58 protein-coding genes, 15 tRNA genes, 1 other RNA gene and 1 pseudogene are annotated in these 55,531 nt (G+C 61.2%); 11 read left to right on the forward strand and 64 right to left on the reverse strand.

Annotated elements, in window-relative coordinates; translation table 11 throughout:
* Positions 1–267 (forward strand): hypothetical protein (locus tag VII69_05350; protein HEY5094530.1); only part of this gene is annotated, 267 nt, incomplete at its 5' end.
* A gap of 227 nt (positions 268–494) precedes the next feature.
* Positions 495–1,715, forward strand: a complete 1,221-nt coding sequence (locus VII69_05355; GenBank protein ID HEY5094531.1) for a S53 family peptidase — start codon at positions 495–497, stop codon at positions 1,713–1,715.
* A 108-nt stretch (positions 1,716–1,823) separates the two neighbouring features.
* On the opposite strand, the gene clpX is transcribed toward VII69_05355, so the two are convergent.
* The 4 genes from clpX to VII69_05375 all read right to left on the reverse strand — a co-directional run bounded on the left by clpX (position 1,824) and on the right by VII69_05375 (position 5,208).
* The gene (clpX, locus tag VII69_05360; protein HEY5094532.1) at positions 1,824–3,086 is read right to left on the reverse strand and encodes an ATP-dependent Clp protease ATP-binding subunit ClpX; all 1,263 of its coding nucleotides are present in this window, start codon (positions 3,084–3,086) and stop codon (positions 1,824–1,826) included.
* 10 nt (positions 3,087–3,096) lie between these two features.
* Positions 3,097–3,723 (reverse strand): ATP-dependent Clp protease proteolytic subunit, encoded by a 627-nt coding sequence (locus VII69_05365; GenBank protein ID HEY5094533.1) that lies wholly within the window; start codon positions 3,721–3,723, stop codon positions 3,097–3,099.
* Between the two features lie 12 nt (positions 3,724–3,735).
* Positions 3,736–5,052 carry a trigger factor gene (gene tig / locus VII69_05370; GenBank protein HEY5094534.1) on the reverse strand — a complete coding sequence of 439 codons (1,317 nt, stop codon included), beginning with the start codon at positions 5,050–5,052 and terminating at the stop codon, positions 3,736–3,738.
* Between the two features lie 81 nt (positions 5,053–5,133).
* Positions 5,134–5,208: transfer RNA gene (locus tag VII69_05375), tRNA-Gly, on the reverse strand.
* 89 nt (positions 5,209–5,297) lie between these two features.
* Between VII69_05375 and VII69_05380 the strand changes: the two genes are divergently transcribed.
* Positions 5,298–5,450, forward strand: coding sequence for a hypothetical protein (locus tag VII69_05380; GenBank protein HEY5094535.1), 153 nt, complete (start codon positions 5,298–5,300; stop codon positions 5,448–5,450).
* An 18-nt stretch (positions 5,451–5,468) separates the two neighbouring features.
* Here the strand turns inward: VII69_05380 and VII69_05385 are convergent.
* From VII69_05385 to VII69_05445, 13 genes are all read right to left on the reverse strand, one after another.
* Positions 5,469–5,550: transfer RNA gene (locus tag VII69_05385), tRNA-Leu, on the reverse strand.
* Between the two features lie 65 nt (positions 5,551–5,615).
* A complete protein-coding gene (locus VII69_05390; protein HEY5094536.1) occupies positions 5,616–6,077 on the reverse strand; it encodes a BON domain-containing protein in 462 nt (153 codons plus the stop codon).
* Positions 6,078–6,125: 48 nt separating this feature from the next.
* Positions 6,126–6,201: transfer RNA gene (locus VII69_05395), tRNA-Lys, on the reverse strand.
* Positions 6,202–6,314: 113 nt separating this feature from the next.
* A complete protein-coding gene (locus VII69_05400; protein HEY5094537.1) occupies positions 6,315–6,665 on the reverse strand; it encodes a hypothetical protein in 351 nt (116 codons plus the stop codon).
* Positions 6,666–6,804: 139 nt separating this feature from the next.
* Positions 6,805–6,876, reverse strand: a tRNA-Lys gene (locus VII69_05405).
* A 33-nt stretch (positions 6,877–6,909) separates the two neighbouring features.
* A tRNA-His gene (locus VII69_05410) sits at positions 6,910–6,986 on the reverse strand.
* Positions 6,987–7,026: 40 nt separating this feature from the next.
* Positions 7,027–7,878 carry an aldehyde dehydrogenase family protein gene (locus VII69_05415; GenBank protein ID HEY5094538.1) on the reverse strand — a complete coding sequence of 284 codons (852 nt, stop codon included), beginning with the start codon at positions 7,876–7,878 and terminating at the stop codon, positions 7,027–7,029.
* A complete protein-coding gene (locus VII69_05420; protein HEY5094539.1) occupies positions 7,875–9,395 on the reverse strand; it encodes an aldehyde dehydrogenase family protein in 1,521 nt (506 codons plus the stop codon). The genes VII69_05415 and VII69_05420 overlap by 4 nt, the downstream gene beginning before the upstream one ends.
* Positions 9,396–9,409: 14 nt before the next feature.
* A complete protein-coding gene (gene deoC, locus VII69_05425; GenBank protein ID HEY5094540.1) occupies positions 9,410–10,285 on the reverse strand; it encodes a deoxyribose-phosphate aldolase in 876 nt (291 codons plus the stop codon).
* A complete protein-coding gene (locus VII69_05430) occupies positions 10,282–11,631 on the reverse strand; it encodes an aspartate aminotransferase family protein (protein HEY5094541.1) in 1,350 nt (449 codons plus the stop codon). The genes deoC and VII69_05430 overlap by 4 nt, the downstream gene beginning before the upstream one ends.
* 91 nt (positions 11,632–11,722) lie before the next feature.
* Positions 11,723–11,796, reverse strand: a tRNA-Arg gene (locus VII69_05435).
* A gap of 77 nt (positions 11,797–11,873) precedes the next feature.
* Positions 11,874–12,044 carry a hypothetical protein gene (locus tag VII69_05440; GenBank protein ID HEY5094542.1) on the reverse strand — a complete coding sequence of 57 codons (171 nt, stop codon included), beginning with the start codon at positions 12,042–12,044 and terminating at the stop codon, positions 11,874–11,876.
* A gap of 95 nt (positions 12,045–12,139) precedes the next feature.
* Positions 12,140–12,215 (reverse strand) — tRNA-Pro (locus tag VII69_05445).
* Between the two features lie 47 nt (positions 12,216–12,262).
* Between VII69_05445 and VII69_05450 the strand changes: the two genes are divergently transcribed.
* On the forward strand, positions 12,263–12,673 hold the full coding sequence (locus VII69_05450; GenBank protein ID HEY5094543.1) for a hypothetical protein: 411 nt from the start codon (positions 12,263–12,265) through the stop codon (positions 12,671–12,673).
* Positions 12,674–12,764: 91 nt separating this feature from the next.
* Here VII69_05450 and VII69_05455 read toward each other — a convergent pair whose 3' ends face one another.
* The 35 genes from VII69_05455 to VII69_05625 form a co-directional block, all read right to left on the reverse strand.
* Entirely contained in the window at positions 12,765–13,382 is a 618-nt protein-coding gene (locus VII69_05455) for a non-canonical purine NTP pyrophosphatase (protein ID HEY5094544.1), read from the reverse strand.
* Positions 13,383–15,209, reverse strand: coding sequence for a translation elongation factor 4 (lepA, locus tag VII69_05460; GenBank protein ID HEY5094545.1), 1,827 nt, complete (start codon positions 15,207–15,209; stop codon positions 13,383–13,385).
* A complete protein-coding gene (locus tag VII69_05465; protein HEY5094546.1) occupies positions 15,194–15,463 on the reverse strand; it encodes a YggT family protein in 270 nt (89 codons plus the stop codon). Before VII69_05465 ends, lepA begins: the two co-directional genes overlap by 16 nt.
* Positions 15,464–15,554: 91 nt before the next feature.
* Entirely contained in the window at positions 15,555–16,595 is a 1,041-nt protein-coding gene (locus tag VII69_05470) for a M23 family metallopeptidase (protein ID HEY5094547.1), read from the reverse strand.
* 64 nt (positions 16,596–16,659) lie between these two features.
* Positions 16,660–17,142, reverse strand: coding sequence for a DUF4446 family protein (locus tag VII69_05475; GenBank protein ID HEY5094548.1), 483 nt, complete (start codon positions 17,140–17,142; stop codon positions 16,660–16,662).
* 126 nt (positions 17,143–17,268) lie between these two features.
* An RNA gene (gene ffs, locus VII69_05480) (signal recognition particle sRNA small type) lies at positions 17,269–17,368 on the reverse strand.
* A gap of 21 nt (positions 17,369–17,389) precedes the next feature.
* Positions 17,390–17,477, reverse strand: a tRNA-Ser gene (locus tag VII69_05485).
* Positions 17,478–17,672: 195 nt separating this feature from the next.
* Positions 17,673–17,764, reverse strand: a tRNA-Ser gene (locus VII69_05490).
* Between the two features lie 15 nt (positions 17,765–17,779).
* Positions 17,780–18,250: a tRNA adenosine(34) deaminase TadA gene (tadA, locus tag VII69_05495; protein ID HEY5094549.1), complete on the reverse strand. Its 471-nt coding sequence runs from the start codon at positions 18,248–18,250 to the stop codon at positions 17,780–17,782.
* Positions 18,251–18,269: 19 nt separating this feature from the next.
* Positions 18,270–18,343, reverse strand: a tRNA-Arg gene (locus VII69_05500).
* Positions 18,344–18,348: 5 nt separating this feature from the next.
* A tRNA-Met gene (locus tag VII69_05505) sits at positions 18,349–18,423 on the reverse strand.
* Between the two features lie 57 nt (positions 18,424–18,480).
* A tRNA-Arg gene (locus VII69_05510) sits at positions 18,481–18,555 on the reverse strand.
* Between the two features lie 9 nt (positions 18,556–18,564).
* Positions 18,565–18,660 (reverse strand) — tRNA-Ser (locus VII69_05515).
* Between the two features lie 40 nt (positions 18,661–18,700).
* On the reverse strand, positions 18,701–19,942 hold the full coding sequence (locus VII69_05520) for a glycosyltransferase (protein HEY5094550.1): 1,242 nt from the start codon (positions 19,940–19,942) through the stop codon (positions 18,701–18,703).
* Positions 19,873–20,172, reverse strand: coding sequence for a hypothetical protein (locus tag VII69_05525; protein ID HEY5094551.1), 300 nt, complete (start codon positions 20,170–20,172; stop codon positions 19,873–19,875). The genes VII69_05520 and VII69_05525 overlap by 70 nt, the downstream gene beginning before the upstream one ends.
* 48 nt (positions 20,173–20,220) lie before the next feature.
* The gene (gene mltG / locus VII69_05530; protein ID HEY5094552.1) at positions 20,221–21,210 is read right to left on the reverse strand and encodes an endolytic transglycosylase MltG; all 990 of its coding nucleotides are present in this window, start codon (positions 21,208–21,210) and stop codon (positions 20,221–20,223) included.
* Positions 21,210–21,638: a Holliday junction resolvase RuvX gene (ruvX, locus tag VII69_05535; GenBank protein HEY5094553.1), complete on the reverse strand. Its 429-nt coding sequence runs from the start codon at positions 21,636–21,638 to the stop codon at positions 21,210–21,212. Before ruvX ends, mltG begins: the two co-directional genes overlap by 1 nt.
* On the reverse strand, positions 21,635–22,408 hold the full coding sequence (gene recO, locus VII69_05540) for a DNA repair protein RecO (GenBank protein ID HEY5094554.1): 774 nt from the start codon (positions 22,406–22,408) through the stop codon (positions 21,635–21,637). Before recO ends, ruvX begins: the two co-directional genes overlap by 4 nt.
* A gap of 40 nt (positions 22,409–22,448) precedes the next feature.
* A complete protein-coding gene (gene cdd / locus VII69_05545; GenBank protein ID HEY5094555.1) occupies positions 22,449–22,892 on the reverse strand; it encodes a cytidine deaminase in 444 nt (147 codons plus the stop codon).
* 25 nt (positions 22,893–22,917) lie between these two features.
* A complete protein-coding gene (locus VII69_05550) occupies positions 22,918–24,222 on the reverse strand; it encodes a hemolysin family protein (GenBank protein HEY5094556.1) in 1,305 nt (434 codons plus the stop codon).
* Between the two features lie 96 nt (positions 24,223–24,318).
* Complete coding sequence (locus tag VII69_05555) at positions 24,319–24,681, reverse strand: diacylglycerol kinase family protein (protein HEY5094557.1); 363 nt, start codon at positions 24,679–24,681, stop codon at positions 24,319–24,321.
* Positions 24,678–25,148 (reverse strand): rRNA maturation RNase YbeY, encoded by a 471-nt coding sequence (gene ybeY / locus VII69_05560; protein ID HEY5094558.1) that lies wholly within the window; start codon positions 25,146–25,148, stop codon positions 24,678–24,680. The genes VII69_05555 and ybeY overlap by 4 nt, the downstream gene beginning before the upstream one ends.
* Positions 25,129–26,082 (reverse strand): PhoH family protein, encoded by a 954-nt coding sequence (locus VII69_05565; protein HEY5094559.1) that lies wholly within the window; start codon positions 26,080–26,082, stop codon positions 25,129–25,131. Before VII69_05565 ends, ybeY begins: the two co-directional genes overlap by 20 nt.
* Before the next feature lie 17 nt (positions 26,083–26,099).
* The gene (locus VII69_05570) at positions 26,100–26,645 is read right to left on the reverse strand and encodes a hypothetical protein (GenBank protein ID HEY5094560.1); all 546 of its coding nucleotides are present in this window, start codon (positions 26,643–26,645) and stop codon (positions 26,100–26,102) included.
* A 7-nt stretch (positions 26,646–26,652) separates the two neighbouring features.
* Positions 26,653–27,663, reverse strand: coding sequence for a flotillin-like protein FloA (gene floA, locus VII69_05575; GenBank protein HEY5094561.1), 1,011 nt, complete (start codon positions 27,661–27,663; stop codon positions 26,653–26,655).
* 124 nt (positions 27,664–27,787) lie between these two features.
* On the reverse strand, positions 27,788–29,143 hold the full coding sequence (locus tag VII69_05580) for an NfeD family protein (protein HEY5094562.1): 1,356 nt from the start codon (positions 29,141–29,143) through the stop codon (positions 27,788–27,790).
* A complete protein-coding gene (locus VII69_05585) occupies positions 29,140–29,595 on the reverse strand; it encodes a GatB/YqeY domain-containing protein (GenBank protein HEY5094563.1) in 456 nt (151 codons plus the stop codon). The genes VII69_05580 and VII69_05585 overlap by 4 nt, the downstream gene beginning before the upstream one ends.
* A gap of 81 nt (positions 29,596–29,676) precedes the next feature.
* The gene (gene rpsU, locus VII69_05590; GenBank protein HEY5094564.1) at positions 29,677–29,847 is read right to left on the reverse strand and encodes a 30S ribosomal protein S21; all 171 of its coding nucleotides are present in this window, start codon (positions 29,845–29,847) and stop codon (positions 29,677–29,679) included.
* 230 nt (positions 29,848–30,077) lie between these two features.
* Positions 30,078–30,995 carry a metallophosphoesterase gene (locus VII69_05595; GenBank protein ID HEY5094565.1) on the reverse strand — a complete coding sequence of 306 codons (918 nt, stop codon included), beginning with the start codon at positions 30,993–30,995 and terminating at the stop codon, positions 30,078–30,080.
* A gap of 176 nt (positions 30,996–31,171) precedes the next feature.
* A complete protein-coding gene (locus VII69_05600) occupies positions 31,172–31,942 on the reverse strand; it encodes an NAD-dependent deacylase (GenBank protein HEY5094566.1) in 771 nt (256 codons plus the stop codon).
* A complete protein-coding gene (locus VII69_05605) occupies positions 31,927–32,277 on the reverse strand; it encodes an HIT domain-containing protein (protein ID HEY5094567.1) in 351 nt (116 codons plus the stop codon). Before VII69_05605 ends, VII69_05600 begins: the two co-directional genes overlap by 16 nt.
* Positions 32,270–33,835, reverse strand: coding sequence for an ABC transporter substrate-binding protein (locus VII69_05610; protein ID HEY5094568.1), 1,566 nt, complete (start codon positions 33,833–33,835; stop codon positions 32,270–32,272). The genes VII69_05605 and VII69_05610 overlap by 8 nt, the downstream gene beginning before the upstream one ends.
* A 3-nt stretch (positions 33,836–33,838) precedes the next feature.
* Positions 33,839–35,443 (reverse strand): ABC transporter substrate-binding protein, encoded by a 1,605-nt coding sequence (locus VII69_05615; protein HEY5094569.1) that lies wholly within the window; start codon positions 35,441–35,443, stop codon positions 33,839–33,841.
* Positions 35,416–36,915: a copper amine oxidase N-terminal domain-containing protein gene (locus VII69_05620; protein ID HEY5094570.1), complete on the reverse strand. Its 1,500-nt coding sequence runs from the start codon at positions 36,913–36,915 to the stop codon at positions 35,416–35,418. Before VII69_05620 ends, VII69_05615 begins: the two co-directional genes overlap by 28 nt.
* On the reverse strand, positions 36,912–38,006 hold the full coding sequence (locus tag VII69_05625) for a glycosyltransferase family 1 protein (protein ID HEY5094571.1): 1,095 nt from the start codon (positions 38,004–38,006) through the stop codon (positions 36,912–36,914). The genes VII69_05620 and VII69_05625 overlap by 4 nt, the downstream gene beginning before the upstream one ends.
* Positions 38,007–38,197: 191 nt before the next feature.
* Here VII69_05625 and VII69_05630 point away from each other — a divergent pair, with 191 nt between their 5' ends.
* The gene (locus VII69_05630; GenBank protein ID HEY5094572.1) at positions 38,198–38,596 is read left to right on the forward strand and encodes a PilZ domain-containing protein; all 399 of its coding nucleotides are present in this window, start codon (positions 38,198–38,200) and stop codon (positions 38,594–38,596) included.
* On the opposite strand, the gene VII69_05635 is transcribed toward VII69_05630, so the two are convergent.
* Together VII69_05635 and VII69_05640 are read right to left on the reverse strand one after the other, a co-directional pair.
* Positions 38,593–39,405 carry a glycosyltransferase family 2 protein gene (locus VII69_05635; GenBank protein ID HEY5094573.1) on the reverse strand — a complete coding sequence of 271 codons (813 nt, stop codon included), beginning with the start codon at positions 39,403–39,405 and terminating at the stop codon, positions 38,593–38,595. The two genes, VII69_05630 and VII69_05635, sit on opposite strands and share 4 nt — an antisense overlap.
* Positions 39,348–40,982 carry a CTP synthase gene (locus VII69_05640; GenBank protein ID HEY5094574.1) on the reverse strand — a complete coding sequence of 545 codons (1,635 nt, stop codon included), beginning with the start codon at positions 40,980–40,982 and terminating at the stop codon, positions 39,348–39,350. The genes VII69_05635 and VII69_05640 overlap by 58 nt, the downstream gene beginning before the upstream one ends.
* Positions 40,983–41,212: 230 nt before the next feature.
* On the opposite strand from VII69_05640, the gene VII69_05645 reads away from it, so the two are divergent.
* Complete coding sequence (locus tag VII69_05645) at positions 41,213–43,138, forward strand: alpha/beta fold hydrolase (GenBank protein HEY5094575.1); 1,926 nt, start codon at positions 41,213–41,215, stop codon at positions 43,136–43,138.
* Between the two features lie 16 nt (positions 43,139–43,154).
* Here the strand turns inward: VII69_05645 and hemF are convergent, their stop codons facing one another.
* The 4 genes and pseudogenes from hemF to rpmE all read right to left on the reverse strand — a co-directional run bounded on the left by hemF (position 43,155) and on the right by rpmE (position 46,887).
* Positions 43,155–44,054, reverse strand: a complete 900-nt coding sequence (gene hemF, locus VII69_05650; protein HEY5094576.1) for an oxygen-dependent coproporphyrinogen oxidase — start codon at positions 44,052–44,054, stop codon at positions 43,155–43,157.
* Positions 44,051–44,992, reverse strand: coding sequence for a peptide chain release factor N(5)-glutamine methyltransferase (gene prmC / locus VII69_05655; protein HEY5094577.1), 942 nt, complete (start codon positions 44,990–44,992; stop codon positions 44,051–44,053). Before prmC ends, hemF begins: the two co-directional genes overlap by 4 nt.
* The gene (gene prfA, locus VII69_05660; GenBank protein HEY5094578.1) at positions 44,949–46,040 is read right to left on the reverse strand and encodes a peptide chain release factor 1; all 1,092 of its coding nucleotides are present in this window, start codon (positions 46,038–46,040) and stop codon (positions 44,949–44,951) included. Before prfA ends, prmC begins: the two co-directional genes overlap by 44 nt.
* Before the next feature lie 646 nt (positions 46,041–46,686).
* Positions 46,687–46,887: pseudogene (gene rpmE, locus VII69_05665) on the reverse strand (50S ribosomal protein L31).
* 211 nt (positions 46,888–47,098) lie between these two features.
* On the opposite strand from rpmE, the gene VII69_05670 reads away from it, so the two are divergent.
* The gene (locus VII69_05670; GenBank protein ID HEY5094579.1) at positions 47,099–47,392 is read left to right on the forward strand and encodes a hypothetical protein; all 294 of its coding nucleotides are present in this window, start codon (positions 47,099–47,101) and stop codon (positions 47,390–47,392) included.
* 50 nt (positions 47,393–47,442) lie between these two features.
* Here VII69_05670 and VII69_05675 read toward each other — a convergent pair whose 3' ends face one another.
* Positions 47,443–47,787 carry a hypothetical protein gene (locus VII69_05675; GenBank protein ID HEY5094580.1) on the reverse strand — a complete coding sequence of 115 codons (345 nt, stop codon included), beginning with the start codon at positions 47,785–47,787 and terminating at the stop codon, positions 47,443–47,445.
* A 173-nt stretch (positions 47,788–47,960) separates the two neighbouring features.
* Positions 47,961–48,037, reverse strand: a tRNA-Ile gene (locus tag VII69_05680).
* A 199-nt stretch (positions 48,038–48,236) separates the two neighbouring features.
* Here VII69_05680 and VII69_05685 point away from each other — a divergent pair.
* A tRNA-Ala gene (locus VII69_05685) sits at positions 48,237–48,312 on the forward strand.
* A 377-nt stretch (positions 48,313–48,689) separates the two neighbouring features.
* On the opposite strand, the gene VII69_05690 is transcribed toward VII69_05685, so the two are convergent.
* Both VII69_05690 and VII69_05695 read right to left on the reverse strand, forming a co-directional pair.
* Positions 48,690–49,424 carry a hypothetical protein gene (locus VII69_05690; GenBank protein ID HEY5094581.1) on the reverse strand — a complete coding sequence of 245 codons (735 nt, stop codon included), beginning with the start codon at positions 49,422–49,424 and terminating at the stop codon, positions 48,690–48,692.
* Positions 49,396–49,860, reverse strand: coding sequence for a hypothetical protein (locus tag VII69_05695; protein HEY5094582.1), 465 nt, complete (start codon positions 49,858–49,860; stop codon positions 49,396–49,398). Before VII69_05695 ends, VII69_05690 begins: the two co-directional genes overlap by 29 nt.
* 160 nt (positions 49,861–50,020) lie before the next feature.
* On the opposite strand from VII69_05695, the gene VII69_05700 reads away from it, so the two are divergent.
* The gene (locus VII69_05700) at positions 50,021–50,533 is read left to right on the forward strand and encodes a hypothetical protein (GenBank protein HEY5094583.1); all 513 of its coding nucleotides are present in this window, start codon (positions 50,021–50,023) and stop codon (positions 50,531–50,533) included.
* Between the two features lie 698 nt (positions 50,534–51,231).
* Here the strand turns inward: VII69_05700 and VII69_05705 are convergent.
* Positions 51,232–51,387, reverse strand: a complete 156-nt coding sequence (locus VII69_05705) for a lmo0937 family membrane protein (protein HEY5094584.1) — start codon at positions 51,385–51,387, stop codon at positions 51,232–51,234.
* 376 nt (positions 51,388–51,763) lie between these two features.
* Here VII69_05705 and VII69_05710 point away from each other — a divergent pair, with 376 nt between their 5' ends.
* Positions 51,764–52,450 (forward strand): ferritin-like domain-containing protein, encoded by a 687-nt coding sequence (locus VII69_05710; GenBank protein HEY5094585.1) that lies wholly within the window; start codon positions 51,764–51,766, stop codon positions 52,448–52,450.
* 210 nt (positions 52,451–52,660) lie between these two features.
* The gene (locus tag VII69_05715; protein HEY5094586.1) at positions 52,661–54,082 is read left to right on the forward strand and encodes an NAD(P)/FAD-dependent oxidoreductase; all 1,422 of its coding nucleotides are present in this window, start codon (positions 52,661–52,663) and stop codon (positions 54,080–54,082) included.
* A gap of 1,003 nt (positions 54,083–55,085) precedes the next feature.
* Here the strand turns inward: VII69_05715 and VII69_05720 are convergent.
* On the reverse strand, positions 55,086–55,531 hold a 446-nt coding region (locus tag VII69_05720; protein ID HEY5094587.1), incomplete at its 5' end, for a hypothetical protein.

Below are 55,531 nucleotides of genomic sequence, written 5' to 3' on the forward strand. Positions count from 1 at the left end.
ACCGGCGTCGCAGTCGTATACAACGGCCGCTTCCTGGTCTTCGGCGGCACGAGCGTTTCGAGCCCGATCATCGCGTCGGTCTACGCCCTCGGAGCTCACACGCAAGCGCTTCAGTATGCGCGCCACGGCTACATGAACACCGGCGATCTCAACGACGTGACGTCCGGCCAAAACGGTACGTGCTCACCCGCGTATCTTTGCACCGGCGAAGTCGGCTACGACGGACCAACTGGAAACGGCACGCCCAACGGGGTTGGAGCGTTCTAGAACCCGATCCCGAAAATGAACGGGGGCAAGCATCGCTTGCCCCCGTTTTTTGTTAACACGCAACGCTTTGCACACACTTTTCCTATGACGCGGCGCACCCTCGCGGCCGATACCGCCCCTACCAGGACAACCCTGACACAACGATGCCGGCTCTATTGTCATAATAGAGCGCCAAGCCGCGATATGCGGGCTGGGCGCCCACATCAAGCGTGCTTGGAGATTTCACCGTGCTTCGAACGATCAAACCCGCCGCATTGCTGTCGCTGATACTCTTTATCTCAGCTTGCAGTGGACACAATGTCAGCAACGCGCTTCCGCAGTCGGCGATCTTTCTAAGTTCGCAAGGCGACGTCGTCTCGTTCGTTTCGTCGACCTATCAGCAACCCGCAAACGTGCGGGCTGCGTGCGGCGGCCCAGCACCTTCAGGGTTCGCGCGTTGCATCGCGCTTGTTCGAACCGATGCGGCCGGTGCCTCGCTGTCCTCACTCTCCTCATCGTATGGACCAGCCGACCTACAAGCGGCATACGCGTTGCCGTCGAGCAGCGGCGGTCATGGACAGACGGTGGCGATCGTCGACGCGATGCACGATCCGACCGCGCTAGCTGACCTCGCGAAATACCGAAGCACATTTCATTTGCCTGCGTGCACGATCGCCAACCATTGCTTCACCGAGGTCAATCAGCTCGGCAGTCCCAACGGACCTTTTCCGGCGAACGACGCCGGCTGGTCACAGGAAATTTCGCTCGACCTGGACATGGTCTCCGCGATCTGCCCGAATTGCCATATCCTGCTAGTCGAAGCCAAGACCGCGTCGTTCAACGACCTCGCAGCATCGGTGGACACAGCGGCGCGGCTCGGCGCGCAAGCGATCAGCAACAGTTATGGCGGGAGCGAATTCAGCGGCGAAGTGGCTGCGCAATCGCACTACAATCACCCCGGCGTCATGATCACTGCCAGCTCCGGCGACAGCGGCTTTGGGCCCCAATTTCCAGCGGCCTCTCAGTACGTGACGGCAGTCGGCGGAACGAGCCTCGCTCGCGTCGGGTCTACGTTCTCTGAATCGGTATGGAGCGGAGCCGGCAGCGGCTGCAGCGCGTTCGTGCAAAAACCCGTTTGGCAGACGGATACGGGTTGCCTGAAGCGGACGATCGCCGACGTCTCTGCGGTGGCGGATCCGAACACAGGCGTGACCGTCGTGTACAAAGGCGGCTTTTACATCTTCGGCGGCACGAGCGTCTCGAGCCCGATCATCGCGTCGGTCTACGCGCTTGCCGGCAACTCGCGGCTGGCGCTTTACGGTAGATTCCCGTACCGGCATCTCCAGGGTTTGCGCGATGTCAAAACCGGCAGCAACGGTCAATGCTCACCGCTGTATCTCTGTCGCGGCATGAGCGGATACGACGGCCCGAGCGGACTGGGCACACCGGTCGGCGTCAGCGCGTTCTAGGTTAAATCAAATCTGTAGTAGGGTGAGCATCCCGTACTAGGGTGAGCAACGCTCACCCAATTGGGCAAGCGAATGCGACCATAAAAGTCGCCCTCTACAAACTAGAAACTACGCGGGAACGTCTTTGGTCTGCGGACCGGGGATAAGCAGCGGCTCCTGTTGACCGTCGATCACTTCTTTGTTGATGACGCACTTCTTGATGTTCGTGAGCGACGGCAGATCGTACATCACGTCGAGCATGACTTCTTCGAGGATGGACCGCAAGCCGCGCGCGCCGGTCTTGCGCGTTTGAGCGCGCTGCGCGATGGCCGCGAGCGCTTCTTTGGTGAAGCTCAATTCGATGCCGTCCATGGCGAAGATCTTCTGATATTGCCGGACTAACGCATTGCGCGGCTCGGTGAGGATGCGGCGAAGCGCGAGATCGTCGAGAGGGTCCAGCGTGACCATGATGGGCAGGCGGCCGATGAATTCCGGAATGAGGCCGAATTTCAGGAGATCTTCGGGCATCATCTGCTGCAGCAGGCGTCCGGTGCGTTTTTCCGACTTGCTTTCGGGAACGGCGCGGAAGCCAAGGCTTTGATCGGAAACCCGGCCGTCGACGATGCGCTCGAGGCCGTCGAACGCGCCGCCACAGATGAACAAAACGTTCGTCGTGTCGATCTGGATGAATTCTTGATGCGGATGTTTGCGCCCGCCCTGAGGCGGCACGTTAGCGGTGGTGCCTTCGAGTATCTTGAGCAGCGCCTGCTGCACGCCTTCGCCCGACACATCGCGCGTGATTGACGGATTCTCGCTCTTGCGGGCGATCTTATCGATCTCGTCGATATAGACGATGCCTTTTTCGGCGCGCTTGACGTCGTAGTCGGCTGCCTGGATCAGCTTCAGCAGAATGTTTTCGACGTCTTCGCCTACGTAGCCGGCTTCGGTCAGCGAGGTGGCATCGGCCATGGCAAGAGGCACGTCGAGAATCTTGGCGAGCGTTTGCGCCAGATACGTCTTGCCCGAGCCCGTGGGACCGACGAGCAGAATGTTGCTCTTGTGCAGTTCGACATCGTCGGCGCCGTTTTGGGTGGAGTTGACTCGCTTGTAGTGGTTGTACACCGCTACCGCGAGGCTCTTCTTCGCACGGTCCTGACCGATGACGTACTGGTTGAGGATATGGTTGATCTCTTTGGGCTTCGGAATATTGCGAAGCCGGAGATTCTCGTCGACGTTCTTGTAGAGCTCTTCCTCGATGATCTCATTGCAGAGCTCTATGCACTCGTCGCAGATATAGACGCCGGGGCCCGCGATGAGTTTACGCACCTGCTCCTGCGACTTGCCGCAGAAGCTGCACTTCAACTGACCCTTCTCGTCCCCGAATCTGAACACGCTACCTCGCCTATTGGGTACCGGTGGGTTTCGGCATCATGGCCTCCCGTGACTGCTTACTGATGACCATATCCACGAGGCCATATTCGACCGCTTCTTCTGCCGTCAGGTGGTAGTCCCGTTCCATATCGCGCTCGATCCGCTCCATCGATTGCTTCGTGGTGGCGACATAGATCTCCGCGAGCCGGCGCCGGGTGGCGGTGAGGTCCCGGGCATAGATCTCGATATCGGTTGCTTGCCCGCCGATTTGCGAGATCCAGGGCTGGTGAATGAGGATCTTGGAGTTGGGAAGGGAGTACCTTTTCCCTTTAGCGCCGCCGGTGAGGAGGATCGATGCCGCACTGGCTGCCATGCCGGCTACCAACGTGGCCACGTCCGGCTTGATAAGCTGCATGGCGTCGTAGATAGCAAGACCGGCGGTCACGCTGCCGCCGGGACTATTGATGTACATCTCTATATCTTTATCGGCATCTTCTTTTTCGAGGAATAGAAGTTGGGCGATGACGAGGTTTGCGAGATTGTCGTCTATGCCGGCACCGACGAAGATGATCCGCTCCTTCAGCAGTCGCGAATAGATGTCAAAAGCCCGTTCGCCTCGCGCGGTTTGTTCGACCACCATTGGCACCAAGTGTCCCATTATATACCTTTCTTATTGTCCCGCCAGCGGCGCCGAGACTTCAGTGATGGTCGCATGTTCGACCAAGAAATCGATCGCTTTCTGCTTGCGGACCGAATCGATCAGTGGACCGAACCCGGTGTTCTTTCGGATCATCTCGACCATGGAATCACGAGACAGACCATATGACCGCGCGATCTGCGCGAGTTCGCGTTCGAGATCGCCGGTCGTCACTTCAATCGATTCGACTTTTGCGATCTCCTCGAGCAAGAGCGATGTCCGCACGCGGCGTTCCGCCTCGATGCGATACTCGGCGCGCAGACCTGCCTCGTCTACGTTCTTCGCGCTGAGATATTCTTCCCACGGCCGTCCGATGCGCTGCATATATGATTTCGCATCTCCGAGCAGACTCTCGATCTCATTTTGGACGAGGATGTCCGGCAATGGGAAATCATGCGCGCCCGCGAGTTGCTCCAGCAGCTTCTTCTGCATGGCTTCGCGCGCTTGCGCGGCGCCCACCGCTTCGAGACGCTTGCGGATGTCGGCGCGCAACGCGTCGAGATTTGCGGCCTCTGAGACTTGCGCGACAAATGCATCATCGAGCGCCGGCAGCATCGGCACTTTGATTTCGTGGATCGCCACGTCGAACTTCGCCGCTTTGTCGCGCAGCTGCTCGACATGATAGGTCGCCGGAAAGGTCACGTTGATCGTCCGCTTCTCGCCCGCTTCGGCTCCTATTAGTTGTTCGGCAAATCCGGGCACGAACTTATCCGGCGAGACTTCCGTGGTGTGATCGCTCGCGGTCCCGCCCTCGAACGGCTCGCCGTCGATCGTGCCGACGTAATCCATGGTGACCAAGTCGCCGATCTGGACGCCTCGACCCTCGACAGGTTCGAGCGTGGCGGCGCGCTTTCTCAGCGCCTGCAGGCTGCGCTCGACTTCGTCGTCGGTCACGCTGACCGCGGAACGGTCGACTGCAAGCTGGCGGTGATTGGCCAACACGATTTCCGGACGAACCGCGACGACGGCCTTGATGCGAAGGCTCTTGCCTTCATCGACCTTCTCGAGGTCGATGTGCGGGCGTTCCACCGGTTCGAGATTGTGTTCTTTGAGTGCCTTGGAGTAGGCGTCGGGAACGACGTCTTCAACCGCTTGATGCTCGATGGCTTCGACGCCGACTTGGCGCTCGAATATCCGGCGGGGAACGCGGCCTGGACGAAATCCTGGGAGACGATATTGCTTGACGAGCTTTTGAAACGCTCGTTCGCGGGCGGCTTCGAGATCCGCGGCAGAGACGTCGATGTCGAGCTCAACGATCGTGGGCTCGAGATGGCGAAAGGTTGCGGTCACAGAATCGTACGAGCCAGCCTCCATCGACGCGGGCAAAGCGCTTTCGCGCGGTTCTCCGGGCTATCCTGGCATATGAAAGGCTGGAGCGGAAGACGAGATTCGAACTCGCGACCCTCGCCTTGGCAAGGCGATGCTCTACCACTGAGCTACTTCCGCGGACCACGCGGAAACGTCGGCAAAAGCCGACGTCATCGTCCTCGTTCTGTTAGGCGCGCGTCCTCGATTTCCTTGCGGGGAAACACGGCGTGAGCGCGAATCCGCGATGCATGACCGATACGACGCTCGTCGGATACGTACTCGTCGCGGGCGGCATTATTTTCTTGTCCACGTTCATGTGGATCACCGTCAGCCGCGTGCGCGAACTCGGTCCGTCCACCCGTCCACCGGAACACCACTAGCAGTTATTCGGATTTGCGTGGGCACGAAAGGACTCGAACCTTCACGGGTCGCCCCACGGGAACCTAAATCCCGCGCGTCTGCCAGTTTCGCCACGTGCCCAGCGCAATTGCTGATTCACGCGACGCTCTGTTTATTCCGCCCGCCATATGGCGAGCCGGTAGTATCTATTCGCTCTGCGCTTTGTGCCTGACCTGAAGCAGGTTTCGAACGGTGCCGTCCGGCGAGATATGACGAGCAAGCTGATCTGCGCTGCGCCATTCCTCATCGTCTTCGACGAGTCCATGAAGCAGCAACGTCGCACCGTGCGCGTCGACCCAGATTGTGCGGCGGCTCAACTCCGAATGGGCCGCGAATGCTGACTCTAGCCTTGCGGTGGGATTGACGGTGCGAAACCGCTCGGTGATCGCGGCCGCGGCAAGTGTAAAACCACGCTCGACCGCATCCACGATATCCGGAAGCGCATCGATCGCGACCGCCGACTGCTCGTAGGCGTACGACGCGATGCGGTCCGACTCGCGGCGCACTCGCGCGGCAAAGACCCATCTGCCGGAGCGCGGCGCGACGATGACTCCGGCGGCGGCGCCGAGCACGACTGCTCCGACCAGACCTATACCGAGACGATCCATGTCATTCACGCGACATCAAGCGGCGAGGCTTGAGTCCTTCCCAATTCTTGGTGCGTCGTGAGGGAATCGAACCCCCAACCAACAGATTAAGAGTCTGCTGCTCTACCAATTGAGCTAACGACGCGAGGTGCGTGCGCTGGGGCTCCTATTCGATTGTGGATTGCCGCTTCGCCTTCTGCTCAGCTTCAACGGCTGCTACCCTCTTCGGCCGATGGGCGACGACGTATGACGCGTGCCCTATTTGTCGTCAACTTCTTCAAACTTGACGTATCGAATGTCTATCAACAAACGCTCGCCTATAGACAGTCCGCTATCAAAATCCTTGTAGTCCCAGGTGTTCGACCAATCAAAGAATTGAACAAATGCCAGTTCGGTTGAGGAATCTTTGAGCGTCCAAAGCGACCACTTATTCATGTTCTCGTGTTTGCCTGAAAGGCGATCTATGTCCAGTCCATTTTCAGGAACGTCGTACCGAACACGGATAAACTCCGCATGCTCGCGGTTTACGTCTAAGAAATCATGGCTCCCGTCGCCCCAGTCCTTAAAGTATTTATTGTAGATCGATCTGGCGCATTCGCGGTATTGCATTAGGTTCTCAGTTATATCCGTCATTGGGTTATCCTCATCACACAGACCCAGTTTAAGCTAGACGGAGCGAAGAAACGCCGCGCTTTGCGATGCAGCGCGGCGATACTCATTATTTCTTTTGGCCGCCGGAAAAAGCAATTGCCCCGCCCGAGACTCGAACTCGGAACCACCCGGTTAAAAGCCGGATGCTCTACCGTTGAGCTAACGGGGCGCGAACTAAAATCCACGGCGTCAGTGGTGATGCTGGGGTGAGTGAGGGGAATTGAACCCCCTACCTCCGGTGCCACAGACCGGCGCTCTAACCAAGTGAGCTACACTCACCGCGTGAGCGCGCAAGCTTCGTCGCCCGCGCACTTGCGCCCTACACCCCGGCGGGATGCCAGACGGTCTTGATCTCCAAAAAATCCATGATGCGATGAGGGCTCGGAGCTTGCGCCGTGGCGTCGGCGCCGAAGATGCGAACGCGCTTCACGTTTTCGACTGCGGCCGTCTGCAGACGTTTAGCAACCGTTGCATCGCAGTCCCAGATGCTCAACGCATTGACGTCCATGTGCGAGGCGAGATGCTGCGCGACCGCTTCGCGTTTGCCGGTGAGAATGTTGAGCACACCCGCCGGAATATCGCACGTCGCCACGGATTCGGCGAGCGCGACTGCGCTCATCGGATCGAGCTCCGAGGCGAGTGCGACGATCGTGTTGGCACCGCACAGCGCCGGCATCGCCGCGGCCGCTAGGCCCAGCAGACCTGGAGCGCGCGGCGCGATCACGCCGACCACGCCCGTTGGTTCCGGCGAGCTGACGTTGAAGTGTGGTCCGTTGACCGGATTCTTCGTCGAAAATTGTTGCTCGATCTTGTCGCTCCAACCTGCATACCACACGACAAGGTCCACGGTTTTGTCGAACTCTCGCTCGGCGGCAGTTCGCGTCTTGCCGGCGAGCGCGAGACAATCTGTGAATTGCGATCGCCGTGATTCCATGATCTCGGCGAGCCGGTACAGTATCTGGCCGCGGTTGTACGCCGACCTCGCGGCCCACCCCGGCCATGCACCGCGCGCAGCCGAGACGGCATCGCGGACGTCTTTGCGACTTGCAAGTGAAACGTTGACGTGGTTGCCGCGCGATTCCAACGGATACGTTCGGCCTGATTCCGAGCGCGCGAATGCTCCGTTGATGAACAGCTTCAGCGTCTTTGCGACCGGCACACGCGTCTTCATTGCTCGACCTCCAGGTAGGGTAGGAGACCGTGCACGCCACCCTCGCGGCCGAATCCGCTTTCCTTGTAGCCGCCGAACGGCGACGACGGATCGAACTTGTTGAAGGTGTTCCCCCACACCACGCCGGCGCGGAGCTGCGATGCGATCTTGAAATTCTTGCTTCCTTTGTCGGTCCATATCCCCGCAGAAAGGCCGTACGGCGTGTTGTTGGCTTTTTCCACCGCTTCGTCCGGCGTGCGGAACGTGAGAATGGAAAGCACCGGGCCGAATATCTCTTCTTGCGCAATGCGGTGCGACATCGAAACGCCGGTGAAAAACGTGGGGCGGTACCAGTAGCCGCGCTCGGGCAGCGCGCACTCGGTTTGGAATCGTACGCAACCGTCGTCGTCGCCACTGCGGGCGAGAGCCGTGATCCTTGCGAGCTGTTCCTTGGAGTTGATCGCGCCGACGTCGGTGTTCTTGTCGAGCGGGTCGCCCACGCGCAGCGTCTGCATGCGCCGGTGCAGCTTCTCAACGACGAGATCGTGCACCGATTCCTGCACGAGCAGACGCGAGCCCGCGCAGCAGACATGGCCTTGATTGAAGAAAATGCCGTTGACGATGCCTTCGACCGCTTGATCGAGCGGGGCGTCGTCGAACACGATATTCGCGGCCTTGCCGCCGAGCTCAAGCGTGAGTCGTTTGCCGGAGCCGGCACAGGCACGTGCGATTTCTTTGCCCACGGCTGTCGACCCGGTGAACGCGATCTTGTCCACATCCGGATGTCGAACCAGAGCCGCGCCGGTTGCACCGCCGCCCGTGACGATATTCACCACTCCCGGCGGCAGGTCGGCTTGCTGGATGATCTCTGCCAAACGCAGCGCCGTGAGCGGCGTGGTCTCCGCCGGCTTGAGCACGACCGTGTTGCCGCAAGCAAGAGCCGGAGCGATCTTCCACGCTGCCATGAGAAGCGGGAAATTCCACGGGATGATCTGTCCGGCGACGCCGACGGAGCGTGGCGTTGCGTTTGGGAAACCCCACTCCAGCTTGTCTGCCCAGCCGGCGTAATAGAAGAAATGCTGCGCCGCAAGGGGCACGTCGATGTCGCGAGATTCTTTGATCGGCTTGCCGCCGTCGACCGACTCCAACACCGCAAGTTCGCGGCTTCGTTCGGTGATCGCGCGCGCGATCCGATAGAGGTACTTGGCGCGCGAGGCCGGCGGACAGCGGCGCCAATATTTGTCGTAGGCTTTGCGCGCGCTCTTAACGGCGCGATCGATGTCGGCTGGGGACGCATCGGCGACTTCGGCGAGCGTTTCTTCCGTCGCCGGATTGATGGAGGCGAACCGCTTGCCGCTCTTCGGCCGCGACCATTCTCCGCCGATGAACAGATCGTAACGCGGAGCGATCGCGAGATAGTCGCTGGCTTCGGGTGCAGGCGCGTAGTCCCACGCCCCAGGCTTGGTCAACGGCGAACTCGTCGCGAGCGCGATGCGGCCGTTGTCATCGCCGGATTTTTTCGTCATACGCTGCGCCACGCGCAAATCCCCTTCTAGTCCTTGGTGAAGTAGTCGTCGGATTGATACGCGCCGGTGCGCTCTTTCCAAAGCTGCCGCAGCACGTCGTTCAACAGCGTGCTGGCGCCGATGCGAAACGTCTGCGCTGTGAGGTAGTCGTCGCCGCGGGTCTCCTTGACCAGCACCAGATACTGCAGCGCCTGCTTCGCGGTGCGGATTCCGCCGGCAACCTTCACGCCCACGCGTCGGCCGGTGCGGTCTTCGTAGTCGCGGGTGGCTTCTAGCATCGCGAGGGCGACCGGCAGCGTGGCCGCAGGCGCAACCTTGCCCGTCGACGTCTTGATGAAATCTGCGCCGGCATCCATCGCCAACATCGAGGCACGCCGGACGTTGTCGTAGGTGCCGAGTTCGCCGGTTTCAAGAATGACCTTCAGTTGAGCGTGTCGGCACGCGTCTTTCACGTCCGCGATCTCTCGGGCTACCTCTGCATACCGGCCGGAGAGAAATGCGCCGCGGTCGATAACCATGTCGATCTCGTCCGCGCCTGCGGAGACGGCTTCGCGTGTTTCGGCGACCTTGACGGCTACGCTCGTTTGGCCCGAGGGGAAACCTGTGGCAACCGACGCGACCTTTACCGAGCTGCCTTTGAGCGCCAGGCTGGCAGTTTCGACGAGCGACGGATACACGCACACCGCCGCGACCGAGGGCAGCGAAGCGTCGCGCGAGTCTGGAGCGATGGCTTTGCGGCAAAGCTGCGCGACGCGCGCGGGCGTATCTTTGCCTTCCAAGGTGGTGAGGTCGATGCAGCCGATCACGATCTTGAGCCCCGTGATCTTCGCCTGCTTTTTAATGCTGCGCTTTGCAAGATCGGCTGCTCGTTCTTCAAGGCCGACCGCGTCGATGGTCATCATGATGCGATGAGCTCGTGTACGGCAGATGTGAAGACGGCGGTGTGTGCGTCGACATCTTGTTCCGTGGTGGCCGGCGACATCAAGGCCATCATGTGAAACGGCGAGAGGAGGATGCCGCGATTGAGGGCGTAGAGGTGCATGAAGCGGTCAAGTTCGGGATCGGCGGCTTCTATTGCTTCGCTGCCGTTGCGCGGCGGTGTTGGTCGGAAAAGATATTCGGCGCGGCATCCTAGGCGCGCGACGTGCCACGGAAGGCCGGCGTGTGCGATCGCGGTCTCAACCCCAGCTTCGAACCGCTCGCCGAGCGCGATCATGTGCTCGAACGCGTCGTCGGTTAAGACGTGTTCGAACGTGGCGCGCATCGCGGCCAGCGAAAGCGCATTGCCTGCGAGCGTTCCGCCGATGCCGCCGGTATCGCTGGCGTCGCGTTCGATCATGCTCTCGACGCGCGTGCCGACCTCCGCTGTGAAGCCGTAGGTCGCCGCGGGCACGCCGCCTGCAATCGGTTTGCCGACCACAAACATGTCCGGCTGCAATCCGTGCAGACGAGTGTATCCTCTGGGGCCCGCGCAGATGGTGTGCGTCTCGTCGATGATCAGCAGAGTGCCAGTGCGGCGCGTGATCTCCCGCAGCGCTGTATGGTAGCCGGCGTCCGGATGGACGATGCCCACGTTCGTCATCACCGGTTCCGCCAACACACATGCCACGTCACCCGGCGCGAGTGCGGCCTCGAGCGCGGTAAGATCGTTGAACTCGACGACCTTCGTGGTTTCCATCGGCGGTACAGGCGCTCCGATGTTGCCATGCCGGCTCACGGCCGATCCATTCTCCAATGCGATGAACGTCTCGTCCACCGTGCCGTGGTAGCAGCCATTGAACACGAGCACGTACTTGCGGTTCGTGACCGCGCGCGCTAAGCGGATCGAGAACCGATTCGCGTCGGTGGCGGTGAGACAGAACTGCCAGAACGGTAGACCGAACCGGCGTGTGAGCTCCTCTGAGACCCACAGCGCGTCTTCAGTCGGCAACATCGACGTGATGCCGCGCCGTGCTCGTTGATTGATGGCATTTACAACGGCCGGCGGCGCGTGCCCGGTCATCGCGCCGGTATCTCCCAAACAGAGATCGATGTATTCGTGGCCGTCGACGTCCGTGAAGTGTGCACCCGACGCCTCGGCGACGAAGACTGGGAATCCGCCCGCCCAACGCGCCATCCAATGCATCGGCACACCGCTCAGCATGGAAGTCTGTGCGCGCTCGAAAAACGTTTTTGACTTTGGGCGTTCGCCGACGAACCGCGCCTCTTCACGACGCATCAACTCTGCGAGACGACCGCGATCGATCACGGTGCTCCCGGAGTCCGCACGTCTCTTCGTTGTGGCCGGCATGTTCGAAAGTGGCACCGGTGCTCCCGTCGTTTGACGTGCACGAAACTCTTGCGCCCACCGTGACTCGAACACGGGACAACCCGCTTAGAAGGCGGGTGCTCTATCCAACTGAGCTATGGGCGCGCGCATCGGACCCGCGCGGAAAGTTTAGGTAAGCGGCGCGAAATCGCCTGGCATGGTTCCCGTGCGCATCCGCATCATCACGGCGAGGCTTTCGTGATGTGCACCCAACCCGACGCGATCGCGACGATGAGAAAAATGGCGATGACGACGAAGAGCGTGATGAAAATGCCTCGACATCCCACCGCTCCGCCGGGACCGGGTCTCGGAAACCATCCACCATAGGGGTCATCGCGGGCGGCCCGATTCACGGCTGATTCACGTGTCCTTTAGTTGCGCGCTACGACGATTTCTTATTTGGCGCAAGAATATCGACCGCGGTGATATCCGCGGTCGATATCGGAATTGGTCGGGCGGACAGGTCTCGAACCTGCGACCTGTGCCTCCCAAAGGCACCGCTCTACCAACTGAGCTACCGCCCGTGTACGACTGATTCCGTACGGCGCCGCTGCGCCACCTTCCATCCGAGTTGGATGGCCGTCTTTTTGCGATGACAGTTTGCACATCGCACCTCGCATTTCGTCAGTTCCCGCTCGAGCCACTCTCGGCTCGCATTGCTTCCAACGAGAACGCTGATCTCGCGATCCTTCGTGCCGGTCACGTGGTCGAACTCCAGAACCACAATGTCGCGTTCGCCGCAATCAACACACGGGTGCGCCTCAAGATACCACCAGATGTACTCGCGCTTCCCCTTCCGCTCTCCTTTCGCCCGATTATACCGACCCTTGTTATGTTGATCGCGGTTGCGCCGATAGTGCGCCTTGCAATATGCCCGCTGGCATTTTCGACAATAAGAACTCGGGCGGAATTCTTCGATGTTTTGCGACGAAACGCTGACCACGGTTTCGTGATGCCGCAGTTCGGGCAGCGCTTCGTCTGAATGTCCAGAGCCGGGAGATACATTTGTTTCATGACCCTTTCCTCACGCACGTGTGTGCGCTAGACAAGGGACTGGAACAAATTGGAAAAGATTATTTTGGCTCGACGATCGCATCCTGGCGAAGCATCGCGCGAAGCGCCCTCACCGCGCGGCCACGATGAGAAACTACATGCTTGCGCTCATCGCCCGCCTGCGCGAACGTCATGCGATACGGCGGATAGACAAAGATCGGATCGTATCCAAATCCGGCATCACCCGCAGGGGCAAGAGCTATTGAACCCTCGACTTCTCCGCGAGAAACAACCGGCTCCATGCCCGGCACAACCAACGCACACACGCAAACGAAGCGCGCGCGCCGGGCAGGATCGCCAAACGAATCGCATGCCGCGATGATGTGCGCATTCCGTTCCTGCCACGAACTGTCCACCGAAGGCGTGCGCGCAGACAAAACGCCCGGTCCCCAACCGAGCGCCTCCACTTCGAGGCCGGAATCATCGGCAAGCGCCGGCCCGCTACGTGCAAAGGCAAGCGCACGCGCCTTCAACAAAGCATTGGCTTCATAGGTCGAGCCTGTCTCAACAACCTCGCTATACTCCGGACCGGCCGCGACAAGCAAAGGCGGATCCGGCCCCCACAGCACAAGCAGCTCGCGCAGTTTCCCCGGATTGTGAGTCGCGACCGCCACCGGCACGCGCGGATCGAGAAGCACCTACAGGCCGCGCTCCAGCTTCAGCACCGCCATGAACGCCTCTTGCGGCAGCTCGACGTTGCCCACTTGCTTCATGCGCTTCTTGCCCTCTTTCTGTTTTTCGAGCAGCTTGCGCTTGCGGCTGATATCGCCGCCGTAACACTTGGCGAGGACGTTCTTGCGCATCGCCTTCACAGTCTCGCGCGCTAAGATCTTGTTGCCGATGGCCGCCTGGATCGGCACGTCGAACATCTGCCGCGGGATCACTTCCTTCAAGCGCTCCGCCAGTTGCCGTCCCCACGACGGCGCGTTCGCGGTGTGCACGATGAACGACAGTGCGTCCACCGATTCGCCATTCAACAAAATATCCAGCTTCACCAACTCGCCGGGGCGATAGCCGATCACCTCGTAGTCCATCGACGCATACCCTTTGGTGCGCGACTTCAACTGATCGAAGAAATCGATGATGACCTCGGCAAGCGGCAGGTCGTAGACGAAGATCACGCGTTGGGGCGAGATGTAGTCCATCGTCACCATCGTACCGCGCCGCGATTGGCACAAGTCCATGACGGTGCCGATGTACTCTGCCGGCGTGATGATCGACGCCTTCACGTACGGCTCTTCCATCACGGCGATGTTGGGCGACGGCGGCAACTTCGCAGGATTGTCGATCGACAACATCTCGCCGGCTGTGGTCAACACGTGATACACCACCGACGGCGCCGTCGCGATCAGCGACAGATCGTATTCGCGCTCGAGCCGCTCCTGCACGATCTCCATGTGCAGCAGGCCTAAAAAGCCGCAACGAAAACCAAAGCCAAGCGCGATCGACGACTCCGGCTCAAACGACAGCGCGGCGTCGTTCAGCTTCAACTTCTCCAGCGCGTCGCGCAAGTCGCCGTAGTCATCGCCTTCGTTGGGATACAGGCCACAGTACACCATCGGCGTGACTTTGCGATAACCCGGTAAGGGCACATGCGCAGGCGCATCCGATCCGGTCAGCGTGTCGCCGACGCCGATGTCCGAAACCGCCTTGATATTCGCGATCACGTAGCCGACTTCTCCCATGCCCAACACCTTGCCGTGCACCATGCGGGGCCGGAACGTTCCGACTTCGAGCACTTCGAAGATCGTGTCGCCGGCCATCGAGCGGATGCGCGTCCCCGCCTCGAGCAAGCCGTCGACGACACGGACATACAAGATCACGCCGCGATACGTGTCGAAGAACGAATCGAACACCAGCGCCCGTAAGTGATCGGGACTGCCCTTCGGCGGCGGCACGAGCCGCACGATCGATTCGAGAATTTCGCGTATGCCGATTCCCTCTTTGGCCGACGCCTTGATGCAGCGTTCTTTCTCTATCAACAAAGTATCTTCGACGTCGCGGATCACCGAATCCGCGTCGGCCGCAGGCAGATCGATCTTGTTGATGACCGGAATGATCTCCAGCTTCGCCTCGGTCGCCAAGTAATAGTTCGCGAGGGTCTGCGCCTCGATGCCTTGCGCTGCGTCGATCACGAGCAGCGCGCCTTCGCACGCCGAAAGAGAGCGCGAGACTTCGTACGTGAAGTCGACGTGACCGGGCGTGTCGATGAGATTCAATTCATACGTCTTGCCGTCGTCAGCAAGATAACTCAGCGTGACCGGATGCGATTTGATCGTGATGCCGCGCTCGCGCTCGAGGTCCATCGAGTCGAGGACCTGCGCTTCCATCTCGCGGCCGGCCACCGTGCCCGTGATTTCGAGCAGCCGGTCAGAAAGCGTGGTCTTGCCGTGGTCGATGTGCGCGATGATGCAAAAATTGCGCACTTCCGCGTTGGCGCGCTGCGGCGTTATCCGGTGGGACATGTCGGCACGTAATGGGCGATTGCTTGCAAAACGAACAGCGCGGCCAGGGGCGAGAGGTCCATGCCGCCCAGGATCGGTATGATCGCTTGGAACGGCAGCAATACCCCGTCGGTCAACCAGCGCAGCAGCGTCGCCAGCCCCCGAGGTACGTCAGGCACCCAGGACGCGACGACGCGCGCGAAAATGGCGGCGCACTCGGCCATCAAGACGAAGCGAGCCACATCGAAGAACGTGCAGATAAATCGCTCGTACAAAGGGTTGATATGTGGATCGCTCCCCTGAATATGCGAGCGGCCGACTGATCTAGTCGACCGCAACCGTACCCTAGCCGTCGGCGTCTGCTCGTTACTGGGCCGCCACTTGCGCCGGGATGCCGTCGAGGAACGGCGTCGGATCTATGGGTTTGCTCCAGAGCAGTATCTCGTAATGGCAGTGAGGACCCGTGGCGAATCCGGTCGCGCCGATCTCCGCGATTTCTTGGCCCTTATGAACCGTCTGCCCTGCGCTCACCAGCATGCGCGAGTTGTGCCCATACCACGTCACGTAACCATTGCCGTGATCGAGGACGACCTTGTAACCGTAGCCGCCGTCCCAGTCGGCCGATACAACCGTGCCGCTCGCGGTCGCATAGACGGGCGAGCCGTAATCATTTGTGATATCGACACCAGGATGAAACTCCGAATCCGGATACGACCGATAACCGAAGCCCGAAGACACGTAGCCTTGCGTCGGCCACATCGAAGGAATCGCGTCAAGATAGCGCTGATGCGCTTGAACCGCTGCGAGGCGAGCATCCGCAGCCGATTTCGCTTGCGACTTAAGCAAGCTCTCTTCAACCCACACGTGATTCAACTGCACGTTGAGCGCGGCCAACTGCTCCGACTCGCTTGCAAAAGAAATCGGCCCGCCTTCGCGTCCTCCGGTGAGCCACTGCGCGAACGCCGACCAAAGCGGCGACACCGTGCGCGCCGAAACGCCGACCCGCGCCGCATGAGATTGCGGCTGCATGCCCGCGCGCTGCGGCGTTATCAGCATCGTCGCTTTTGCCGGCGTCTTCTTCGCCCCGATCCCCGTCAGCGTGCGGATCTCTTTTTCATTTTGCTGCAGCAGTTTGAGCCGCTTCCAAATCGATTGCGTCTGTTTGGAAATGTCGGCGAGCTGTTTTTTCTGCTGCGCGTCCATGCGCTGAAGCGTCTGTACCTTCGCTTCCGCCGCATGCACCGCGCCGACATGGGACACCATCAGCGCGATGCAAAGCAACGCGGTGCATAGCGCCGTGACGGCCAGATGCAAATGAGAAATCTCGATCTTGTATATCGATTCGGTGTGGTGAGGGATGATTTTGATAAGGAGCCGCTTATGCGGCGAGAGCAAGAAGTTTTTCACACGACTCCCCTGTAGTGCTTGCATCGCTTGCCAAGGGAGCTCGCGCCGCATCCATTACGTCGCGTCAGGCGCGCTTGCGGCTCGCTATCAGGCCTTGTGCCTGGGCGAGCGCGTCGCGCTCTTCAGTGCTCACCTCTTTGTCGGCAGTGAAATTCCGCACCGCCTTGGCATAGGTCCGAACTTCTTCGCGCGAGTAGATGCTCGACACGATGAACCCATTGCCGCGCTCGTCACACACCGCGAGCGCATAAGAGAGTTCCGATCCCACGTCTGGAAAGGCGTTGAAACGCACGAACCCGACGTTTTGTAGCGCACGTCCCGCCTGCGATTCCAGCGAGGCGAGCCGGCTCTTCAGCTCTGTAAGGTCCGGTGGGACTGCGGTTGCGCCGGGCTCCGCTCTGCGCCTAGCCGCTCCGAACCGTGGACGGGCAATGCCCCAATGGTACAGCCCGATTGCGACTACCGCGAAAAGGGCACCGGCAGCAAATTGCGGGGTGGTCGCCGCAGCCGCGAGGCCGTCGATAAACGTTTGAAATGCGTCGGTCATCAAGCCGGCCTCCGATGGGCTTCGAATCGGGTCAGGTGAGTCCTGCCCTTGCTGATCCACTGTGACCGCCGTGTCCCGGGCGCGCGACGACGATCACTCTCTTCTATGCCAAAGCTGGGGGAGGCTCGTGCCCAGAGCTTTCCGCGGCACTCGAAAGGTCCCGCACGCCGCTGCTACCTTCCGGTCCTGACGGGGTTAGCGGGTTTTCGTCGCGCGGGCCCTGGACGGTCGACGCCTCCCATGCGAACGGAGAGGGAGGGATTCGAACCCTCGAGACGTTTTAGGCGCCTACACGCTTTCCAGGCGTGCCTGTTCAACCACTCCAGCACCTCTCCGCGCGGAACGAAAGCGGCCGACCTTCGCGGTCGACCGTTGCGGTTTCCTGAAGCGACGAATTCAAGCCGGGCCTGCGCCTTCCTTGCTCAAGCCGTTTCTGTAGGAGGGCAAGCATCGCTTGCCCATTTGGGTGAGCGATGCTCACCCTACTACAACAAAGGATGGCCACTCTTTGCGTGGCTTCATCAAAACGCTGGCGGAGAGGGAGGGATTCGAACCCCCGAACGGTTTTTAGCCGTTACTCGCTTTCGAGGCGAGCGCGATCAACCAACTCTGCCACCTCTCCGTACACAAGATATCGTCAAAGCTCGAGGCCGTCCTCGCGCTTCGCTTGGAAGAATGCCTTCAGCATCGCCGATGCTTCGTCTTGCAAGATCCCCTTTTCGACCGTGATGCGGTGATTGAGCAGTGCACTGGCCGTCACATCGAAGACGGAACCGGCGCCTCCACCCTTTGGATCCGAGCACGCATACACCAGGCGCGCGATGCGAGCGCCGACGCACGCGCCCGCGCACATGACGCACGGCTCTTTGGTGACGTAAAGCGTGGCGTTCGCTAAGCGCCAGCCCTTCTGCCTTGCGGCGGCCTGCCGGAGCGCGACGATTTCAGCATGAGCGGTCGGATCGTGGTTGGCTTCTTTCTGGTTGAATCCGACAGCTGCGATCTCACCGTCGATTGTCACCACTGCTCCGACGGGCACGTCGCCGCGAGCTCCCGCGATCTGCGCCAGCTCGAGCGCCCTGCGCATCATCGCGGTGTCGTCGACGGCCATATCCTCCGCGGATCGAATCTGCGCCCGAGTGGGCTCGAACCACCAACCTTCGGCTTCGGAGGCCGACACTCTATCCAGTTGAGCTACGGGCGCGGACGTGGTGCCTCGGGCAAGACTCGAACTTGCGACCAAGGGCTTATGAGTCCCCTGCTCTACCACTGAGCTACCGAGGCAGGCACCGAATTGTGCGGTCGTCGGCCCTTTCGAGGAACCGGCGACCGCTGATGGATCGCGCTCGGAGGGACTCGAACCCCCGACCTCCAGATTCGTAGTCTGGCATTCTAATCCAGCTGAACTACGAGCGCGTACTGTCCTGGCGGAGAGAGAGGGATTCGAACCCTCGATAGCGCCTTAAAAGCACTATAACGGTTTAGCAAACCGCCGCCTTCAGCCAACTCGGCCATCTCTCCACGAGCCGCCCGTCAGTTTACCACAACCGGGGCACGCACATCAAGCGCGCGGCACCCGGCGCCCAAGCCGTGCGATGATCTGTGTGATGGATTCGGCAGCATCCGGGTGAGCCAGAGAACGAGCTGCGCGCCGCATCCGCTCCAACGCTGCGGCATTGCCGAGCAAGTCGTCGATCGCCGGCGCAAGTTCGCGCGATGTCTGCACGCGAATGCCGACGCCGCGCTCTTGCAGATACCGCGTGTTGCGTTCTTCTTGCCCCGGCAACGGGCGCAGCATGACGAGCGGGAGTCCGGAAGCGAGCGCTTCCGAACTTGTGAGCCCGCCAGGCTTTGACACGAGCACGTCGGCCGCGCGCATGTAATCGCACACGTTGTCCACGAATCCACGCACGACCACCGGATGACGAAGCCGTTGGGCGACGTCCGCGAGCCGGCGCTCGAGCCGCTCGTTCTTGCCGACTACCACGACCGTCTGCACATCGAACGATACTTCGTCCAATGCGACGAGCGCTTTTTCAAGCGGACCGATGCCGAGACCGCCGCCCATCAAGAGCAGCGTGGTGCGATTGCGTTCGATGCCGATGATGTCGCGCGCCGTCGATTTAGAAATCGGCCGGGCGAATTTGCCGTCGATCGGGATTCCAGTCACGCGCACGCGGTCGGCCAGCACGCCACGCAAGACCAGCGCTTGTTTCATGGCATTGGTGGCGACGGCGTACGCATCGATGTTCTTATGGATCCAGAACGGATGCACGACGAAATCGGTGACGATGCCGATCACGGGCGGCGCGTCGCTGAATTCGCGTTTGTATTCCGCCATGACGCCGCACGGGAACGCGTGCGTGCAGACGACGACGTCCGGCGCGAAATCTTCCATGTACTGGCGCATGTTGACAGCGGTATAATGATGCAACCACGACTTGAACGCCGATACTTTCGTCGCTCGCTCGGCCTGCTCGTAGATATAGCGGTAGAGCTGCGGCAAGACCTTGACCATGCCGAGGTAGCCGTTGCTGGCAACGCGATGGAAAACGTGAGATGCGTAGCGGTACGAATCGACGACGTGACATTGCGCGTCCGGCCAGCGATCGATGGCCGCGAGCGAGACGGCTTGCGCGGCGGCCGTATGTCCTTCGCCGACGCTTGCAGAGAGGAATAGAATAGTGCGCGGCCGGGCCGCGATGGGAAGCCTGTCGGACTCCAGCTGGAGCGCTATTGCTCGTCCTCCGCTACCGCGTCGCTTGCCTGCTCGAGAAAATCGTTGAGGATATCTTGTGCCAATGACTCGTTTTCCACAAGGCCGCCGGTCTTGTCCGTGACGATGAACTCGTCCGCCGCTTCGCTATAGCATATCGCGAAGTGCGCGCCCGAGTCTGAGTCTTCGATGATGCCCACGACCTCGAATTCGCGCTCGATTGGCGCCGTCTGCGGGTTCCCATTTGCCGGGCCGCCGACGATGATGCGATCCTGAAGCTCAAGTTCCTCGGCGTGCGCGTGATGCTCCATGTTCACCGTCGCGGTATTCGCGTCCCGGGTATCGGGTTCATTTTTGACCCGCGGTCATGGCAAGAAGCGGCGCTCGGCAGCTTGCTGCTCGTCGAGCGTGTTTGAGAACTGGTGCCGGCCCTTGCCTTTGTACACATAGTACAGATACCCGGTCGCGGCCGGATGAAAAGCGGCATCGAGCGACGCCCGGCCCGGGTTGGCGATCGGCGTTGGTGGCAAACCCGCGTACAGATACGTGTTGTACGGACTGTCGATCTTCAGGTCCGCGAACGACAGCGCCGTCTTGTGCGTAGGCAGCGCGTACTCGATCGTCGCGTCGACCTGTAGCGGCATGCCTCGCCGCAACCGGTTGTAGTACACGCTTGCCATCAGCGGCCGCTCGACGTCGACCTTGGCTTCGCGCTCGATGAGCGACGCGGCCGTCACCACCTGCGGCACCGTCCGGCCAAGCTTTCGCGCCGCGGCGGCGTAGTCTGGGGGAAGCTCACGCATGAATCGCGCGGTGAGTGTGGCCGCGACGTCGCGCGGCGTCGCGTCGCGGCGCAATTGATAGGTGTCCGGAAAAAGAAAGCCTTCCAATCCGCGCGTCGTGACCGCGCCGAACTTCATGTTCGTCGAGCGCACGACCGCCATGAACTCATCGCGCGTTCCAATGCCGCGCCGTTGAAGCACGGCGCCGATTTGCGAGGCCGTGAAGCCCTCGGGAATCGTGACCCAAATCGTCGGCGGCCGTCCGCCCGCTTCGAGCACGCCGACAACGGTCGCAATCGATGAATGCGGCGCAAAATCATAATCCGCCGCCTGGATGTCGCGCCCGCCGCCGCGCACGCGGACAAACGCTCCGAACGCAGACGCGGAACGGATCACGCCGGCGTCTTCGAGTTGACGGCCGATGCCGGCGACGCTGGTTCCCTGCAGAACTTCCAGCGTGACCGCTTGTGCCGGCAGCGCGGTATCGGCTTCGACAAGCCACCACGCATAGCAACCCGCGGCTAGCGCAAAAACAACGATGGTGCCCAGCGCCGAAATAATCGCGGCGCGCACTACGGCTGGGCTCTCCGTTGCTGCGCGAGCCAGCCCTCCAGGATCTCGACCGCAGCGAGCCGGTCGACGAGCACGCGCCGTTTGCTGCCCGACAGCCCGGTGTCCAGAAGCTTCCGATTTGCCGCCGCGCTTGTGAGGCGTTCGTCGGCTGTGACCACGGCGCCGTCGAACGCGTCGCGCAGCGCCGCCACGAATTTGTCCATTTTTTCGGTAGCGGGACCATGCGAACCATCGAGCTTCAACGGATAGCCGACGACCAAGGTCTGCGCGCTTCGCTCCGCAGCCAAAGCGACGATCCTGCGCACGTCCTTATCACGCGACGCGCTGTCAATGGTGCACAGCGGCATCGCGGGGAGATCATCACCCTCGCAAACCGCCACGCCGATGCGCACCGAGCCCACATCCAGACCCAAGACTGCGCCCTTCACGACCGGTCGGCCGCCAGCAGCGACCTCGAGCGTTTGCCGAGATGATGCAAGACGAATGGGTGCGTGATCGATGCGAGCGATGCGAACGCTTCATGACCTGCGAGGTCCGCGAGATCGGCCGATGCGAGCGTGCGCAGCGCGGCAAGCTCGCGCGACGTCACCGTGAGCGATTGCTCTCCCGGGCGGCGGGAAACTTCGATCAGTGCGGGATCTTGTGCGCACCTGCGGCATATCAAGCCGCCGGCAAAAGGCGAGAGCGTGGCGCGGCCTCCGGCAAGAGGCCTGCGCCCAAGCTGATCGCCGCATCGTGCGCATGCCGCCAGCTCTGGCGCTAAGCCGAGCGCCGCAAGGACGTGGAGGTCGACCGCCGCCGCGATCGCTCCCGGCGAGATGCCCGCCGAAAGCGCGTCATGCGTCTCGCGCACGACGTCGAAAAGTTCCGGCACGGCCATGCCGCTCTCGCAGAGATCGTCGATCGCCGCCGCGACGTACGAGGCAAACGCGAACGCGTCAGGCTCGACGATGCGTTCCCACGCGCCGCCGACGCTGCTCGCACCGGTCACGATTTCGAGACTCCGGCCGGCATGCAGCGTGATGATCGCGCGATTGAAGAAATCGAGGCGGGCTCCGAACTTGCTCTGGGTCTTGCGCGCTCCCTTTGCGACGGCCGAAATCTTGCCGCGCTCGTGCGACAACAACGTCAGTATCTGATCGGCTTCGCCGAGCGGCCTGCGGCGCAGCACGATCGCTTCGACGGTGTAGGTCTTCACGCGGTCACGTTGGGAGGGCTGTGCTTGAGAAAGACTCTGGCTAGACCCCGCTGAGTTCGGGGGCGCGCCGGTCGTCGCCCATGCCGCGCCCGGTGAAAGCCGAGGGCACAAGATCGGCAAGCGACAGCATGACGTACGAGCCGTCGGGCTTGCAGCGGAGAACGGGCAGGTCGGCGTTGAATTCGGAAAGCACTTGGCGGCACGCACCGCACGGCGTCACGCCGAGTGTGTCGGATGCGGCGATGGCGATAGCAGCGAACGATCGCGCACCGGCGGCTGCGGCCGCCCCGAGTGCGACTCGTTCCGCGCACATGCTCAATCCCAGCGATGCATTTTCAATGTTCGCACCGGTGTAGATGCGCCCATCCGCGGAGAGCAAAGCGGCGCCTACATGGAACTGCGAGTACGGCGCGTACGCGTTCAGCCGCGCTTCCCACGCCTTGATGACCAACTCGTCGATTCGCGCATCGTCAAGTCTCGGCACGTGCTCCTCCTACCGTTGTCCTTGCCTAAGTGTCGCGCGACGAAGCGCCAGGGCGTGAACCGTTTGGCGCTGTCGGCGGTTTGATTCGGACCGACAGCAGCCTTCTCCCGGCGGTTTTTTCTACGACTAATGTCACGCCGCCGTCGATTGCGACTTGCTCGCCCGGCAGCGGCACCCGACCGAAAAGGCCGAACGTATAACCGCCAATGCTCTCGAAGTCCTCGGTCGGCAGGTGCAGCCCGAGCTGGTCGTTGACGTCGTCGATCCCCATACGGGCGTCGACGACCACCTCGCCGTCCGGCAGCCGTACGATATCGGGCGCTTTGTCGCTCTCTTCCGCGTCGTACTCGTCCATGATGTCGCCGACGATCTCTTCGAGCAGGTCTTCCATCGTCACGAGGCCCGCCGTCCCGCCGTACTCGTCGACGATGATCGCGACCGACACTTTCTCGGCCTGCATCTCGCGCATGAGCTCGTCGATCTTTTTGTTCTCCGGAATCGCCTTTATGGGACGCATGAGCGGGCGGAGCACGCCGTCCTGTTCGCCCCGGCTCACGGCGATAAGCAGTTCGCGGTCGTGGACGACGCCGATGATGTGGTCGATGTTGCCTTCATAGACCGGAAGTTTTGAATAGCCTTCCTTGATGACCAGATCGACGGCCTTCGTGATAGGCTGGTCCACGTCTGCACATACCATATCGGTTCGCGGCGTCATGACCTCCCGGACCACGGTATCCCCCATCTCGAAGATGGAATGGATCATCTCCTTTTCTTCTTCTTCCAAGACGCCTTGCTTTTCGCCGACCTCTACCAGCGTGCGGATATCGTCTTCGGTGACATACAGTCCCTTGGCGCTCGGCTTTCCGCCGACGAGCCGGATCATCCAGTGGGTTATGAACAGCATGAATTGCGTGATGGGCCACAGCACAAAGCGGGCCGCCTTTAAGAACGGTGCCAGCCGCGGCCCCCAAATGGTGGGATTCTGGACCGCCACCATTTTCGGAACGATTTCCCCGAAGATGAGCACGCAGACAGTCATCAGGACTGTGGCCCAGAACACCGGCTTTGTGATGCCCGCCGCGATGGCAAGCCACGTGGCGAGTGAATCACCCACGAGCAAGACGATGACGTTGCCCACGAGGATCGTGGTCAGATAGAGATCGCGGCCGTCATGCAGCCGCATCAAGTCTTGAGTTTTTTCGTCCGCGGGGCGCTGCAAGATGCGCACGCGCGTCAAAGCCAGCAGCGCAGCTTCAGAGGCGGCGAAAAAGCCGGCAAGCGCTATCAAGAGTATCACGCCGACGAACGCCAGCGTTTTTGGATCGATCACGCGTGAATTTCGTCCGGCAGACTGCCGGACCGCCTACTGCCGGATGTGTCCGTCATAGCTCCTCTGGTACTTAATGCTTCGCCGCGGCGCAAAGGATTACTTGCCAAGCAGCGCGCTGCCGTAGACGAAGACGCCGACGATTCCCGCCGCGATAGCGGCCACCAAGACCGCCGCTGCGCCGGCGTGCTTGGCCGCGCGCGCGAGCGGGTGGTTTTCCGGTTGGTACAGATCGATCGCGTGCTCCAGACAAGTGTTGAACAGTTCGGCGGTGAGCACGAACGCGCAGCTGAGTGTCACAACCGCCCATTGCCATGGACCGAATCGCAGCGCGAGTCCGCCGGCGACGGCGACGGCGGTGAGCACGAACTGGATGCGGAAATTCGGCTGCTCGACGAGCGTATGATAGATGCCGTCCACTGCATCGATCACGGCGTGCGCGAACGAACGATCGCTGCTCACGATGCGGTCAACCTCGACACGAGTCGCCTCGTAAGCCCGTGCATGCGCGCGGCCTCGCGCCGCTCGTGATGATCGTACCCGCACAGATGCAGCGTACCGTGGACGAGAAGGCGCACCACTTCGGTCTGCAGCGGCGCATCGTATTCCCGCGCTTGGCGTCGCGCCGTCTCGACCGAGATCACGACGTCGCCGAACGGCTCTCCCGCGTCCAATCCGTTGCCGATATCGAACGCAAGCACATCGGTGGCTTGATCCTTGCCGCGGTATTCCCGGTTCAACTTGCGGATCGCGCTATCGGTGGTGAGCACGACCGTGATGTCGCCGCAGACCTTCGGCGCGGCATGCGCCAGAGTGGCCAGCGCCGCGGTCGCAAGCGCCGTTCGTCGCACGCCCCGCCAGGGCTTCGCCGCCTTGATCTGGACGCGCGGGCCCGTGCCGGGCGTCCGTTTAGCGCTGCCGCCGGCCATACGCCTCGATGATGGTGCGGATAAGCGGATGGCGCACGACATCGGCTTCCGTCAGCCGGACGACGGCGATATCGCGCGACGAACCGAACAACGATTGTGCCCGAAGCAGTCCCGAGCCCGATGGATTGGGCAAGTCTATTTGCGTATCGTCGCCGCAGACGACCATTCGCGACCCGGCGCCGATGCGCGTGAGGAACATCTTCATCTGCTCGTCGGTCGAGTTCTGCGCTTCGTCGAGGACGACAAACGATTCCGCGAGCGTGCGTCCGCGCATGTACGCAAGCGGCGCCACTTCGATCTGTCCGCGCTCGAATGCGCGCTGCACCGCTTGCGGTTCCATGATCTCCCCCAGGGCGTCGAAAAGCGGACGAAGATACGGATCCACTTTTTCCTGGAGGTCGCCCGGCAAGAAGCCGAGTTTTTCGCCGGCCTCGACCGCTGGCCGCGAGAGCACGATGCGCTGCACTTTGCCCGACCGCAATGCTTCAAGCGCCAGCACGACCGCGAGAAAGGTCTTGCCCGTACCGGCGGGTCCGATGCCAAACGTCAACGTGTTCGCGCCCACCGCCTCGACGAATGCGCGCTGCCCCGCGCTTCGAGGGCGCACGGGCCGGCCTTTGCGCGTCACCGCAAGCGGTTCGGCCGTTTCGGCACGCTGGTTTTCGTCGATGTCGGTCGCGAGCGCGTGGCCGACGTCCTCAACGGTGAGTTCGCGGCCGTCCAACGCCGCGCGCACGAGCCGCTTCATAGCCGCCGCGGCGGTCGAGACGGCGCGTTTGTCGCCTGCGATCACGATCTCATCGCCGTTCACGTGCACGCGCGCAAGCGTCGCGCGTTCCAGCGCGTCGAGATTCGCATCGAGATGTCCGAAAAGACGCAAGCGGTCGTTGAGCCCGCGGATGGAGATGATCGATTCGGATGTCGCTTGGGCCAACGTGATCCTTTGCGGACTTACCAGTCGCTCGCGCTTTGGTTGCCTGCACGCAGTCCGACGGGCGGCCCGATGATGGCCGCCGCGATGATCGCGGCTGCGGCGACGGTCGCGCCTTCGGTCACCAAAAACTGCCGCCCTGCGAACGCAGCGCCTCTCGCGCCGCCTCCGGAAGATCCAAGCGCGCTCGGTGAGTAAACGGCGAATCCGGAATCGAGTCCGGGCGTATCGAACGCAGGCATGGTCGGCGCTTCCATGGGGGTGAGCGACGTCATCGCCTGATCTGCCGGCGGTGCGGAATACGGAAGCGCTGCCGGTCTTTGCACGGCGGGCGCCGGGCTCGGCATTACAGCCGCTTGCATTCTCGTCCGCAAGGCGCGCGCGGCCCGCTGCGCCGCCGCGGTCCGGGCCACGCTGTCGCTCTGCGCCGCTGCGGCCTCTATCTGCGCGCGAACCGCATCGGGGCCGCCGGCTGCAGCTTTCGCTTTCGCTACCGCCTTACGCACCGAGTTGATCGCGCTCACCACCCATAAGATGACGAAAACTGCGATCAGAAATCCGGACATGTGCCGCCTACGACGTCGGCGGATTCGTCGGCGAGGTCGGCGGCGTCCCACCCTGCTGCCCGCCGCCCGTCGACTGGCCTGCGATCGTCTGCCGCATCTCGGTGTCGGCGAGCACGTTTCTCATGCGGTAGTAATCCATCACGCCGAGGTTGCCGCTGCGAAACGCCTCTGCCATCGCTGCGGGGACCAACGCCTCGGCCTCGACGACTTTGGCTCGCATCGCCTGCGTCTGCGCTTTCATCTCTTGTTCTTGCGCAAGCGCCGCGTACTGGCGTTCCGCGGCTTTGGCCTGCGCGACCCGGCGGTCGGCTTCCGCTTGCGCGGTTTGCAGGTCGGCGCCGACGTTGCGGCCGACATCGACATCGGCGATGTCGATGGAGACGATCTCGAACCCGGTTCCCGCATCGAGTCCTTTTGAGAGGACCGTCTTGCTGATGTGGTCGGGGTTCTCGAGCACTTCTTTGTAGTCCAGACTGCTGCCGACCGCCGCGACCACGCCTTCGCCGACGCGCGCGATGATCGTGGCTTCGCCGGCGCCGCCGACGATGCGTTCGACTTTAGTTCTGACGGTGATACGCGCCTTGACGTTCAATTGAATGCCGTCTTTGGCCACGCCCTGAAAGATGGGCGTCTCGATGACTTTCGGTGTCACGTATGCCGCCAGCGCTTCCTGTGGATTGCGGCCTGCCAGATCGATGGCAGCGCCCTGACCCCAATCGAGGGTGACCTGCGCGCGTTGCGCGGCGATCAAACTCCCGATCACGACGTCGATGTGGCCGCCCGCCATGTAGTGCGCGATGAGTTGGTCGGTGGTGACGTGCACGCCGGCCTTCGTGGCGACGATGAGGTTATTGACGATGATCGACGGCGACACGCGCATGATGCGCATCCGCACGAGGCTGAAGATGCCGAGGGGTACGCCGGCGGCGCGAGCGCTGATCCACAACCCGAACGGGAAGTAGTACAAAAAAATCATGAGCGCGATGAACGCGAGGACGGCGACGAACAAGAAAAACAAGCTTGGGCCTTCCATTCCTGTGATTCGCTCCTAGCGCTCTCGCGCGTAGCCTAAAGTGCTGGAAAGTTGCGGAAGCGGTCGACTTCCTTTCGGGCGCGCGCGACACCCGCCGCACGCTCGCGGCTTACAACCGTTTGACGACGATCGTCGCGCCTTCGACGCGATGCACGATCACTTTGGTCTGCGGGGGCACGAAGTCGCCCTCGGTCTGCACTTGATAGCGCTTGCCGTCCACCACCACCACTCCGGCGGGCCGGAGCATGGACTCAGCGACGCCTTCCTTACCTACTAGGTACGTCGGCGCAGTGGCGGCGACATAGCCCTCAGATGGCAACTGTGTACCCGCGAACGCGAACTTTCGTCCGAGCGCGCTCTCCGGCAGCCAGCGCAACAAGAAGATGAATATCGCGATCGAGACGATGAGAGAAATGGCCGTCGTCGTCAGACCCAATATCCAAACGCCGCTTCCAAATGCGAGCACGATGCTCGCAAGGATGAGCGCGCTTCCGGTGAGACCCGATATCCCATGGCCGGGCAGCACGTGGAATTCGAACAGCAATCCGATGACGCCGAGTCCGAACAGTGCGGTGATCACCCAATTCGACGTGCCCGCGACGACGTGCGCGCCGAAGAAGAGTCCGAGCGCTGCGACGCCGATGATCCCGGCGATGAGATGCATCGTCTGCATCTCGACGAGGATGCCCAAGAATCCGATGGTCAGCAGCAGGCCCGACACCGCGGGCTGTGCGACGAATTCGGCGATCCGTTCGCCCCAGGTCGGCTCCGAGATCGCGATGCGCGAACCCGAGAAACCGGCGAACGCCAGTGCGCCATCTTGCGTGGATTCGATCGCGTCTGCATAACCGTGCGTGCGCGCTTGCTGCGGATTGAGAGAAAGTATCTGCCCCTTTTTCTTCAGGCCCGGGATAACGACTTCGGGATCCACGAAACCGGCCGCGATCTGCGTGTCGCGATGGTGAGCTTGGGCCAAACCTTCCATCTTGGACCGGAACGCCGCGATCATCTTCTCATCGACCGGACTCTCACCGCCTACGCCTATCGTGATCGGGAGCGCGGCGCCCAGACTCGATCCGGGTTCCATGATGATCTTATCGCAGGACAGCGCGATGAGCGCGCCTGCCGACCAAGCGCGGCCGGTGACGAACGCGATCGTCGGTATGCCAACGTCCGTCAGTGCCTGACTGATGTCGAGCGCGTCGTCCACTGACCCGCCGTCGGTGTTTATCCGCACCAAAAGCGCGCTCGCGCCGTTCGCCCGTGCTTCGTCGACCGCGCTCGCGACGCGATGCGACATGCCTGCGTTGATCTCGTCGTCGATGTCGACCACTTGCACGAGCCGCGCGGACGGCGCGCTCGCGCCGGCGCTGCCCGCTATCGCAAACCACGGGACGAGGCCAACCGCGATGAAGGCCGCGCACGCGGCCATGCGCAGCGGACGCAGCCGACGCGAACGAATCACGTTGCAGCCCTCGCATCCATGGCGGCGTGAACAGCTTCCTGAATCGCCTTGCCGGGCGCTTTGTCTTTGAGCGCGGCCATGGCAGCCTTGATCGCTTCCGGGAATTTTGCGTCGGCGGGCAGCGAGCGAACGAGCTCACCGACGTGCGAACGAATCTCGTCGGCGGATAGCTCTTTGGGAAGATATTCCATCAAGATGACGCGCTCGCGCGACTCTTTGTCTGCGAGATCCATGCGGCCGGCTTTGGAATACTGTTCGATCGAGTCGTCGCGCTGCTTGACCTGCTTGCGCAATACGTCTTCTTGGTCAGCGTCCGCGAGGGCGGCCATGGCGTCGATCTGCTTGTATTTCATGGCCGAGATCGCCATGCGAATGGTATCGGTACGTTCGGCGTCGCGCGCTTTCATCGAGGTCTTGAGGTCGGCATGGAGTCGCTCAAGGATGCTTGGCATTCTGCTCCATTTGGCGTCTGTGGCCAAAAGTAAGGGCGACCTTTCGGACGCCCCAAGGAAGAACCTTTACCCGTCAAGCCCCTACGTGCGCCGCTTGCGCGCCGCTGCGGACTTCTTCTTCTTGCGAACACTCGGCTTTTCATAGTGCTCGTGGCGGCGCGCTTCAGCGAGCACACCGGCCTTTTGACAAAGCTTCTTGAACCGCTTGAGGGCGCTCTCGATGGACTCGTTCGGACCGACTCTTGTTTCCATATTCAACACACCCCCTTCGCCTTCGGCGCGCCTTGGCGCGTCCGTTTGCTAGCGCTTGAGACACGAGAAGCGGGCCTTCAGCCCGCACCCGGTACATTTATAGCGACTAGTTGAGGCACTGGTTCGAGCTATCGGATGGTGCCCCTTGCGCACCAGCGCTGTACCGGCGGGTTCCGGCTTGCGATTTCAGGCAAAATCGAAAACGTTCCGAATTTCGGGACGGCCCAGGGCTAGCTTCGGCCGTGGCACGTGCCGCCGCCCGCGTCTGCGAAGCGCTCTCCGGGGATCGGCACGAATTGCCAATCGTAAGCCCCCGACCGCAAGGTCATGAACAGAATCCCGTAGGTGGTCCAGTTCCGCACCAAGCTGTTGGCAGCCGTCCAGCTGAAAAAATCGTGGCTCTTGCCGCCGGTGCCGACGACGAATTCTCGGATTCCGCGAGCTTGGTCGAGCTTGCCGTCGGGTGTTTGCGGCGCAAAGCGCTCGTAGTCGTGATCGTGGCCTCCCAGAACGACATCGGCTCCGGCGGCGTAGAGGTCATCCCAAAACGCCGTGTATTGCACATCCGAATGATGGCCGCCCGACGAGAATCGCGGCTGATGCCAGAACGCGAGGGTGCACGGATCCCTGTGATTTGCGAGGTCGGTGCGCAGCCAGCGCTCCTGTGGAGATCCCGTGTCGCAGCCGCCCACCTCGTCGCAGTTTCCATTGAGTGAGACGATGTGCCACGCGCCGAGGTCGATACTGTAGTAGCCTTTCGCGGCGTCTCCGGCTCGCGCACCGAAATACGCGAAGTATCCGGCTGCGTCCGGCGTGTAGTACTCGTGGTTGCCGGGCGTCGGATACGTGATCGACTTCAGCTTGCCCCACGACAAGTCGTACGAGCGCGCGAAGCCGTCCGTTGTCGCGCTCTGGTATTGCTCGTCGCCGAGCGCGAGCACCGCGTCCACATGTCTGCCCTCGATCAGGCGCGCGGTATCGGCCATCCGGCACCATCCGAGCAGCGTTTTGAGCGTCCTGTCGATAGTGCCGTACGGGTCGCAAGCGATGTCGCCGGCGGCAGCGATCTCGATATTCGGTTGTGCGGCCGGCGCCGGAGATTGGAGCGGCTGCGCGAGCAGCGCTAGAGCAAAGATAAGCGCGAGCATCGTCCGTCTTTATTCCCGCTGCGGGCTCGGCCCTGGCGGTTGTCGGTACTAGGGTAAGCATCGCTTGCCCCGTTTTTTGGTAGGAGGGCCATTGTACTAAGGCAAGCATCGCGTGCCCAATTGGGTGAGCGTTGCTCACCCTAGTACGAGTTGCTCACCCTCCTACAGAGGCCAGACTATGCCATTTGTTCCCACACGAGCGGCAAGAACACGCCGCTCGGCGCGCGCACGGAGAGATCGCAAAGCGGTGTCGCCTCGGTGGATTCCGGATTGACTTCGACGACAAATGCGCCGGCTCGTTTCGCGATGGAGACCAAACCGGCCGCCGGATACACCGCCGCGCTCGTGCCGGCGACGATAAAGACTTCCGCCGCCGACGCGACGTGCTCGGCGCGCTCCCACGCGACTTGTGGTAGCATCTCGCCGAACCACACAACTCCCGGCCGCATCAGCGTACTGCACGAGCAGACGATAGGTCTGTCTGCATCGAATTTCGGCCGCGCCGGCCCGCCTGAAATCGAAACTTCCCTCGCGCAGCCGACGCACCGCCACGTTCGAATGCTTCCGTGCAGCTCGACCACGTTTTGCGATCCGCCCTCCACGTGCAGCCCGTCGACGTTTTGCGTCAGCAAACAGAACGCCGCGTCGCGTTTGCCGAAGCTGCGTTCGATCCGAGCGAGCGCGACGTGACCGGGATTCGGGTGCGCTTCCAGCACCATCTGCAAACGCATCCGATACCACCGCGTCACCAGCTCGGGTTCACGCGCAAAGGCCTCCGGCGTTGCAAGGTCCTCCGGCCGATAGCCGCGCCACAGCGCTGTCGCTCCGCTGCGAAAAGTCGGAATGCCGCTTTCGGCGGATATCCCGGCGCCCGTCAGCACGGCGGCGTGGCGCGCGCGCGAAAGCCATCCAGCGATAACGCCGGCAGCTTCTAACCCGGCGGCCAGCCGAAATGCCGTCCTGCCATCACGTGCATATGCAGATGGAAAACTGTCTGCCCTGCCTGCGGTCCTGAGTTGAGCACGACCCGATAGCCGCCGTCCTTCACCGCCGGCTCGCCCATCTTCGCGGCGACACTCATGAGCTTTCCGAGCAACGCCGGCGCGTTGCCGGCAGCGGCGGCGGCCGGCAGATCGGCCAAATGCGCGCGCGGAACCACCAGCACGTGACTCGGCGCGACGGCGTGGATGTCGGTGAACGCGACGACATCTTCATCTTCGTACAAGAAATGCGTGCCGAACTTGCCCGCGACGATCTCACAAAATATGCACGTCTCAGTCATGTGGCCCTCCCGCGAAAGACATGGTCTCGAAGTGCAACCCACTATCCGGGCTCGGGATATAGCCGAGCACGTCGGCGTCGAAGACGATCGGCGGGGACGTGTGGACGATCGCCACCACCGGCGCTTGATCCCGAATACGCGCGAGCGCCTCGCGATAGATTTTCTCTCGCGCCGCGCGATCCAGGGTCGAACGTCCGGCCAGCATCAGCCGGTGAAACGGCTCATCCATCCAAAACGCAGTGTTGTTGGCGTCGGGCGCGACCGCGCTATCTTTGTCCAGCAGCGGATAGAGAAAATTATCGGGATCGCCGTCGTCGCCGGTCCAGCCCATGAGCGCGAGATGATGTTCGCCGCTGCCGACCTTCACGAGGTACATTCCCCATTCCATACCAGTGAGCGTCGTGGTGATCCCTACCGATCGCAGCTCGCTCTGTATGGCCTCCGCCACGCGCTGCGGTTCGGGCACGTACGGACGCGGCAGCGTCATGTACCACAAGGGCATGGAGAACCCATGAGGATATCCCGCCTGCGCGAGGAGTTTGCGCGCCCCGGCCGGGTCATAGGGGTACGCCGTGTTCACGCCGTGCGGCCAGACCTCCGGCGGAACGAATTCGGTCGCGACGATCGCCGCCGAATCGTAAAAATTCTTGACGATCGCATGCGTGTCGATCGCCTCGTTGATCGCGCGCCGGACCAGGACGTCGTTCAGCGGCTTCAACTGATCGTTCATGGATAGATACATGATATTGTTCGGCGGCTGCCGATAGACGCGAAACTTGGCATTGGCTTGCAGGGCGGGAAGGTCGTCCGGGCGCGGAAACTCCAGGCCGTCGATGTCGCCCTTTTCGAGCTCGAGCACCGCAGTAGCCGGGTCGGGGATGTCGCGCACGACGACGGTGCCGATCTTCGGACGTTTTCCCCAGTATCCGGACCACGACTTCAGCGTTATGTGGTCGTCCTTCACCCACTCCGCTACTTCGTACGGTCCCGTGCCGCTCGGCTGCGTGTAGTAGTTTTCGCCAAGCGTCCGAAGCGCTGTGGGCGACGAGATCGAAAAGGCCGGCATCGCGAGATCGGCGATGAATGTCGCGACAGGCGAGCGCAACTGGACGCGGATTTCGTACGGCGAAACCACCGCGACCGACTTGATGACACTCGGGTACGACCCGAATTGGCTATGGAAGTACGAGAAATGCGGATCGTCTTTCATCCAGCGATCGAAATTGTACTTGACGGCCGCAGCGTCGAACGGCGTGCCGTCTTGGAAGATGACGCCGCGCCGCAGGGTAAACGTGTACGTCCGTCCGTCGGCGCTCGATGTCCACGAAGTGGCCAATTGCGGTTCGGGCGTGAATCCGCCCAAGTGGTAGTGGGTCAATCCTTGCAGCGTCACGCGCGCGATATTGAACGAAAGACCATCGGTGGCGATGGCGGGATCCAGCGACACCGCATCTTTGTTGCGGCCGAATACGAGCGGCCGGTCTTGTGCCGGCCCGGAGGCACAACCGGCGGCGAGGATCGCGGCGGCCGCGGCTGCCGCCGCGAATATCCGTCGCACGCTCTAGTGGCTCAACGACATCAGATTGAAGTCTTCCGCGGTGTCCGGATTCGGTATGAACCCGTTCACGCCGGACCGGAAGACGGTCGGCGGCGAATTGTGCGCGATAGGAACGGCCGGCACTTGATCGTGCACGAGCAATATCGCTTTTCTGTAGATCGCGTCGCGTTTCACGGGATCGGTTTCCACTTGGCCCGCCATCATCAACGCATGAAAGGCATCGTTCTTCCAAAAACAGACGTTGTTCGCACCGGGCGGTCTCGCGCTGTCCTTATCGAGAAGGGCGTAGAGAAAGTTGTCGGGGTCGCCATTGTCGCCGGACCAGCCGTAGAGCGCAAGGTCGTGTTCGCCGCCTTGGACTTTCGCGAGGTAAACGCCCCATTCAAAACCCTGCATCGTGGCTTGGATGCCGACTTTCGCAAGATCTTGCTGGATCGCTTCGGCGACGCGTTGCGGCTCCGGAAGATACGGGCGCGGCGCGGTCATGAACCAAAGATGCGTGGTGAATCCGTGGGGGAAGCCCGCTTGCGCGAGCAATCTGCGCGCGTCGACAGGATCGTACGCGTACGGCGTGACCACGCCGTGCGGGCGTACGGCCGCAGGCAAGAACTCGTCGGCCGGAACGGCAGATGGATCGTAGAAGTCGCGCACGATGGCACGCGTATCGATGGCCTCGGCGATGGCGCGCCGCACCAGCACGTTTGTAAACGGCGCATGCAATTCGTTCATCGACAAGAACATGAGATTATTCGGCGGCAGGTGATAGACGGTCAGTTTGGGATCTTTGCGGATCTGCGGCAATATGTCGGGTTGAGGGTATTCCCAACCGTCGATGTCGCCGTGCTGTAGCGCGAGCAGCGAAGTGGAGGCGTCCGGTATGTCACGCAGGATGACGGTCTTGATCTTCGCCTTCACACCCCAGTAGTCTGGAAATGCCGTCAGCGTGATGTGATCGTCCCTCACCCACTCGGTCAGCATGTATGGGCCGGTTCCGATTGGGTGAAGGAAGTAATTCTCGCCTTGGCTCTTCACCGCGGCCGGCGAGGAAATGCTGAACGACGGCATGGCGAAGTCGACGAGCAATGGTGCCACCGGCCGCGTGAGACCGAATTCCACCCGGTCGGGCGCGAGCACCGTCACGCGCGCGATCGTGCCCGGGTAACCGCCAAATTGGCTGGCGTAGTACGCAAAGTCGCCCCACTTGTGATACGGGTTGTTCGTGAACCGCCAGCGGTCAAAGTTGAATTTCACCGCGTCTGCGTCGAACGCCGTGCCGTCGTGGAATTTCACGCCGTTCCGCAGAGTGAAGATCCACGTCTTGCCGTCTTTGCTTTCCGTCCAGGAAGTGGCCAAGCTTGGCTCGACATCGAACGAACCCGGTTTGTAACGCGTCAAACCCTCTGACGTGGAGCGTGCGACGTTCAGCGAATTGCCGTCCGGCGCCAACGCAAAATCCAAGGACACCGCGTCTTTGTTGCGCCCAAAGATCAGCGTGTCGCCCGCGCTTGTCTGTGGGCCGCCGCATCCTGCATTGAGCAAGGTCACCGCGAAAAGAACGAATGCCGCGCGCATGCCGGCTGCTACGATCCGGAGATGATGAAGGACCATTTGTATTCCAGCGCATTGCCGGCGGTATCGATGCCGCGAAGCCTCACGGAAACCGGGCCCGTGCCGAGATCGTCTTGCGGAAGATACGAGATGAAATCGGACGTGCGGATGGCGGCAGCCGAAACGTCGATTCCATCCACCCATAGTCGAAGCGAATCAACCTGCATTCCTAAATCTCCGAGCGTCGCGAACGTGGCGAATAGGCTTGGACGCCGGTTGTTGACCGAAGCGCCCGACGCCGGTGCCGCTTCTCTGACGGAAGGCGGGGTGGTGATGATCGTGAGCGGGTCGGCGGCGACCGCCTGTGCGCGGACCGTGCCTTTCGCTGCCCGCACGATGATGGGCGCGTTGATGAAATTCGTGCCCACTTGCACGTCGAAGGAACCTTCGTAGCGGCCGGGCTGTGTCTCCGGCATTTGAACGCCGCCCACGAGGTCTCCGATATCGAATGAGACGTCGGCGCCGCGCGACCCGTTTGCGACGACGTCCAGCACTTGACCGGCGCGCAGCGCCTGGTCGGCGTTGTCGCTGACTGAGTCGATACGCAAAGCATCGGGTTGCGGTGCGGCAGTCGCCGTGGAACCCGGCGCCGCCGGGGAGAGCGCGACGACGTCGCGGACTTTGCCCGTTTTTGGATCCGCCCGCACCGTGACCATATCCGCGGCTTTCAGATCGCCAAGGGTCGCAGTTTGTCCGTCGAGAGAAACGGCGGTGGCCGCCTTGTCGCCGTTGACCACTCGTCCATTCGTCAAGACCATGCTCCAACCGGCGACGCTGGCCACCGTTCCGGTATAGCCGGTGAAGATATCTGCGATCGAGGCGAGCGCGCCGGCACCGTCAAGCACCGCGATAAGTGTGTCGCCCGGCCGGACCTGAGAGATGGACCCGTTGCCCGTGATGTTGCCGCGCGTCTCGCGAAATTGGATCTTGACGCCGGGCGGCACCGCGATGCGATATTCCTGTTGATCGACGCCGATGTAGACCGCGGGTGAACTCCCGGTGAGATCGACGCGATTCACCGTGCCCTGCAGCGTGCGAGAGAGCGCGACTTGCGTCGACGAAGCCGCTCCCGACGGCACAACAGAGCTGTTGGCCGACGTGATCAGCACCCGGTGCGCCGGGCCGTCGAACGCGACGCTGGCGCCAAGGCCGGCCGCAAGCGAACGCAGCGGCAACATCACGCGGCCCTGCATGAGAAGCGGCGCCGCGTTGAGGGCGACGCGCTGGCCGTTGACGAGCGCGCTTGGTTCGCCGATGCGCATGACTACTTGGCGGACGACCGTCGTGAAGGTGACGGTCTTCGCATGGCCGTCGAAGGCGACATCGGCGTTCAACGCACCGGCCGCCGACCGCAGCGACACGTACGTCTTATCCTTGACGGTGACGACTGAACTCGCGGGCAGCTTCGTGCCGTCCACGAACACGACCGTCGCGGGGCCGCCGATGAGTGCGGCAAGGACGAGAGCGATCACAGGCGCAGCGCCTCACGGTAGACGTCGGCGGTCATTCGCGCCGTGCGATCCCAAGTGAATGCTCGCGCGCGGCTGCGCCCTCGGGCGCGAAGCGCGTCGATCTCGGGTCCTCCCGCGATCACGGTCTTCAACTGTTCCGCCAACGACGCAGCGTCGTCGTGCGCGAACGTGAGCGCGGCGTCGCCCGCGACCTCGAGCAGCGCCGGCGTTTGCGAGACGATCACCGGCGCACCCGCCGCCATCCCCTCTAGCACCGACAATCCAAACCCCTCATACGATGACGGCTGCACCGCAGCCGCGCATCCCGCGTACAGCGCTACGAGATCCTCTACGTCCACATGCCCGAGCGGCACAATTCTTCCGTATCTCGAAGCGTACCTATCGCTCACAAATGTGAACGGTCCGTCCTCGGTCAGCGCGAGATCGCATGGCACTTCCAGCTTGCTCCACGCTTCCGCAAGCGTTTCGAGATTTTTGTGCTTGCGGTGATTGCCGGCGTACAACACGTACGGTGCGAGCAGGCCGAACCGCTCGCGCGCTGCGTGAGATCTCACGGCGCGCGCCGATTCCTCGACGTAGTATTTTTCTGCGACGCCCAACGGAACCACGCGCACTGAACTTTCAGCAAGATCGAGATGACGTTTGAGATCCGGCAATGTGGCGCGAGCATCGGTGATCACCGCACGCGCGGCGTGAGCGAGCGGTTTTGCGACGAACGTGTAGTACACCGGAATCTTCCAGGAGAAGTATTCCGAAAACCGGCGGTGGATGAGATCGTGAATGGTGTACACGAACGGCACGGGCGAGAATCGCGGAGCATAGACCGACATGAAGTGGCTGAGATCGGCGCGGCCTCGCATAAGCCGGGGAAGCGTGACCTGTTCACCAAATGAAAAATTGGCGGCGGCTGCATCGCTGATCCGGATCACCTCGACGCTGGGAGCGTGAATGTCGGCGTTGGTCACGATTATGAAATTGAGATCGGGGGCTACGCCCGGCAGGCGAGCGACGAGCTCGCGCACGTACGTTTTCATGCCGACGGACATCTGGCGCGTGAACCGAGCGTCCAGTACCACGTTCGGCGGCGGCATGGGCGCTCGTTCGACTTGTAGGGCTTTTGGCCTTGGTCGTGGCCACGCGACCTATAAGGGCAGAGTATGATTGGTCACTTCTAATCAATTCGCCCCATAGTTGGCAGGGTGTGGAGTATGTTACGTCACAAAACAGTTCTTCGCCTATTTATTCGTCGGACCGGGCGAGAAAGACCCTGAGGAGGGGCGCGGTGGGCCTGACCGGGATACTTTTCGCATGGAGCGCCAAGGCTGCGCAGGCATCGCGCGAGCGCGCCCATTTGCGACGGTCGATGGCTGACACATCGGTCCTCACGTCCATCTCAACAGGTCAGCTGGCTCCGGTGCGACTCGTCGATCTATCGGTGAGCGGCGCTCGCATCCAAACCACCGCGCAGATCAAACCGGGCGACGAGATCTGCCTCTCATTGCGCGTCGCGAACGGCACCGAACTGCAATTGTCGGCACTTGTCATCCACACGTTGTACACCTATGACGCGTCCGGCGCGGAATTCGGCGTACGTTTTCACTCCACGCACGCCGCCGACCGCCGCTTGCTTTCGCAATACATCGAACGTCAGGCCGCTCGCGTCGCCGTCGCTGCCGACTAACCCAATCGCGCTTTCCATTTTACCGCCGCCGGGTAACACGCACTGCCCGCGCAGACGTATGCCCCGCGCCAGCCATCGAGCAGTCCTCGGCGACCTATCAGCAGCCACAGCGCGCGCACCGGCACCATAGCCAGCGCTGAGACGAGCGACCACAGCCCGACTTTGCCGCGCACGCCCTCCGCTTCTATCGCCGTGTAGCGCGCGAATTTGCGCCGGTACGTGAGGACGTCATCGTACGACCGGTGTTCGAGCGGCGCATTCAACTGCACGCAAGCGCCGGAAACACGCCACGTCTCGTGAAGCGCCTGCGCCGAGTCCTGATTGCGCGCATCGAGAACGGCGCTGCCTTTTCGGAAGAGCCGGATCAAACGATCGGGCCACCAACCCGCGCCTCGAATCCAACGCCCGCAGAAGAAATTCATCCGCGCGACCGAGTACGCGTTGATATCCGCTTGCGGTTGCAGCGCCATTATTTCGGCACGTAATTCGGGAGTCAGCCGCTCGTCTGCGTCCAGCATGAAGATCCACGGCGTTCGGACGAGCGCCGCTGCGTCGGTCCGGGCTTTGCTGAATCCAGACCACGGTTGCGAAACGACCTCTGCGCCGAGCGCTCGTGCGATGCTGGCCGTCGCGTCGGTCGATTCGGCATCGTAGACGAGGCGAGGCGCATCGTCGGGCAACGAACGCAGACAGCGTTCGATCCTGCTCTCTTCGTCCTTCGTCAGCACGACGAAGGTGACGTCGGCGGGACTCAGGCGATGTCGCGGTGGGCTGCGTCTGCGGTGCGCGCGCGCTCGAATTCGACGCACGCAGCCACGAACCGCCCGTATAACGGCGCGGGCCGAGTGGGCCGCGATTTGTATTCCGGATGCGCTTGCGTGCCTAAAAAGAACGGATGCGCCGGAAGCTCGATGACCTCGACCAGATCCGCCGCCACATAACGGCCCGAGAAGACCATGCCGTGACGTTCGAAGATCTCGGTGTATTTATTGTTGAATTCGAAACGATGGCGGTGGCGTTCGCTGATATCCAGCTCGCCGTATGCTTCGGCGGCAAGCGAGCCGGGTTTGAGCGTGCAGGGATACGCGCCGAGCCGCATGGTGCCACCCATGACTTTGAGGTTGCGTTGATTCTCCATGAAATCGATGATCGGATGCGGGGTCTCCGGTTCGACTTCGCGCGTGTGGGCGAAATCCAAGCCGCAGACGTTGCGCGCGAATTCCACGCACGCGAGCTGCATACCGTAACAAATGCCTAGGAACGGCACCATCTTCTCCCGGGCGTGTCTGATCGCAAGCATCTTGCCTTTGATGCCGCGCGCGCCGAAGCCGGGCGCCACGAGGATGCCGGCGACGCCGTCGAGCGCCTCAACGCCTCGCTCTTCGAGCGCTTCAGAGTCGATGCGCACGATTTCAACAGCGACATTTTGCGCGACGCCCGCGTGATAGAGCGCCTCGTTGATCGAGATGTACGCGTCCTTGAGCTCGACGTATTTGCCGACGAGCGCCACTTTGACGCTGCCCTTCGGGCGTTGGATGTTGCGCACCATGGCGCGCCAATCGTCGAGGTCGAGCTGCCGGTCGGTGAAGCCGAACTTGCGGCAGACCTGATCGGCCAGTCCTTCCGCTTCCAGATTGAGCGGCACTTGATAGATGCTCTGCGCATCGCGGCTCTGCACGACCGCCGACGCCGGAACGTCGCAGAAGAGCGCGATCTTCTCCTTCGTCTCCTGGGTGAGGGGAAATTCCGTCCGGCATAAGATGGCATCCGCCGAGATGCCGATGGCGCGAAGTTCGCGCACCGAATGCTGCGTGGGTTTGGTTTTGAGCTCGTCGGCAGCGCCGAGGTGCGGAACGAGCGTCAGATGGATGTACATCACGTGATCGTCGCCGACTTCGTGCTTGAATTGCCGGATGGCTTCGAGGAACGGCAACGATTCGATGTCGCCAACCGTGCCGCCCACCTCGACGATGCAGACTTCCGCATCGCCGGCTTCGGCCACGCGCTTGATGCGGTTCTTGATCTCATTCGTGATGTGCGGGATGACCTGCACCGTGCCGCCGAGATAGTCGCCGCGACGCTCTTTGTCGATGACCGCGCCGTAGATCTGTCCGGTGGTGACGTTGTGCAGACGCGAGAGATTCTCGTCGATGAAGCGCTCGTAGTGGCCGAGGTCCAAATCGGTCTCGGCGCCGTCTTCAGTGACGAACACCTCACCGTGCTGGTAGGGGTTCATCGTGCCCGCGTCCATATTGATGTACGGGTCCAACTTTTGGATGCTGACTTTGATGCCCCGGCTCTTGAGGAGCCTGCCGAGCGACGATGCCGCGATGCCTTTGCCGAGCGACGAGACAACACCGCCCGTGAAGAATATGTACTTGCTCATGGACGCCTCGCAAGCAATGTCGAGATGCATAGGAAACGGCGACCCATTGGCCGCCGTTCGGTAGATCTGGTTCCCGGGGTGCGCAAGGAGCGCGTCGCCTCCGGCGACCCGCCGGGGCTCGACGTGCGATTGGCCCGGACGCAATCCATGTACTTTGAGGTTCGCGCGGACGCGAGGCGTTCCTGCCGCGAAAGAGTTCGCGCCGCGTCGTGAGAACCCAAGCGAACACGATGAAACGCATAGCGCTCGTCATAGCGTTGTTTTTGGCGATAGTACCGGCGGCGCCCGCTCGCCCGGCGGCACTTCCGGTGTCAACTGGCCTTCATCCGTGCTCGCCCACGTCGCCCTTCTACTGCGGCACGATCGTCCGAGCGGTCGACCCGAGCGGCACAATTCCCGGGACGATTGGCATTCACTTCGAGTGGCTGCCGCGCGGCGATCAAGGCGCTAAATCCGAAGGCGTAATTATCGCCAACGAAGGCGGTCCCGGTTCGGGTTCGACCGAATCGCGCGCGAGTTATCGCTCGTTGTTCGCCCCGTTGCTCGATCACCGTGATATGCTTCTGATGGACAATCGCGGCACGGGCGATTCGCGTGACATCGATTGCGAGCCGCTGCAAAGCACGCCGGTCATGAAATACCCCGATATCGAGCGATGCGGCGCGCAACTTGGGCATGCCGCCGCTCTGTACGGGACCGGCCTCGCAGCGGACGACCTCGCCGCCATTATGGATGCGATGCACATTCGCACGGCGGACCTGTATGGCGATTCGTACGGCACGTTTTTCGTGCAGACATTCGCAGGCAGACACCCTCATCGCGTGCGATCGCTGATCCTCGACGGCGCCTATCCCGTGGTCGGTGAGTCGCCCTGGTATCCTGAAGCGCCCGCAGCCGTCCGCCGGGCATTTAACGCAGTGTGCCGCCGGGCCCAAGCATGTGCTACGTTTCCCGGCTCGTCAATGGATCGTATCGCCGAATTGATCGCGTCATTGCGTAAGCAGCCGGCGAGCGGGATGGCGCCGGTCGGCGATCGCATGCGGCAAGTGACGGTTGCCGCGACGGATCTTGCGTTTGTGATGGATGCGAGCGGCCTGGCGGTCGTACCGTTTCGAGAACTCGATGCCGCCGCGCGCGCGGATCTCGACGGCGACGCTCTGCCGCTGCTGCGGCTGACGGGTGAATCGTACCCGGTCAATGAGAGCGCGGGTCCTGCGTTCTACTACAGCCGGGGCCTATTCACGGCGGTCAGTTGCGCCGACTATCCGCAGGCGTTCGGCGCAAGCGAACAAGAACCGGCGCGACACGAACAATGGCTGGAGGCGCTGGATGAAAAACGCGCGCATGACCCGGATATCTACGCGCCGTTCAGCCTCGACGAATGGCTCGACATGCCTCCAGACTACAGTGTGCTAACGCTGTGCTTGGATTGGCCAGTGCCGCTTGAGGCCTACCCGCCTGGTCAGCCCGTTCCGCCCGGCACGGTATTCCCCGACGTTCCGGTGCTCGTCATCTCCGGCGAGATCGACACGATCACGCCCGCGGCGCAAGGAGCGAAGGCGGCGGCGTTATTCCCGCACGCGACCCAAGTCGTGATGGCGAATAGCGCCCACGTCGACGCGATGGAAGACCCATTCGATTGCGCATCGCGCATCGCGCTGCGGTTCATCGCGACCCTTCAAACCGGAGACACGTCGTGCGCAGGAGTACTGCCGGAGTTGCGCACGGTGCCGCAGTTTGTCCGCCATGCGCGCGATCTTGCGCCTGCCGATCCTCTGCCCGGCAACCAAGGCCGCGAACCGCAACTGCGGGCCACCGCGGCAGCGGTTCAAACCGTCGGAGACTCTCTCGCCCGCACGCTTTGGGATCCCGGGCCGAAAGTGCTCGGCTTGCGCGGCGGTTCGTTCACGTTTGCGTTCGCGGGCAACGCCTACGACTTGCAGCTCGACGGAGTTCGATGGACGGAAGACCTCGCGGTTACCGGCACCGCGCGATCCGTGTTCGGCACGGGTGCCGTCGAGTCCAGAATCGCGATCCACGGCGTTTCGAATGGCACGCTCTTCATTCGCTGGAAAGCATACGATCGCCACGCGATCGCGACGGCAACCGGAACGGTGGATGGAGAAACGGTCCGCGCGACTCTTCCCGCGCCGTGATCTGCGGCGTACCTTGTCAAGCCCAGTCGCGAGGATGCAAATAGGCGAGCGCCGCTTCCTCGCGGCTTCCCGGCTCTGGCGCGTACCCGTATTGCCAACGCGCCAGTGGCGGAAGCGACATGAGAATAGATTCCGTCCGGCCTCCCGTCGCTAGGCCAAACGCCGTCCCTCGATCATAAATAAGGTTGAATTCGACGTAGCGCCCGCGCCGGTACAGTTGGAATTGACGCTCTCTGTCGGCGAACGGTTCGTCCCGGCGACGCTCGACGATGGGCGCATAGGCATGGATGAATGACGACCCGCAATCCCGCACGAATGCGAAGTCGGCGTTGAAGTCGTCGCGCAGGTAATCGAAAAAGATGCCGCCGACTCCGCGCATCTCGCCACGGTGCGGCAACGTGAAATAGTCGTCGCACCAACGCTTGAAATGCGGATAGTGTGCGGGATCGTGGCGATCGCATGCGGATTTCCACACGGCGTGGAAGTGCTGGCAATCCTCGTCGTACGGATAGTACGGCGTGAGATCGCTGCCTCCGCCGAACCAACTGTCATCCCCGCGCTCGAAGTAGCGAAAATTCGCGTGGACGGTCGGCACCATCGGATTATGCGGGTGCAGGACAAGCGAGATGCCCGTTGCGTAAAACCGGCGCTCTTCTCCACCAAGCTTCTTCAGCGCGATATCGTCGAATTCGCCCCACACCGCGGACGAGTTGACGCCGGCCTGTTCAAATACGGCGCCGTCGGTCATCACCGCCGTGTCGCCGCCTCCGCCACCGGGCCTCTGCCAGATATCGTGCACGAATTTGCCGCGTCCGTCGCAGGCTTCCAGAAACGCGCAGAGATCGGACTGCGTCTGCTCCACCCACGCGCGGACGGAACTTGAGGCCGTCGTGAAAGCGTTGCTCGCGCCGGTCATTCGCGCTCCGGCTTGGCTAATGCAACAACCACGAGTCGCGCTCTATCGGATAGGTCTTCGCGAACTTCGACCCGCCCGTTTGTAAATGCCGTTCGTGCGAGCGCCGCGAGTTCGTAGGCGTTATGCGGCCCGCATTCGCAATAAAGCGATCCGGTACTTCGCAGATAGCGCGGCGCCGCGACCAGCATGCGACGATAGACGTCGAGCCCGTCGGCACCGCCGAATAGCGCAAGAGCCGGCTCGTGCTCGCGGACCTCGGCGGCAAGATCCGGATCATCGGAGGCGACGTACGGCAGATTCGCGACGATCGCGTCGAATGTGAGACTTGGAGGAACCGGTTCGAAGAGATCGCCCTGCAACACTGTGATGCGGTCGAGGAACAAATGCGCTTCGACGTTCGCGCGCGCCACCGCAAGCGCGGCATCGCTCGCATCCACCGCCCAAAGCTGTGCGCGCGGAAGCGCGTTTGCGAGCGCGCAGGCGATTGCTCCGCTACCCGTGCCCATATCCAAGATGTCGACAGATCGCCCCCGCCAATCTTCAACGACCGCCTCAACCAGCTCTTCGGTCTCCTGGCGCGGCACGAGGACGTGCTTATCGACCGCGATCCGTAGACCGCGAAACTCTTTGAAGCCAACCAGGTACGCGATCGGCTCGCCGGCCATCCTCCGCGACGTGAGATCCGCAAGTCTTTGCGCGCGGCTGTGATCCATCAAGTTGTCGCCGTACGCCACGACTGCTGACGCGTCGAGCCCGGTGACGTGACCGGTCAACAGCCGAGCCTCGAGCCACGGCGCTTCCGAGACGGTCGCCAGTCGTCGGCGGCATGCCTCGACCGCTCCCGCGATCGTCAGAGGTTTGTCCGCAGCCGTAGGATGCACGCGTCCCATGATCTTACGCGACGGCATCGCCGTCCGCGAGCCGGCGGCGTTCTTCATCGGCGAGCAACGCATCGACGACGATGTCGAGATCTCCGGCTAAGATGCCCTTGAGGTTGCCGGTCGACAATCCGATGCGATGATCCGTCAGCCGGTCTTGCGGAAAATTGTAGGTGCGGATCTTCTCGCTGCGGTCCCCGGTGCCCACTTGCGCGCGCCGCGCCGATGCTGCCGCTTCGGACTGCTCGCGCAGTTTGGCTTCGTAGAGGTGCGCGCGCAGCAGTTGCATCGCGCGCTCGCGGTTTTGGAGCTGGGACCGTTCTTCTTGGCATGCGACGACGATGCCGCTCGGACGGTGGGTGATGCGGATGGCCGATTCCGTCTTGTTGACGTGCTGTCCGCCCGCGCCTTGCGCGCGATACGTGTCGATTTGAAGGTCGACCGGATTTATCTCGATCTCAAACGCCTCGACTTCCGGCATCACGGCCACGGTGGCGGTGGATGTGTGGATGCGGCCACTCGCTTCGGTGGCGGGTACGCGCTGCACTCGGTGCACGCCGCTCTCGTGTTTGAACAAGCGGTATGAACCCGCGCCCTTCACGCCAAGAATGACTTCTTTGAATCCGCCGGCCTGAGTTTCCACCGTGCTCACAAGCTCATGCTTGAGTTTGCGGGCCTCGGCGAATCGCGCGTACATCCGCATGAGATCGCCGGCGAACAAGCTTGCTTCGTCGCCGCCTGTGCCCGCGCGGATCTCTACGAAGATGTCCTTGTCGTCGTTTGGATCTTTCGGCACGAGCAGCATCTTGATGTGCTCGGTGAGTTCGGCCGTACGTGCGCGAAGAGATTGCACCTCGGCGCGTGCCATCGCGACGATGTCGGGATCGGTGTCGCGCGCCATGCCTTCGGCGTCGGCGAGTTGTGCTAGTGCGGCCTTGTACTCGTCGTAGGCGCGCACCACCGGCTCGAGCGAAGCGCGTTCCTTCGCGAGCTTTGTGCTTTCCTCTTGATCGTAGTTTGCGCCCATAGCCGCCATTCGCGCTTCAATATCTTTGAAGCGATCTTCGACGGCGGCTAGACGGGCTTCGAGTGTTGATCTTTGATCCATGTGCGGAATTCCTCACGATCGAGTGGCGATCGCTATCCCGCTACAACTTTGGGGCGTTGGCGTCCGTCGCGTCGGCCTGCGTGGAATCGGATTTGTTCGCGACGGTTTCGGTTGTCGACGTGGCTTCGGTTGACGCCGTGGCATCGGTTGACGCGGCGGCTTGTGTCTGCTCTACCGCTTCGGCATCGGTCGCCTTAGGCGTTGCCGCGGCCTTCGGCGCCTTGTCGGCCTTCGGTGCGCCTTCAGCCTTTGGCGCCTTCGGCGCACGCGGCGCGCGGGGCGTCTTCGCCTTGACCGGCTTTTCTGCCGGCGGAGTTGCGGTGTCGGCGGGTGCCGCGATTGCGTCGGCCACTGCGACGGGCTCCGGCGCTGGGCTGGGTTGTGTTACAGCCGGCGTGGCTTCGAGCACGACCGGAACCTCCGGCGTTGCAAAGGCTTCTTGAGGTGCGGCGGTATCTGTCGAAGCTGCTGCGGCTTCCGGTGCAGCCTTCGCAACGTCCGGTGACGCTGCCGCCTCCGGTTGATGCTCAACAGGCGAAGGCTTGATCTCCGCTGTGGTCTGGGCCGGCGCGGCCTCGACCTTTGCGGGCTTGGCGGGGGCCGGTGGCGCGGCGGCCTTTGCTTCCGCTTTCTTCAACTTCTTGCTGGACACCGCGCCGTATTTCGTCATGAACTTCTCGACGCGGCCTTCGGTGTCGACAAATTTCTGTTTTCCGGTGAAGAACGGATGACACGCAGAACAGATTTCTACGTGCAGTTTCTCTCGCGTCGAACCGGTGGTGAATTTGTTTCCGCATGCGCATACGACGTGCGCCTCATGCCATGCTGGGTGGATCTTCTCTCTCACGTGACTTGCCTTTCGATGCGCTGCCCGGCGGTTGACTAAATGGGATTTTGGCAAGACGAGTTGTGGTTCGTCTTGTGTCCCGCATACCGCCACGTGCGCCGAGAAATAGTATAACACAGGGTGGCAAGGCCCGGCTGTCGCGCTGCGACTTGACACCCACCCTTTTTCGCGGGAAAACCCCGCCACAACGCAGTCCAAGGAGGATCGTACCATGGCTTGGCTTCCTATAGTAGCGACCGCTGCCGAGCTCATCGGCCAGCATGCCACCGACGCGGCGCAAACGGCCATGCTCGGTATGGATGAAACCCATCAGCTCATGCTTCAGGCGCGGGAAATGGCCCACCAGGAGGTCATGGACGATCGATCAGAGCGCTTCAACGAGGCGATTCAAGAACGGTCCGAGCGCATGCGAGAACGATCTCTCCTCGACGATCTGAACATGACCGATCGAAAAATCGACGACAAGCTGACGAAGGATTGGATCGGTCTCATCCGCGGACAATAGCGGGCACGTAATCGATATGGTAGCAAAGCGGCCGGTACACCCGGCCGTTTTCAATGCGCCGTCTCTTCTGCTTCTCGCACAGTCTTTTCGTGCGCCTGCGTCAAGACTTTGTTGGCTGCAAGGGCATTGACCGACGTGATGTTCGACGACTCGTCCTGTTGCGCGATTTCCGCATGCGCTTCTATCGCGATGTGTTTCAGGACTGCGACCGGCTGCGAATCGGCCGGCATGTCCGCGACGCGCTGACGCTGGTCGAGATCGGTCACCTTATCGACGGCGTCTTCGGCGATGAGCAAAACAGTATCGGAGACCGTGGTCTTGACTTCGCGAATATTGCGGCGCATGGTGCGCCCTAGGCGGTGCGCTTCTTGCGCGGTCTCATCTTTTTCATCCATGATTTCGGTACTTTCAGCGTTTTATGAGTATATCTAAGTTAACGGCCGACTCTGGTCGTGACGGTAGTATACTGATGGAATAGTCTTAGTTCGCCGTCGCCAGTCAAAAGTCCGTTGAATCGCGGCGAACTGGGGATGCGACTGTGTGCTTGCGGTCACTCTGCAAACTTAAATGGTGGGCGATACACGATTCGAACGTGTGACCTCGTCCTTATCAGGGACGCGCTCTAACCAACTGAGCTAATCGCCCGGAAGACCCCATTTATACGGCGCCCTACTCTGTGGTCCCTCCGGTCAACGCGTGATAGAGAACGCGCAAGCGCGTCAACTTTCGTCCTTCCGCAAGCGCGTTTAATCGAATTATTTGTGCATTGTGTCTCCTGAGCGCATGCTATCTAAAGCTAGCATTGGCATGGCTCGGACGGCACGCGGTAGAATGAATCCAGCCTGGGGGATTAGCTCAGTTGGTAGAGCGCGTGCTTTGCAAGCATGAGGTCAGCGGTTCGAACCCGCTATCCTCCACCAAGAAAACTTTTATCCCGCAAGTGTTTGCGGGATTTCGCTTTTCTCTATCCGCATCAGCACGGCCCTGGACAGGCGCATCCATGGATCGACCCGTGCGGCTAACACCGGCTTCCCAACGCGTTTCCATACGACGAAGGTTTCTTGACGATCGATTATAAGAACAGCGCAAAGCTTCATCAGTCGCGAAGTCTTCCCAATCGGAATTTCAATCCCATATTGTGCCACACGCTCAACCCACCGGCAAAAAGCGCTCGACGGAGGAGACGACATGCCGAGAAAGACCGACCGGACGAGAATAGTCGGCACTAAGGGTAGAGGACACGCCACTGCTCACGACGAGAGCCAGCGGGCTTCTGATCGCCCGAACCGCTAACGACCTAGTACGTGAAGATGTATTTCGGCACGGGAATCACCGGGCTGCCGACGGCGAGGCTGATCTGCTCGTGTTCCGTGAGCGGTATCGTGCGAGGATCGATGCTCGTCGTCCACGGTCCGCCGCTCGTCGGTGTAATGATTTTCACCCATACAGTCCCGGTGTAACCGGCCACATTTGTCGGGTCGAGCGGCTCGCCCCAGACGGCGAAGAAATCGCCCAGCGTAAATCCGAGATCGCGCGGTGCCTCGTAATGAATGATGCCGCTCCGATCGTGGGTGTGCATGTAGTAAAAGCACGAACCGCCGATCACCTGATTGCCACTGTGGTTATACGTCCACGGTTTGACGATGCCGACGGCCCACGGAACCATGATCTGGGTACCGGTCGGATCGAAGATGCTCAGGTGAATATGGATGTGAAACGCCGGCGGCATGTCTTTGTGGCACCCGAGGTGCGGCGCGATCTGTTGACCTTGGCCGCCGGAAGCCGTATCGCCGTCGGGAAAAGTGTTGACACCGATCGACATTCCCGGCACGAGCCGGACGCGGGTGCCGTCGACGACGTGCGGCGCCCCACTGCCGCTTGAACCGATGCTCGCCGGGGACGACCCGTTTGCGTGGATCGGCGCAGGCGCGGTGGATTGCGTGCTGCACGCGGTGAGCGCGACAGCAATCGTCGCAACGATCGATCGAACGACTCCGAGTTTACTAAACCGCATGATTGTCGATCCCTTCATTGGTGAATGCCCTTTCAATCGTGATCGCGATTTCATCGAGCAGATTTCGCGCGGTTTGGCGCGCGATATGCTTGCCGACAATCGCGTCGAAGGCATCGCCGATGACCGCGAGCGGCGGATCGTAGCTTCCGTCGAGCGTGATGAAGCTCGCACTTACCGTCTCTTCTGCTTCGACGCCGACCGTGCCGGTGAATTTGGGAAAGACGCCTCCGCCCTCAGGCTCCCACGAGACGGCCATAAGCTGTTTGATGGCATCTGGCTTTGCGATCGGTGAAAAGTGAACCGAGACGGCCTTAGATACCGCGACGCAGCGGTCAATGCCCAATCGTTCAAGCGGGACCTTGACGGTCAAGACGATCCTGCCCGAACCTTCAGATTCGATGTCTCGGACGAATCGCCCAAAGTAGCCGCGCGCTTCGGAGAGCGGTACTTCCACCGACCGTCGTTCGTAGACACAGCCCATTATTGCAGAGCCTCCATCGTGAACTTCTCCTGCCATAATACTTGCACGGGCGGAAGATGATGTGAAGGCCAAAGGGGGTACGACTTCACACGGACTTCGTCAATTCCACTAGGCTACAAAGTACATTATCGCCATGGTTGGCATCGTCGAACAACGTCATATAAATGTCCCGCTCCAACTGGCGGCGGGCTACCTCAGGCAATACATCCGCGAGGTCTTCACAAAGCACAACGGCCTGCTGACGCTTTCGGTGTCATCGCCGACGCGCCGCAACGGGTCGCATGTCCAGCTACAAGAAGACGTCATCGTCGACTTCGCAAAGATGGTCCACTTAAAACTGCTCACGGGTCAGACCGCAATCGTCTGGCGACCCGTTCATGGCGGCGGGCTGATTCCGTCGTTCACCGGACAGCTTACTCTTGAAGACGCCGATGACCGCGAATCGTGCCGGCTGTCGCTTGAAGGATCGTACACGCCGCCGCTGGGGCCCGTCGGTGCGGCATTCGACGTCTTAGTCGGTCACACCATCGCAAGGGCCACAGCACAACGTCTTTTGAAAAGCATCGCACAAGACTTGGAAATCATGCATCGCGACGCACGCATGAAGCGTTCGCCGACCCATCGCGAGAGGTGCGGCTCGTCCTGAACGTATCCGACCTCGATGAGGCCGCCGACAGCGAAATCTTTCGATTGCGCCATCGTCAGGTGTAGCAGTGCTTTTATCGATTTTCCGACACTCTAGAAGAGGGCCGACAATCGCGCGACCGTTTTTCAAGCATGAGGTCAGCGGTTCGAACCCGCTATCCTCCGCCAACGTGGATCGGCGACGCGGCGCGACGGCACGTACATTCCTTTAATTTTAAATAATGGAGTGCATCGCCAGCATCGAGGGCCGAGAGCCGCCTCGATTGGAATACCACGCGGAACGGCCGAGTATCGCTGCACAGACCGTTCGTAATTGCGTCGAGCGCTAGGGCCCTACTTCTGTTGAATCGGAGTTGATAGGACCCGGTGCGGTCACGCTTGTATCGCGGGCTTCGATGGCAGTCCGGAGTACGCCGTTCGAAGAACAATCGTGACAGACCGTCCAAGAATTCACTCTTACCACTTGATTCCTATCGTTGTCACATAAGTCGCATTTCATTGGGCCAAACCATATTCATTCGGCGCCTTGCCGAAAATAAACCTATTCGCTGCTCACTTTGGCTAGCTAGCCGGCCCGCTCCGTGAAGCGGCACGCCTCGAAACGCCAAATTGTTTGCAACCATTAGCCAGTGCAACTGAGCTGATCGATTTACCGCAGCGACGACTAGCCGCCGTTAAAGACCAAATAGTCCGTCCGCATTACACAGATCGCCGACCTGTTACCAGGTTGTAGATCACACCGATGACGACGATGACGATCAAGATATTGATGAGCGAGCCGCCGATGTGGCCTATGAGTCCGACTAACCATAGCACGAATAAGATCACGATGACGGTCCATAAGACGTTTGCCATGCTGTACCCCTCCCGCTCAAGAGCGGAGATCACGAATGAGAGTAAGTGCGAACTAGTGGTCGAATGAGAAATCTCGTCTGACAGGCGTCGCCGATCTGCGCATTCGCTCTGTTAAATCGTCGAGCGAGACGGATACGTGATAGTGGCGATGTCGCTTATCGAGGGCGGCACTCGACTTCACCGGCACCGCGGGAACTACTGCCGGATCAGAAGCTGGGAGAATTGAATTAAGCATCCTTAGTGGTTCGCCAGTCGCTAGTGGCCACCCGCGAATTGTAAATATTATTAGTCACGTTCGTGTTTCGAAGCTTTCAAAAGACTGGAGCCCTTTTCGCGTCGCCTTACTGTATCGATGCCCATGTATTCCGCTGGAACATTGCTCGTCACCGAAAGTCGCGTTGGCAGACCACTGAATGGGTATAAGGACTTCGTTGCGGCCGGTTTCCGTCCGCTCTCTCCTATGACCCGTCAAAGGCGAACGACTTTGAAAATTCAGAACTTACGCGATCTTTGGATCGGCGAATTGAAAGGTCTCTACCACGCCGAGACCCAGATCCTGAAGGCTCTCCCGAAAATGGCAAAGGCAGCGGAAGACAAAGAACTCCGCGGTGCTTTCAAGGAGCATCTGGAGCAGACGCGGGGGCACGTCAAACGGCTCGCTCAGATATTCAAGCTCATCGGAGTGCCGGCCAAGGGCAAGCAGTGCAAAGGTATGGAGGGCATTATCGCCGAGGGTAAGGCGATGCTTGAAATGGATCTGCCCGAACCCGTGGGAGACGCTGCCCTGATCGCGGCCGCACAGCGCGTCGAACACTACGAGATTGCGGCGTATGGCACCGTTCGCACATATGCCGAAGTCTTGGGCGAAGCAGACGCTGCCAAGTTGCTTGAAGCGACGCTTAAGGAAGAGAAAGCGACCGATGAGACTCTTACCGGTATTGCGGAACAGGTGAATGCGGACGCGGTGGAACGCAACGGTAAGGCCCAAATCGCGGCAACGCCAGGGCAGAATAGCAACGGCAAAGTTAAGAAGAAGCGTCAACCGGCCCGCGCCGCTCGTTGAACGCGGGCGAAGGAGCGATGCCGAGCATGCGGCCCGCTCCTTTTCTATGTGAGGCGCCTCAGAAGGTCGTAAAACTAGCGTTGCCAGTACAATCCCGCTGTGATGCGTTCCAATTTTCCGGCTGCCCGATCAGAACTAATCGAGGGCCAGGACGGAAATCTCTCGTTGGAACTGATTGCGCCACACCAAGCTGGGGGTCCAACGAGTCAGATGCCTCTGCGGACTGTCATTGAAGTCGGGTCAAGGAGCGTGAGCAAAGACCGCGTCTTCGAAGCAATCGTGATCGGCGGGGGCTCTGGCGGTCTTGCGGCTGCGACGGCTCTGAAACAGGGCGGAATGCGCCGAGTCGCAGTTGTCGAGCGTGAACGCGTGGGAGGGGAGTGCGCCTTTTGGGCATGCGTCCCCTCGAAAGTGTTGCTAAGGGCAGAGCAGCCCGTAACCGATGGGAAACGCGTCCCTGGTTCAAAACCACTTTCCGACGAGCGGCCAGATTTCGCTCAGGCGGCGGCATGGCGAACGACGATGGTCGATCAATACAGCGACGCAATTCATGCGTCCGAATTGGCGAAAGCACACGTCGACCTGCTGCGCGGTACGGCCCGAATCGAAAGCGCTGGCATCGTCTCAGTCGACGGCGAGCGATATCGCGCCAAGCATATTGTAATAGCGACGGGCTCCACCGATGCGATTCCCGACATCCAGGGACTAAACGACTGCCCATATTGGCTATCGCGCGACGCGACCGCAGCAGACGCCGTGCCCGAACGCCTTGTTGTCTTGGGCGGCGGGCCCGTTGGTGTCGAACTTGGGCAAATGTTTGCGCGGTTCGGCGCCGAGGTCGTACTGATTGAATCATCGTCTCATATTATTCATAACGAGAGCGCCGGTATTGCGGAGATCCTAACACAACTACTGAAAAATGATGGCGTTACGATCTCGACCGGAGCGAAGGCGGTGAGCGTTGCCTGTGATGAGAGCTCCGTGAGCGTGCACCTTGATAACGGTAAGACGATTTCGGCTTCGAAGCTTCTCGTGGCGACCGGCCGCAAAGCGCGAACGGTCGATTTGGGCTTGGAACTCGTCGGGATAACGGTTGACGATGGGGGCAATATTCCAATCGATGATTCGTGCCGAGCAGCGGCCGATGTGTACGCCGTTGGCGACGTCACCGGGAAAGCGATGTTCACGCATACGGCAAAATATCAGAGCCGAATAGCAGTAGCCGCGATACTAGGCCATCCTGAAAAATCGTCCTACGACGCTGTGCCTCGGTGCATATTTACTGATCCGGAAGTCGCGTCGGTGGGAAAGACGCAGGAGCAGGCGCGCGAAGCCGGGATCGATGCGATTTATGCGCGTGTCAACTTTGACGAAATCACAAGGCCGGCGCTCTATTTTGAGGATATCGCGAAAGGCGCCGTTGAACTCATCGCCGATAAGACGACGAGGCGATTGATCGGCGGATGGATAGTCGGACCGATGGCAAGTGAGATGACCGGGTTCATAAGTCTGGCTATTCAGAGCGGAGCTGAATTCGATACGCTTCTAAGCATAATTCAGCCGTATCCGACATTTTCTGAGGCGTTTTTCGTAGCAGTAGACAGGTTGGCAACGCAGGTCAAATACGGCTAGACTTTGTTCTACCTTCGACGTGAGCCCGGCGCTGCCGCTGTCTGGATGCGCAACAAAGGTCGCGCAGACGGGCTTCTAGCGCGGCAACCTCAGCTCGGGCCGACGTGCTTCGACCGGCGCCATGTATTCGGGCGATAAGGCCATCCAATGTGTGCAATGTTCGCATACCAGAGGAGTGATTACGTCGGCGGTGGCCGACATATCTTGATTGCAGACAAGGCAAACCATCAATCGAGACCGAGAAGTGCTATGTCGGCGTCGAAACAGTTCCGCCACGATAGGCTAGGGTCGAGCACATCGAAGACTGCTTCGGTCATCATATTCGCGGCGAGCCGCACGTCCATCGGCTGAAGTGCGTCGTCTATTCGATCTAATAGGACGGCTGCAATGGCGTTTCGTGCGTCGCGGAAGGTTCGAAGTGAAACTGTCATAGGAGGGTCTCTCTTTAGATTCGTTGAGGGACCCTTCTACTTCGACACAGGCACGCGGGAACCGCTTGTGGATCGCAAAGTAGTCAGAGGTCTGATGCTTGGTGCGAACGTCGTCACGCTCTCTCTTGTGGGCCACGATGGTTGGACAGTTGGCAGGTAGTCTTGACCTCTTGCCTGCTGCGAGTTAATTGCCGGCGGCAACCCCTGCGTGCTAGCGATTTCGTCGAGAATCGTTCCATCGCCATTATCAAATTCGCCAATAGGGTCCCGTGATCGACATTCCCCCGGATTGCGTAGCTTGGGCTTTGTTGCCGCGAGCAACTGCCGGATCTGCCGATCAACTGCGATTGCGGGCCAACCTAACGCTCGATGAATACCGACCGCGAAAATGTCAATGCATTGAAGGCTGCAAATTCCAAACCCAAAGTTCAGACCATTCAGAAGGCGACGTCAAAGCCAAGTAAGGGCCCAGAATCTCGACGCATTCGCGAACAACTGTGCTAAGATACTAGGCCGTTACGCGCGCTGATCCGACCAAGCTTGACGGCAGCTCTCGGCCGTCGATGCCGCCGTCAGAACGCTAGAGTGTTGGTCGTGGTAACGCCTTGTATGATCGCCGAAACTTGCTCCTTCACAAATAGGCTCTGGCCGGGGAGTGGATACTTGGCTCCGAAAACGACGTTGAACAGGCCTGAGACATAGAGAGTATTCTCGTGGCAATCGATCACAAGTTCAATGGGAAGATTCCCCTGAGGCAGCGGCACTTCAAGCGATGCAGTCTTCGAGCCCGGCGAGAAGACGTCGATGCGATGCAATCTGCTATTTGCAGTTCCAGTTTCATCGACAACAACGTTGCCGCTAGAATCTACGGCGACACCCTGTGGATCGGACAGCGTCATGCCAATTACGTGGCCCTGACTGGAGCCCGGAGCAAACTTCTCGATGCTACCCGAGCCGCTCGGACAGGTGCGGTAGCCGACGTACAGGTTCCCATGACGGTCAAAGGCCATCCCGTCGG

The sequence above is a fragment of the Candidatus Eremiobacteraceae bacterium genome, from assembly GCA_036511855.1.
Classification (GTDB): domain Bacteria; phylum Vulcanimicrobiota; class Vulcanimicrobiia; order Eremiobacterales; family Eremiobacteraceae; genus JABCYQ01.

Excerpts from the sequence above, each read along its gene's own strand:
- VII69_05365 (HEY5094533.1), bottom strand. The coding sequence starts at position 3,723 with ATGGGACACTTGGTGCCAATGGTGGTCGAACAAACCGCGCGAGGCGAA.
- VII69_05390 (HEY5094536.1), bottom strand. The coding sequence starts at position 6,077 with ATGGATCGTCTCGGTATAGGTCTGGTCGGAGCAGTCGTGCTCGGCGCC.
- VII69_05400 (HEY5094537.1), bottom strand. The coding sequence starts at position 6,665 with ATGCAATACCGCGAATGCGCCAGATCGATCTACAATAAATACTTTAAG.
- VII69_05415 (HEY5094538.1), bottom strand. The coding sequence starts at position 7,878 with ATGAAGACGCGTGTGCCGGTCGCAAAGACGCTGAAGCTGTTCATCAAC.
- deoC (HEY5094540.1), bottom strand. The coding sequence starts at position 10,285 with ATGATGACCATCGACGCGGTCGGCCTTGAAGAACGAGCAGCCGATCTT.
- lepA (HEY5094545.1), bottom strand. The coding sequence starts at position 15,209 with ATGTCCCACCGGATAACGCCGCAGCGCGCCAACGCGGAAGTGCGCAAT.
- VII69_05475 (HEY5094548.1), bottom strand. The coding sequence starts at position 17,142 with ATGACCGACGCATTTCAAACGTTTATCGACGGCCTCGCGGCTGCGGCG.
- tadA (HEY5094549.1), bottom strand. The coding sequence starts at position 18,250 with ATGGCCGTCGACGACACCGCGATGATGCGCAGGGCGCTCGAGCTGGCG.
- ybeY (HEY5094558.1), bottom strand. The coding sequence starts at position 25,148 with ATGGCCGGCGGCAGCGCTAAACGGACGCCCGGCACGGGCCCGCGCGTC.
- VII69_05570 (HEY5094560.1), bottom strand. The coding sequence starts at position 26,645 with ATGTCCGGATTTCTGATCGCAGTTTTCGTCATCTTATGGGTGGTGAGC.
- VII69_05585 (HEY5094563.1), bottom strand. The coding sequence starts at position 29,595 with ATGCCAAGCATCCTTGAGCGACTCCATGCCGACCTCAAGACCTCGATG.
- rpsU (HEY5094564.1), bottom strand. The coding sequence starts at position 29,847 with ATGGAAACAAGAGTCGGTCCGAACGAGTCCATCGAGAGCGCCCTCAAG.
- VII69_05595 (HEY5094565.1), bottom strand. The coding sequence starts at position 30,995 with ATGCTCGCGCTTATCTTTGCTCTAGCGCTGCTCGCGCAGCCGCTCCAA.
- VII69_05605 (HEY5094567.1), bottom strand. The coding sequence starts at position 32,277 with ATGACTGAGACGTGCATATTTTGTGAGATCGTCGCGGGCAAGTTCGGC.
- VII69_05615 (HEY5094569.1), bottom strand. The coding sequence starts at position 35,443 with ATGGTCCTTCATCATCTCCGGATCGTAGCAGCCGGCATGCGCGCGGCA.
- VII69_05625 (HEY5094571.1), bottom strand. The coding sequence starts at position 38,006 with ATGCCGCCGCCGAACGTGGTACTGGACGCTCGGTTCACGCGCCAGATG.
- VII69_05640 (HEY5094574.1), bottom strand. The coding sequence starts at position 40,982 with ATGAGCAAGTACATATTCTTCACGGGCGGTGTTGTCTCGTCGCTCGGC.
- VII69_05645 (HEY5094575.1), top strand. The coding sequence starts at position 41,213 with ATGAAACGCATAGCGCTCGTCATAGCGTTGTTTTTGGCGATAGTACCG.
- hemF (HEY5094576.1), bottom strand. The coding sequence starts at position 44,054 with ATGACCGGCGCGAGCAACGCTTTCACGACGGCCTCAAGTTCCGTCCGC.
- prmC (HEY5094577.1), bottom strand. The coding sequence starts at position 44,992 with ATGAAGAACGCCGCCGGCTCGCGGACGGCGATGCCGTCGCGTAAGATC.
- prfA (HEY5094578.1), bottom strand. The coding sequence starts at position 46,040 with ATGGATCAAAGATCAACACTCGAAGCCCGTCTAGCCGCCGTCGAAGAT.
- VII69_05670 (HEY5094579.1), top strand. The coding sequence starts at position 47,099 with ATGGCTTGGCTTCCTATAGTAGCGACCGCTGCCGAGCTCATCGGCCAG.
- VII69_05675 (HEY5094580.1), bottom strand. The coding sequence starts at position 47,787 with ATGGATGAAAAAGATGAGACCGCGCAAGAAGCGCACCGCCTAGGGCGC.
- VII69_05690 (HEY5094581.1), bottom strand. The coding sequence starts at position 49,424 with ATGAAGGGATCGACAATCATGCGGTTTAGTAAACTCGGAGTCGTTCGA.
- VII69_05700 (HEY5094583.1), top strand. The coding sequence starts at position 50,021 with ATGGTTGGCATCGTCGAACAACGTCATATAAATGTCCCGCTCCAACTG.
- VII69_05705 (HEY5094584.1), bottom strand. The coding sequence starts at position 51,387 with ATGGCAAACGTCTTATGGACCGTCATCGTGATCTTATTCGTGCTATGG.
- VII69_05715 (HEY5094586.1), top strand. The coding sequence starts at position 52,661 with ATGCCTCTGCGGACTGTCATTGAAGTCGGGTCAAGGAGCGTGAGCAAA.